At 39.0% G+C, this 57,671-nt stretch carries 51 protein-coding genes and 1 pseudogene (1 of these 52 running past the window's edge); 14 read left to right on the top strand and 38 right to left on the bottom strand.

The genetic code is table 11. From position 1 onward, the window contains the following. The 6 genes from P1K33_RS02345 to P1K33_RS02320 form a co-directional block, all read right to left on the bottom strand. On the bottom strand, positions 1-1,846 hold the 5' portion of the coding sequence (locus P1K33_RS02345; RefSeq protein WP_284651250.1) for an NADP-dependent isocitrate dehydrogenase. 377 nt of this gene lie to the left of the window's left edge; 1,846 of the gene's 2,223 nt are visible here — the first part of the coding sequence; the start codon lies at positions 1,844-1,846; the stop codon falls past the left edge of the window. A gap of 276 nt (positions 1,847-2,122) precedes the next feature. Further along, positions 2,123-2,473, bottom strand: coding sequence for a 50S ribosomal protein L19 (gene rplS / locus P1K33_RS02340; protein WP_171223341.1), 351 nt, complete (start codon positions 2,471-2,473; stop codon positions 2,123-2,125). 125 nt (positions 2,474-2,598) lie between these two features. Beyond that, positions 2,599-3,609 carry a Gfo/Idh/MocA family oxidoreductase gene (locus P1K33_RS02335; RefSeq protein WP_284651249.1) on the bottom strand — a complete coding sequence of 337 codons (1,011 nt, stop codon included), beginning with the start codon at positions 3,607-3,609 and terminating at the stop codon, positions 2,599-2,601. Between the two features lie 2 nt (positions 3,610-3,611). Beyond that, positions 3,612-4,289 carry a tRNA (guanosine(37)-N1)-methyltransferase TrmD gene (trmD, locus tag P1K33_RS02330; protein ID WP_284651248.1) on the bottom strand — a complete coding sequence of 226 codons (678 nt, stop codon included), beginning with the start codon at positions 4,287-4,289 and terminating at the stop codon, positions 3,612-3,614. Positions 4,290-4,305: 16 nt separating this feature from the next. Continuing rightward, positions 4,306-5,106, bottom strand: a complete 801-nt coding sequence (locus tag P1K33_RS02325; protein WP_284651247.1) for a class I SAM-dependent methyltransferase — start codon at positions 5,104-5,106, stop codon at positions 4,306-4,308. Positions 5,107-5,116: 10 nt separating this feature from the next. Next, positions 5,117-5,566, bottom strand: coding sequence for a DUF1569 domain-containing protein (locus tag P1K33_RS02320; RefSeq protein ID WP_284651246.1), 450 nt, complete (start codon positions 5,564-5,566; stop codon positions 5,117-5,119). A 76-nt stretch (positions 5,567-5,642) separates the two neighbouring features. On the opposite strand from P1K33_RS02320, the gene P1K33_RS02315 reads away from it, so the two are divergent. After that, positions 5,643-6,575, top strand: coding sequence for a peptidylprolyl isomerase (locus P1K33_RS02315; protein ID WP_284651245.1), 933 nt, complete (start codon positions 5,643-5,645; stop codon positions 6,573-6,575). Positions 6,576-6,667: 92 nt separating this feature from the next. After that, complete coding sequence (locus tag P1K33_RS02310; protein WP_284651244.1) at positions 6,668-6,955, top strand: c-type cytochrome; 288 nt, start codon at positions 6,668-6,670, stop codon at positions 6,953-6,955. Between the two features lie 36 nt (positions 6,956-6,991). On the opposite strand, the gene P1K33_RS02305 is transcribed toward P1K33_RS02310, so the two are convergent. Both P1K33_RS02305 and glgA read right to left on the bottom strand, forming a co-directional pair. Beyond that, entirely contained in the window at positions 6,992-8,266 is a 1,275-nt protein-coding gene (locus P1K33_RS02305; RefSeq protein WP_284651243.1) for a glucose-1-phosphate adenylyltransferase, read from the bottom strand. Positions 8,267-8,292: 26 nt separating this feature from the next. After that, the gene (gene glgA, locus P1K33_RS02300; protein WP_284651242.1) at positions 8,293-9,519 is read right to left on the bottom strand and encodes a glycogen synthase; all 1,227 of its coding nucleotides are present in this window, start codon (positions 9,517-9,519) and stop codon (positions 8,293-8,295) included. 145 nt (positions 9,520-9,664) lie between these two features. On the opposite strand from glgA, the gene P1K33_RS02295 reads away from it, so the two are divergent. Continuing rightward, positions 9,665-10,018 carry a tRNA-binding protein gene (locus P1K33_RS02295; protein WP_284651241.1) on the top strand — a complete coding sequence of 118 codons (354 nt, stop codon included), beginning with the start codon at positions 9,665-9,667 and terminating at the stop codon, positions 10,016-10,018. 41 nt (positions 10,019-10,059) lie between these two features. On the opposite strand, the gene P1K33_RS02290 is transcribed toward P1K33_RS02295, so the two are convergent. Next, positions 10,060-10,440 carry a PUR family DNA/RNA-binding protein gene (locus tag P1K33_RS02290; protein WP_284651240.1) on the bottom strand — a complete coding sequence of 127 codons (381 nt, stop codon included), beginning with the start codon at positions 10,438-10,440 and terminating at the stop codon, positions 10,060-10,062. 70 nt (positions 10,441-10,510) lie between these two features. Further along, positions 10,511-12,268, bottom strand: coding sequence for an ABC transporter ATP-binding protein (locus tag P1K33_RS02285; RefSeq protein ID WP_284651239.1), 1,758 nt, complete (start codon positions 12,266-12,268; stop codon positions 10,511-10,513). Between the two features lie 194 nt (positions 12,269-12,462). Here P1K33_RS02285 and P1K33_RS02280 point away from each other — a divergent pair, with 194 nt between their 5' ends. The 4 genes from P1K33_RS02280 to yajC all read left to right on the top strand — a co-directional run bounded on the left by P1K33_RS02280 (position 12,463) and on the right by yajC (position 15,365). Continuing rightward, positions 12,463-13,569 (top strand): Glu/Leu/Phe/Val family dehydrogenase, encoded by a 1,107-nt coding sequence (locus P1K33_RS02280; protein WP_284651238.1) that lies wholly within the window; start codon positions 12,463-12,465, stop codon positions 13,567-13,569. A gap of 113 nt (positions 13,570-13,682) precedes the next feature. Then, the gene (nusB, locus tag P1K33_RS02275; RefSeq protein ID WP_284651614.1) at positions 13,683-14,588 is read left to right on the top strand and encodes a transcription antitermination factor NusB; all 906 of its coding nucleotides are present in this window, start codon (positions 13,683-13,685) and stop codon (positions 14,586-14,588) included. Between the two features lie 14 nt (positions 14,589-14,602). Further along, positions 14,603-15,067 carry a DUF1573 domain-containing protein gene (locus P1K33_RS02270; protein ID WP_284651237.1) on the top strand — a complete coding sequence of 155 codons (465 nt, stop codon included), beginning with the start codon at positions 14,603-14,605 and terminating at the stop codon, positions 15,065-15,067. 13 nt (positions 15,068-15,080) lie between these two features. Next, positions 15,081-15,365 carry a preprotein translocase subunit YajC gene (gene yajC, locus P1K33_RS02265; RefSeq protein WP_284651236.1) on the top strand — a complete coding sequence of 95 codons (285 nt, stop codon included), beginning with the start codon at positions 15,081-15,083 and terminating at the stop codon, positions 15,363-15,365. 45 nt (positions 15,366-15,410) lie between these two features. On the opposite strand, the gene P1K33_RS02260 is transcribed toward yajC, so the two are convergent. The 14 genes and pseudogenes from P1K33_RS02260 to P1K33_RS02195 form a co-directional block, all read right to left on the bottom strand. Next, positions 15,411-16,247, bottom strand: a complete 837-nt coding sequence (locus P1K33_RS02260) for an alpha/beta fold hydrolase (RefSeq protein WP_284651235.1) — start codon at positions 16,245-16,247, stop codon at positions 15,411-15,413. A gap of 54 nt (positions 16,248-16,301) precedes the next feature. Then, entirely contained in the window at positions 16,302-16,883 is a 582-nt protein-coding gene (locus P1K33_RS02255; RefSeq protein ID WP_284651234.1) for a YdeI/OmpD-associated family protein, read from the bottom strand. Between the two features lie 44 nt (positions 16,884-16,927). Beyond that, on the bottom strand, positions 16,928-18,220 hold the full coding sequence (pepT, locus tag P1K33_RS02250; protein ID WP_284651233.1) for a peptidase T: 1,293 nt from the start codon (positions 18,218-18,220) through the stop codon (positions 16,928-16,930). A gap of 300 nt (positions 18,221-18,520) precedes the next feature. Next, complete coding sequence (locus P1K33_RS02245) at positions 18,521-18,877, bottom strand: helix-turn-helix domain-containing protein (protein ID WP_284651232.1); 357 nt, start codon at positions 18,875-18,877, stop codon at positions 18,521-18,523. A gap of 406 nt (positions 18,878-19,283) precedes the next feature. Beyond that, positions 19,284-21,590 carry a hypothetical protein gene (locus tag P1K33_RS02240; protein ID WP_284651231.1) on the bottom strand — a complete coding sequence of 769 codons (2,307 nt, stop codon included), beginning with the start codon at positions 21,588-21,590 and terminating at the stop codon, positions 19,284-19,286. Between the two features lie 278 nt (positions 21,591-21,868). Continuing rightward, on the bottom strand, positions 21,869-24,274 hold the full coding sequence (locus P1K33_RS02235; RefSeq protein WP_284651230.1) for an alpha-ketoacid dehydrogenase subunit alpha/beta: 2,406 nt from the start codon (positions 24,272-24,274) through the stop codon (positions 21,869-21,871). Between the two features lie 184 nt (positions 24,275-24,458). Beyond that, complete coding sequence (locus tag P1K33_RS02230) at positions 24,459-27,257, bottom strand: gluzincin family metallopeptidase (RefSeq protein ID WP_350028970.1); 2,799 nt, start codon at positions 27,255-27,257, stop codon at positions 24,459-24,461. Continuing rightward, the gene (locus P1K33_RS02225) at positions 27,254-28,141 is read right to left on the bottom strand and encodes a hypothetical protein (RefSeq protein ID WP_284651229.1); all 888 of its coding nucleotides are present in this window, start codon (positions 28,139-28,141) and stop codon (positions 27,254-27,256) included. The genes P1K33_RS02230 and P1K33_RS02225 overlap by 4 nt, the downstream gene beginning before the upstream one ends. Then, the gene (locus tag P1K33_RS02220; protein WP_284651228.1) at positions 28,141-29,574 is read right to left on the bottom strand and encodes an MBOAT family O-acyltransferase; all 1,434 of its coding nucleotides are present in this window, start codon (positions 29,572-29,574) and stop codon (positions 28,141-28,143) included. Before P1K33_RS02220 ends, P1K33_RS02225 begins: the two co-directional genes overlap by 1 nt. 81 nt (positions 29,575-29,655) lie before the next feature. Continuing rightward, positions 29,656-30,381 (bottom strand): LOG family protein, encoded by a 726-nt coding sequence (locus tag P1K33_RS02215; RefSeq protein WP_284651226.1) that lies wholly within the window; start codon positions 30,379-30,381, stop codon positions 29,656-29,658. A gap of 119 nt (positions 30,382-30,500) precedes the next feature. Further along, entirely contained in the window at positions 30,501-33,332 is a 2,832-nt protein-coding gene (gene uvrA / locus P1K33_RS02210; RefSeq protein WP_284651225.1) for an excinuclease ABC subunit UvrA, read from the bottom strand. Positions 33,333-33,412: 80 nt separating this feature from the next. Then, a complete protein-coding gene (locus P1K33_RS02205) occupies positions 33,413-35,233 on the bottom strand; it encodes a chloride channel protein (RefSeq protein ID WP_284651224.1) in 1,821 nt (606 codons plus the stop codon). A 41-nt stretch (positions 35,234-35,274) separates the two neighbouring features. Then, positions 35,275-36,942 (bottom strand): annotated as a pseudogene (gene ggt, locus P1K33_RS02200) (gamma-glutamyltransferase). Positions 36,943-36,975: 33 nt separating this feature from the next. Beyond that, positions 36,976-37,566 (bottom strand): acyl carrier protein phosphodiesterase, encoded by a 591-nt coding sequence (locus tag P1K33_RS02195; protein WP_284651223.1) that lies wholly within the window; start codon positions 37,564-37,566, stop codon positions 36,976-36,978. Positions 37,567-37,719: 153 nt separating this feature from the next. Here P1K33_RS02195 and glmM point away from each other — a divergent pair, with 153 nt between their 5' ends. From glmM to P1K33_RS02175, 4 genes are all read left to right on the top strand, one after another. Beyond that, complete coding sequence (gene glmM, locus P1K33_RS02190) at positions 37,720-39,108, top strand: phosphoglucosamine mutase (RefSeq protein ID WP_284651222.1); 1,389 nt, start codon at positions 37,720-37,722, stop codon at positions 39,106-39,108. Positions 39,109-39,126: 18 nt separating this feature from the next. Continuing rightward, positions 39,127-39,696 (top strand): hypothetical protein, encoded by a 570-nt coding sequence (locus tag P1K33_RS02185; protein WP_284651221.1) that lies wholly within the window; start codon positions 39,127-39,129, stop codon positions 39,694-39,696. 156 nt (positions 39,697-39,852) lie between these two features. After that, entirely contained in the window at positions 39,853-41,043 is a 1,191-nt protein-coding gene (locus P1K33_RS02180) for a hypothetical protein (protein ID WP_284651220.1), read from the top strand. 2 nt (positions 41,044-41,045) lie between these two features. After that, positions 41,046-42,497, top strand: coding sequence for a hypothetical protein (locus tag P1K33_RS02175; protein ID WP_284651218.1), 1,452 nt, complete (start codon positions 41,046-41,048; stop codon positions 42,495-42,497). A gap of 51 nt (positions 42,498-42,548) precedes the next feature. Here the strand turns inward: P1K33_RS02175 and P1K33_RS02170 are convergent, their stop codons facing one another. The 14 genes from P1K33_RS02170 to P1K33_RS02105 form a co-directional block, all read right to left on the bottom strand. Beyond that, positions 42,549-43,175: a murein L,D-transpeptidase catalytic domain-containing protein gene (locus tag P1K33_RS02170; protein WP_284651217.1), complete on the bottom strand. Its 627-nt coding sequence runs from the start codon at positions 43,173-43,175 to the stop codon at positions 42,549-42,551. A 94-nt stretch (positions 43,176-43,269) separates the two neighbouring features. Then, on the bottom strand, positions 43,270-43,710 hold the full coding sequence (locus tag P1K33_RS02165; RefSeq protein ID WP_284651216.1) for a VOC family protein: 441 nt from the start codon (positions 43,708-43,710) through the stop codon (positions 43,270-43,272). A 23-nt stretch (positions 43,711-43,733) separates the two neighbouring features. Beyond that, positions 43,734-44,159: a VOC family protein gene (locus P1K33_RS02160; protein ID WP_284651215.1), complete on the bottom strand. Its 426-nt coding sequence runs from the start codon at positions 44,157-44,159 to the stop codon at positions 43,734-43,736. 6 nt (positions 44,160-44,165) lie between these two features. Further along, on the bottom strand, positions 44,166-45,014 hold the full coding sequence (locus P1K33_RS02155; RefSeq protein ID WP_284651214.1) for an SRPBCC domain-containing protein: 849 nt from the start codon (positions 45,012-45,014) through the stop codon (positions 44,166-44,168). Then, on the bottom strand, positions 45,011-45,373 hold the full coding sequence (locus P1K33_RS02150; RefSeq protein WP_284651213.1) for an iron chaperone: 363 nt from the start codon (positions 45,371-45,373) through the stop codon (positions 45,011-45,013). The genes P1K33_RS02155 and P1K33_RS02150 overlap by 4 nt, the downstream gene beginning before the upstream one ends. 66 nt (positions 45,374-45,439) lie before the next feature. Beyond that, positions 45,440-45,823, bottom strand: coding sequence for an SMU1112c/YaeR family gloxylase I-like metalloprotein (gene gloA2, locus P1K33_RS02145; protein ID WP_284651212.1), 384 nt, complete (start codon positions 45,821-45,823; stop codon positions 45,440-45,442). A gap of 3 nt (positions 45,824-45,826) precedes the next feature. Further along, positions 45,827-46,279 carry a YciI family protein gene (locus P1K33_RS02140; RefSeq protein ID WP_284651211.1) on the bottom strand — a complete coding sequence of 151 codons (453 nt, stop codon included), beginning with the start codon at positions 46,277-46,279 and terminating at the stop codon, positions 45,827-45,829. A 4-nt stretch (positions 46,280-46,283) separates the two neighbouring features. After that, positions 46,284-46,433, bottom strand: a complete 150-nt coding sequence (locus P1K33_RS02135) for a hypothetical protein (RefSeq protein ID WP_284651210.1) — start codon at positions 46,431-46,433, stop codon at positions 46,284-46,286. Further along, entirely contained in the window at positions 46,426-46,836 is a 411-nt protein-coding gene (locus tag P1K33_RS02130) for a hypothetical protein (protein ID WP_284651209.1), read from the bottom strand. The genes P1K33_RS02135 and P1K33_RS02130 overlap by 8 nt, the downstream gene beginning before the upstream one ends. Before the next feature lie 33 nt (positions 46,837-46,869). After that, a complete protein-coding gene (locus P1K33_RS02125) occupies positions 46,870-47,262 on the bottom strand; it encodes a DM13 domain-containing protein (RefSeq protein ID WP_284651208.1) in 393 nt (130 codons plus the stop codon). 74 nt (positions 47,263-47,336) lie between these two features. Continuing rightward, entirely contained in the window at positions 47,337-48,803 is a 1,467-nt protein-coding gene (locus P1K33_RS02120) for a lipopolysaccharide biosynthesis protein (protein WP_284651207.1), read from the bottom strand. A 13-nt stretch (positions 48,804-48,816) separates the two neighbouring features. Beyond that, positions 48,817-50,121, bottom strand: a complete 1,305-nt coding sequence (locus P1K33_RS02115; protein WP_284651206.1) for a glycosyltransferase family 4 protein — start codon at positions 50,119-50,121, stop codon at positions 48,817-48,819. A 27-nt stretch (positions 50,122-50,148) separates the two neighbouring features. Next, positions 50,149-52,656 carry a YfhO family protein gene (locus P1K33_RS02110; protein WP_284651204.1) on the bottom strand — a complete coding sequence of 836 codons (2,508 nt, stop codon included), beginning with the start codon at positions 52,654-52,656 and terminating at the stop codon, positions 50,149-50,151. A 27-nt stretch (positions 52,657-52,683) separates the two neighbouring features. Further along, positions 52,684-52,935 carry a DUF4834 domain-containing protein gene (locus tag P1K33_RS02105; protein ID WP_284651203.1) on the bottom strand — a complete coding sequence of 84 codons (252 nt, stop codon included), beginning with the start codon at positions 52,933-52,935 and terminating at the stop codon, positions 52,684-52,686. A 122-nt stretch (positions 52,936-53,057) separates the two neighbouring features. Between P1K33_RS02105 and P1K33_RS02100 the strand changes: the two genes are divergently transcribed. The 3 genes from P1K33_RS02100 to P1K33_RS02090 form a co-directional block, all read left to right on the top strand. Beyond that, on the top strand, positions 53,058-54,032 hold the full coding sequence (locus P1K33_RS02100) for a transporter (RefSeq protein WP_284651201.1): 975 nt from the start codon (positions 53,058-53,060) through the stop codon (positions 54,030-54,032). 24 nt (positions 54,033-54,056) lie between these two features. After that, positions 54,057-55,175: a GTP cyclohydrolase gene (locus P1K33_RS02095; RefSeq protein WP_284651200.1), complete on the top strand. Its 1,119-nt coding sequence runs from the start codon at positions 54,057-54,059 to the stop codon at positions 55,173-55,175. A 371-nt stretch (positions 55,176-55,546) separates the two neighbouring features. Continuing rightward, the coding region (locus P1K33_RS02090) for a hypothetical protein (protein WP_284651199.1) at positions 55,547-57,671 on the top strand (2,125 nt) is incomplete at its 3' end.

Raw genomic sequence — 57,671 nt, 5'->3', positions numbered from 1 at the left:
AATGCTCTAAAGAAGCCTGGAGTGCTAAGAATTCACCTAAGGAATCCCAACGCAGATAGCCTTCTTCTACGAATTGCTCTACGTGCTTAGGTGCTGAACCACCGGCACCGGTTTCAAATAAACCACCACCATTCATTAGCGGAACAATCGATAACATTTTGGCCGAAGTTCCTAATTCCAAGATCGGGAATAAATCGGTTAAATAATCACGCAATACATTTCCTGAAACTGAAATAGTATCTTTTCCTTCACGAATTCTGCGTAAGGTTTCGGTCATTGCATCTTTTACATCCATAATACGGATGTCCAAACCGTTTGTATCGTAATCTTTTAAATATTTTTCTACTTTTTTGATGATTTCCCTGTCGTGTGCTCTGTCTTTGTCCAACCAAAAAATAGCAGGAGTATCAGACAAACGCGCTCTGTTTACAGCTAGTTTTACCCAATCTTGAATCGGAGCATCTTTGGTTTGGCACATTCTGAAAATATCGCCAGTTTCCACGTTTTGGGATAATAAAACCGTTCCGTTTTCGTCTTCTACTTGAATCTTTCCGTTGGCTGATGCCTGGAAAGTTTTGTCGTGTGAACCATATTCTTCGGCTTTTTGAGCCATCAAACCAACATTTGGTACAGACCCCATTGTTCTTGGATCTAACGCACCATTTTTCTTCATATCATCAACTACTGCCGCATAAAATCCTGCATAAGAACGATCCGGAATAATAGCTATTGTATCTTCTTCTTTGCCTTCTGCATTCCACATTTTACCGCCATTTCTAGCCAATGCTGCCATAGAAGCATCTACAATGATGTCAGATGAAACGTGGAAATTGGTAATGCCTTTATCAGAATTCACCATCGCAACGCGAGGACCATTTTCTAAAGCATTTTGAATCGCTGCTTTTACTTCAGCTTCCTGTGGGTTTCCTGCTAATTTTTCGAATAAATCCTGTAAGCCGTTGTTTGGGTTGATGTCTAATGATTTGAATAAATCGGCATATTTGGTGAAAACCGCTGCGAAGAAAGTTTCAACGATGGCTCCGAAAATAATCGGATCGGAAATTTTCATCATCGTAGCCTTTAAGTGTGCTGAAAGCAATACGTTTTGCTTTTTGGCTTCGGCTATTGCTTCAATGGTAAAAGCTTTCAAAGCTTTTAAGTTCATCACTGAACTGTCAATGACTTCGCCTGCTTTTAAGTTGGAATAATCTTTTAAAACTGTGGTAGAACCATCATTTCCGGCAAAAACGATTCTGAATTTACTGTCGTTGGCTACTGTGGTTGAATTTTCTGTTCCATAAAAATCACCTGAATTCATATGTGCTACCGAAGTTTTACTGTCAGAAGTCCAAACACCCATTTTATGTGGGTTTTGTTTGGCGTAATTTTTTACCGCTTTCGGCGCACGACGGTCTGAATTTCCTTCACGCAATACCGGGTTTACGGCTGAACCTAATACTTTTGAATATTTAGCTTTGATGTTTTTCTCTTCTTCATTTGACGGTTCTTCCGGGAAATTAGGAATGGCAAAACCATGTGACTGTAATTCGGCAATCGCTTCTTTTAATTGCGTAGTGGAAGCGGAGATATTTGGTAGCTTGATAATATTGGCATCCGGTGTAGTAGCCAATTGACCAAGTTCTGACAAAGCATCGCTTACTTTTTGGTCTTCTTTTAAATATTCAGGGAAATTGGATAATATTCTGCCTGCCAATGAAATGTCTCTAAGTTCGATATCGATATTTGCCGGAGCAGTGAATGCTTGTACGATTGGTAAAAACGAATGAGTAGCCAACATTGGTGCTTCATCGGTAAGCGTGTAATGAATTTTGGATTTTTGTGTCATTGGTATTGTTTTTTATTCGTAACGTTTAGTTAGTTGTTGCTCTATGACGAAAACGTTCATTTTCAAGCCATGCAAATATAAGTAAATCACGATTACGTGCGATTGGTTTTGAGCGAAATCGATTGAATTATCAAATTGACAATCTGTAGAGTTTAAATTGTTAAAATGACAATCAGCCGAAATAAAATTGGTAAAATAGCAATTTTTTAAGCTAAATATTGCGCATAAAAAAGCCCCGAAAGTATCGGGGCGTTTTTATAAGTACAAAGTTTAGAATTATCTTCTTCTTTCTTTGATTTTTGCTTTTTTACCGGTAAGTTCTCTAAAGTAGTAGATACGAGCTCTTCTAACTTTACCTCTTTGGTTAACTTCAACTTTTTGTAATGCCGGCATGTTTACTGGGAAGATACGCTCTACACCAACTGCGCCAGACATTTTGCGGATTGTGAAAGTTTCAGTCAATCCTGCACCTTTTCTTTGAATAACAACTCCTTTGAAAAACTGAGTTCTTGTTTTTTCACCCTCTTTAATTTCGTAGTACACAGTGATTGTATCACCAGCTCCGAATGCAGGGAAATCTTTTTTTGTTGATAATTCGTTATTAACGAAATCTACTAAATTTGCCATTTTTACGACTATTATGGTTTAAAATCTGAGCAACATTCACGGTTTTCGCCAGAGGTTGGTCAAATGTGGGTGCAAATATAATTAAAATCTTCGAAGTTGCAAGCCGTTAATGTTAGTTTTTTATATCAAACCAATAATTTTAATTGCTCAATAATTTCCTGATTGTCAACGGGAAATGGTTTTTGATTCCGAATGCTTTTGTATAAAGCATCAAACAATCCGTTGAAATTCCCTTTGAGTGAAGGAATGCTTTCGGTTATTTTTTCCTGATTTTCGTTGTAGTAGGTCAGTTTGCCTTCTTTGTTGGGTTTCTCTTTCCCAAATTCGGTATCCGTTGGCAACATGCCTGCAATGAGTTGGTCTTCTTGTTCGTCACAGAATTCTTTGATGTAACTGCCTTTGGTGCCGTGAATGACTATTCCGGCCTGGGCATTGACAACCAACATGCTGGTCGTGATAAATACATTGACTTTATTCGGGAAAACAATATGCATAAACGCAAAATCATCCACTTGAGAGTTTTCGCGGTAACTGTTTTTAATTCGGTAATGATTTTCCGGCTTGCCGAAAATTGAAATCGCCTGATCCACCAAATGTGCGCCCAAATCATACCAAATACCACTGCTCGGAATCGGTGTTTCCTTAAATGTTTTACCGCCAATTGTTGGCCGATAACGGTCAAATCGCAAATGCATTTCAACAACATCGCCCAGTTTTCGGGAGTTGATAATTTCTTTGGCTGAGGCAATATCACTGCTCCAACGTCTATTTTGGTACACAAAAATATTACGGTTTACTTTTTCGGCCAAAGCCAAAAGCGTTTCAAATTCTTCCGGAGTTGAAGTTGCCGGTTTTTCAATCAGGGCGTGTTTGCCTGCTTCCAAAACCTGCTTGGCATAGTCGAAGTGTGTATTGTTGGGCGTATTGATGATCACCAATTCAATGGTTTCATCCGAAAGTAATTCATCAATATTGGAAAAGCTAATGATGCTTGGATAATCGGTTGCGGCTTTCTTTTGATTTCGTTCCAAAACGGCATATAATTCGAAGCCTTTATAGGTTGCCAAAAATGGTGCGTGAAAAACTTTCCCCGACATGCCATAGGCTAACAACGCGGTAACAATCGGTTTTTCCATGATTAGTCTTCGAGTAAGTCGGGTCTTCTGTTTTTGGTATGTTCGTAGGCTTTGTCTTCACGCCATTTGTCAATTTTGGCAAAATGGCCGCTGGTCAAAACTTCCGGAACTTTCCAACCTTTATAATCGGCTGGTCTTGTATAAATAGGTCCCGATAATAAATTGTCCTGAAAACTATCGGTTAATGCCGAAGTTTCATCACTCAAAACGCCCGGAATCAAACGGATTATGGCGTCGCAGAACACAATCGCGCCAATTTCGCCACCTGAAAGTACATAATCGCCAATCGAAATTTCTTTGGTGATAAAATGATCGCGAACACGCTGGTCAACCCCTTTGTAATGCCCACAAAGAATAATAATGTTTTCATACATCGACATCGTGTTGGCCATTTTTTGGTTCAAGGTTTCCCCATCAGGCGACATATAAATGATTTCGTCGTATGCTCTTTGGCTTTTCAAATGGGTAATGCAATCATCAATCGGCTGTATCATCATGACCATTCCGGCGCCACCGCCAAATTGATAATCGTCAACACTTTTTTGCTTGTTGGTCGTATAGTCTCTTAAATTGTGAAAATGGACTTCTACCAATCCTTTTTCAATGGCACGTTTCATAATCGAACCTTCAAAAGGACTTCGCAATAAATCGGGTAATATGGTGATGATGTCTATTCGCATGGCGCAAAGATAAGTTTTACTTTTTACTTGCTAAAATGGAATAGACCATCGGGATTTTATTGTCCAGATGCTTGATCCTGAATTTTCCTTTTTCAAATTCAACGGTTTGATTGAAACAGTCATAAGGCGAATAATCATACTCATCAAATGCATTGATTTCAATACCGCTTTTGATTAAGGCGTTCAGAATTTCAGAAATCGGATGATTCCAGGTGATGGTTTGGGCATTTATTTCAGCATCACGGTCGGCGTAAGTACCGGTTTCGCTTTCAATGATGGGTTCAACATTGAAATAATTATAGAAAATGGTTCCAAAATCATTGTCAAACATCCAAACCACCGGATGAAAATCGGCCATGATAAATTTTCCATCGGGTTTTAAAAAATGGGAAACCACATTGGCCCATTTGTCCAAATCGGGGAACCAGCCGATAGTGCCATAACTTGTGAAAACAATATCGAATTTCTCGTCTATCATTTTTGGTGCATCATAAATATCACAACAGACAAAAGTGACATCCAGATTTAGTTTTTTGGCAAATTCATTGGCTCTTTCTATCGCTTTATCCGATAAATCTACACCGGTTGGCATAGCGCCCATTCGGGCAAAGGAAATGGTGTCCTGCCCAAAATGACACTGCAAATGCAATATTTTTTTACCCGATATATCACCGAGCAATTTTAACTCGATGTCATTTAAAGTCGATTTCCCATTTAGAAAGCCTTCCACATCATAGAATTCGGAAGCGATATGCACATCCGTTTTGTTGTTCCAGGTTTCTTTATTTGCCTTGATATAATCTGGTTGATCAGCCATTTTCAAATTTTTACACGCCAAATTGTTTCAAATGATGATCAAGATGCATAGTCTGCAACTGGCTCCATTCGTCATAAGTCAATTCTCCGAAAAAAGGATGGTTAGTAGTTTTAAGTGCCTTTTGTCCCAAATCTGAAAACACTCCTATTCTTTCGATTAGCCCATTTTTGGTTTCTTCAAAATCATAAGTTCCGGTTCGAATAAAAGCCGGCGCTGTCGGACTGTTTTTCTTGAATTCGGTTGAACCAAAAACTTTTCCTTTCAACATTTTCCCAAATAGGCGCATGATAAAATTAGATTTCATTGGAGTTTTTCCAAAGGCAAAGTCCATTGGTGCCTGGCAATGGGACAACATTTGGTCTACCGTCATTTTCCCCCATAGCGCTTTGCTTTCAGGGGTAAGTTTGTTGATTCTGGAAATGATTACTTCATTATCGTTTTTGTCATAAATAGAACTCATGGTTTTGATGTTTTTTGGTTACCAAATTTACAATATATTGTAGTAACTTTGCACCACATTTTTAACAATTCAAACAATGGAAAACGGAATATATGCTAAATTCAACACGACTAAAGGTTCGATTTTAGTAAAATTAACACACGATTTAACACCGGGAACGGTTGGGAACTTTGTAGGCTTAGCCGAAGGGCAATTGGAAAATTCTGCCCGTCCGATGGGAAAACCTTATTATGACGGATTAAAATTCCACAGGGTCATTCCCGATTTTATGATTCAAGGCGGATGTCCGCAAGGCATCGGTACCGGTGGTCCGGGTTACAACTTTGATGATGAATTTCACCCCACCTTAAAGCACGACAAACCGGGTGTTTTGTCTATGGCCAATGCCGGTCCGGGAAGTAACGGTTCTCAATTTTTTATTACACATGTTCCTACCAATTGGTTAGATGGTAAACACACTGTTTTTGGTCACGTAGTAGAAGGTCAGGATGTGGTTGATGCCGTGGCGCAAGGTGATTTGATAGATTCTTTGGAGATTGTAAGAGTAGGCGAGGAAGCTCAAAAATGGAATGCGATTGAAGCATTCAGGACTTTTGAAGGTTCAAGACAAAGAAGAATTGAAGAAGCTAAAAAACAAGCGGAAGAAGCAATGGAAAAAATAGCAGCCGGTTTTGAAAAAACAGAAAGTGGTTTGCGTTACAAATTCATCCAAAAAGGAAATGGTAAACAAGCCGAAGCCGGAAAAACAGTTTCAGTTCATTATACCGGTCAATTGGAAAACGGGAAGACATTTGACTCTTCTTATCCGCGTAAAAAACCAATTGAATTCCCGTTAGGAAAAGGTCATGTGATCGAAGGTTGGGACGAAGGCATTGCCTTGTTGCAAGTGGGCGATAAAGCACGTTTTGTGATTCCGTCTTATTTAGGATACGGATCAAGCGGTGCCGGTGGTGTGATTCCGCCAGATGCTACTTTGATTTTTGATGTTGAATTGATGGACGTGAAGTAATACAAAACTTAAGTTTTGATTAAAAGAAAATCCTGACCAACTAAGGTTGGGATTTTTTTTTATTTTTACTTCAACCAATAAAAAGGAAAACCATGAAATATAAAATACTAGCCATTGCTGTTTTAGCCGTAACTATTTATTCGTGTGCGTCAAAATCAAGTGTTCCGGTAGCGGAAACGCCTAAAAAAGTGGAACTGACTGCTGAATTAGCAGAAGCAAAATCGCTTTACGAAAACAGTTGTGCCAGATGTCATCAGCTGTATAGTCCAAAAGATTTTTCTGCTGAGCAATGGAAACCAATCGTTTTAAGAATGGCACCAAAAGCCAGATTAAATGAAGAGCAAGGTCAAAAAATTTACAATTATCTGACGATGAACTAATAAAAAAAAAACACTCCAAAAGAGTGTTTTTTTGTTTTATACGGTAAAGCCATCCGGGAGGACGGCGTTTTTCCTAATGACTATAATACCATCTCTGACCGTGTATAAATCGGTTATGATGTCTTCCAGATGTTTTCCGCCATTGAGGCGTACATCATTTCCAATCCTACAATCTTTATCGACGATGGTGTTATTGATAAAGCAACGTTCGCCAATGCCGATATTGATCATGCCATTTTGCGAATTGTTCTTGATTTCTTCTATGTTTTGATAATAATCATTTCCCATCAGATAGGAATTGACGATGGTTGTCCCAAAACCAACACGGCTTCTGATGCCTATAACCGAATGTTCAATCGTAGCACCATTTAGAATGCAACCTTCGGCGATCATCGATTTATCAATGGTTGTTCCGCCAGTGATTTTGGATGGCGGCAAAGTTCTGGCGCGCGTATAAATCTTGCTCGAATTGTCAAACAAATTAAACTTCGGAATTTCATCTGTCAGCCCTAAATTGGCTTCAAAGAAAGAATCAATGTTTCCGATATCGGTCCAATAGCCTTCATATTGATAACTCAGGACTTTTTGTTTTCCAATCGCTTGTGGTATGATTTCCTTTCCAAAATCTTTAGTATCTGGATTGTTCATCAATTCGATTAGCAAGTCTTTATTGAAGATATAAATTCCCATCGAGGCCAGATAATGTTTGCCTTCGGCTTTAGATTCCTCGCTGACTTCCGAAGTCCATTCGGGTAATAAAGAAGCGTCCGGTTTTTCAATAAACGAACTGATGAAATTTTCGGAATCGGTTTTCAGGATGCCAAATTCGGGTGCTTCTTTGGCAGTTACAGGCAAAGTGGCAATGGAAATGTCAGCGCCTTTTCTTTGGTGTTCTCGTATCATGGCGTTAAAATCCATTTGGTATAATTGGTCACCCGATAAAATCAAGGCATAATCAAATTGATGTTTTGTAAAATGTTGCATGCATTGGCGAACCGCATCCGCGGTGCCTTGAAACCAGGTGATGTTGTCAGGTGTTTGTTCTGCGGCCAGTATATCTACAAATGCCGTACTGAAATGGCTGAAATGATAGGTGTTTTTGATGTGTTGGTTCAAAGAAGCCGAATTGAATTGGGTCAACACAAACATTCTTTTGATATCAGAATTGATACAATTGGAAAGCGGAATATCCACCAAACGGTATTTTCCGGCAATCGGAACGGCAGGTTTGGAACGTGTTTGCGTTAACGGTGCTAATCTTGAACCTTGTCCGCCGCCTAAAATAATGGCTAGTGTGCTTTTATTTACCATGGTAATTATCGTTTCGTTTTTAGTGTTTAGGCTTTTTCTTTTTCAAATTTGGCTATTACTGCTGTGTAATAGTTATAGGTTGTTTTGGCAATCGATGCCCAACTGAATTTCTCCAAAACCCTTTGTCGTCCGGCTTTGCCCAATTGAGTGGCCAAATTTTCATCGTCCAGTAATTGATTGACTTTAGCGGCAAAGTTTTTCTGAAAAGTTTCCGGATATTTTGGGTTGAAATCCGTTCGGGAAATGCTTTCCAACTCAATTAAATAACCGGTTTGATCTTCGACTATAATCTCAGGAATACCGCCAACCGCACTGCCGACAACCGGAGTTTCGCACGACATGGCTTCGAGGTTGATGATGCCAAATGGTTCGTACAATGACGGACAGGCAAAAACCCTGGCATGACTATAAAGCACCTTAACTTTCTCGCGTGGCAGCATTTCGGAAATCAGAATCACACCATTTCGGCTGGCTTTTAAATCAGCAATTAATTCTTCAGTTTCTTTGGCAATTTCGGGTGTATCCGGTGCTCCGGCACAAAGCACAATCTGGCAATCGGCATTAAAATATTTAGCTGCTGAAATCAATTGTGAAATTCCTTTTTGGCGTGTAATTCTGCCCACAAAAAGCACAAACGGAATATCAGGATTGATGCCGTATTCCTTTAGTAAATCGTTGTCAAATGTCGGGCTATAAAAATCAGGATCGATGCCATTGTGGATGACTGTTACTTTTTCGGGTGCCACACCATAGGCTTCGATGACATCGGTTTTCATTTGTTCGCTCACCGCGATGATGCCGTCGGCGGTATTGTATGCATGGTTTTCAATCCAGCGGGAGAGAAAATAACCATTGCCCAATTGTTCGACTTTCCACGGACGATGCGTTTCCAAACTGTGCGTGGTTAATATTAAAGGCGATTGCAGTAATTCCCTTGAAAAGATTCCGGCCAAATGCGTGTACCAGGTGTGGCAATGAATCACATCGGCTTCTAAAGTATGCTGAGACATTTCCACATTGCGGCTCAAATTGTGAAACATTTTGAGGTGCTGATTGTGGTCGTCTTCAGGTTTGGTCAATGAAGATTGGATGCCCAAAACGTTCATCGACGCAGAAGTAGCTTCCTGGTTACCGAAACAGCGCACTTCGACCTGGCCCAATTGGGACAACTCCTGACTCAAAAAATCAATATGGACTCCAGCGCCACCGTAAATATTCGGCGGAAATTCATTGGTAAACAGCGCAATTTTCATAGGGTAACTTTTAAACGATTTTTATACATTGCATACAATTCTTAAAAGTATGAAATATATTCAACTTTTGGATTACCGGAATACTATAAAAACTATACAAAATTGTCTTTTGGGCTGTATTTTTATGAAATAAATGTTATCAATTATGGAAAACACAACAAATGGGCTACTGCAATGGAGTGAATTTGAAAAAGTAGCAATGCGCGTGGGCACCATCCTCGAGGCGAATGATTTTCCCGAAGCGAGAAAACCAGCGTTTCAGTTGGTGATTGATTTTGGAACGGAAATCGGTCTCAGGAAATCTTCTGCGCAAATTACCAAACGCTATGCAAAGGAAGATTTGGTTGGCAAGCAAGTCATCGCCGTAGTCAATTTTCCCAAGAAACAAATCGGCACTTTTATGAGCGAGTGTTTGGTTTTGGGTTCGGTTGGGCCTGATAATGACATTGTCCTATTGACTTCCGATTTGAAAGTGGAAAACGGTTTACGGATTGGATAAAAAAATCCGGAAACTTTTAATTTCCGGATTTCTGTATTTTATTAAATATCGTCAAAATCGATATCGGTAAAGCTCTTTTCAGAAGTTGTTTTGGTTTCTTCGGCAGTTTCCTGTTGGTATTCTCTTTTGAAATCTTTTTGGTGTCTTTCAGAGATTACTTCTTCTCCTTTGTGGTTCAAAACATAAGAAGTCATTTCTTCCAGAATTTCAGTGAAAGCTGCGAAATCTTCTTTGTATAGATAGATTTTGTGTTTTTTGAAGTGGAAAGAACCGTCTTCTTCAGTAAACTTTTTGCTTTCGGTAATGGTAATATAATAATCATCCGCTTTGGTAGCTCTCACATCGAAGAAATAAGTTCTTCTGCCCGCTCTTAAAACTTTAGAAAAAATCTCATCTTTTTCTAACATATCATTTTCTCTCATATTCTTTCAGTCAATTAATAGTGTTTCTATACAGTTCAAAAATGGTAAAATTTTTGTTACGAAACAACATTTAATTTAATTCTTTTTCCGAAAGTTGTTTCAGGTACAATTCGGCGTAATATCCTTGCTGGTTTACTAATTGATTATGAGAACCTTCTTGGATGATTTGACCTTCTTCGATGATGATGATTTTATCGGCATTCTTAGCCGAAGACACTCTGTGGCTAACGATAATCGTGGTTTTGTCTTTGGAGATTTCGAGTAAATTATTTAGGATTTGCTCTTCGGTTTCGGTATCAACTGCCGATAAACAGTCGTCAAACAATAATATTTCGGGATCTTTGATAATCGCTCTTGCAATGGAAACCCTTTGTTTTTGTCCGCCGGAAAGCGTAATGCCTCGTTCTCCCAAAATGGTTTCATATTGGGCATTGAAATTCATAATATTGTCATGAACCACAGCTTTTTTAGCCGCTTCCATCACTTCTTCATCCGTGGCGTTTTCTTTTCCGAATTTGATGTTGTTTTTGATGGTGTCCGAAAACAAAAAGGCATCCTGTGGCACAATCCCGATGCTGTTGCGCAAATCGTATAAATTGACTTCGTCAATCTTATGACCATCAATGGTAATGGTTCCTTCCTTAATGTCATGCATTCGGGTAATTAAAGATAAGATAGTTGATTTCCCGGCGCCGGTTTGCCCCAATATGGCCAGCGTTTCTCCTTTTTTAACTTTGAACGAAATGTCTTTTAGTGCTACAATTCCGGTGTCTTCATAAGTAAAGCTCACATTTTTGAATTCGATTTCACCTTTAATAGTAGTGTTTTCGGAGGCTTTGTTTTTGATTTCAGGCTCGACTTTCAGGAACTCGTTGATTCTTTTTTGTGACGCTTCCGCTTCCTGTACCAAAGAGGAAACCCAACCGATAGAAGCCACCGGCCAGGTCAGCATGTTGACATACAGGATAAATTCGGCAATGGTACCAATGCTTGTAATGGTTCCATCGATATACATCAATCCGCCAAAATAAATAACCGTTAAATTACTCACGCCAATCAGCGCAATCATCAGCGGACCAAACAGTGATTGAACCCAAGCCAGGCTCATGCTTTTGGTTTTACTTTCTTTGGCCAAATCGACTACTTCTTTCTGGTATTGTTTTTCCAGGGCATAGGCTTTCACCACGCGGATTCCGGAAAAAATCTCCTGGGTAAAACTCGAAATTTTGGATAAATACTGTTGGAATGTCGTGCTGCGTTTGTTGATTTCGGTGCTCAATCGGAAAATGATAAAAGACAAAATCGGTAAGGGCAAAATGGTGTACAAAGTCAGCAATGGCGAAACATTGTACATATATATAATCACCACGGTAAATCGAATAAAGGTATTGATGGTGTACATCACGGCTGGCCCAACATACATTCGGACTTTGCCGACATCTTCACTGATGCGGTTCATCAAATCTCCGGTACGGTTGCGTTTGTAGAAATTCTGGTCCAAAACCTCATAATGCCTGAAGACTTCGTTTTTCAAATCAAACTCAACATGGCGTGACATGACGATTAAGGTTTGGCGCATCAGGAAAGTCAAAACGCCGGCAATCAAGGTTGTTCCAATGATCAAAAGAATATTTTCAATCAATTGTGTTTTTATCAATTCGCTGCTCGTCTGATGGTTATGAAAATCTTCAATGGCCTTAAATGATTTGCTGACGAGCTTTGGAGTGAAAAGAGAGAATATTTGTGCTACAATAGTGATTAAAATTCCTAATAAAAAATGGAATTTGTATTTGACAAAATATTTGTTTAAATATTGCAGTTCTTTCATGTTAATTTTGAAGAAATGGGCTTAATGGCTTATTTTTTGTTAAAACGATGAAAATAATTAAATTATTATATTCTTGGTTTAAATTGATTTTATTAACAAATTACTAATTATTCTTGGTATCGGTGAATTTTATTGAATAATGTTTTATTTTTGTACCGACTTTTTAAAAAGTCTTAAATTAATACTACTACATTATGACTTCAGAAATCACTACACCGGTAGAGCTAAAAAAAATGGATCCTGTTTTTGGTCAACTTTCTTTTGACAACCACGAACAAATCGTTTTTTGTAATGACAAAGATACAGGTTTAAAAGCAATTATTGGTATTCATAACACAGTTATGGGACCGGCACTTGGTGGTACAAGAATGTGGAATTATGCTAACGAATGGGAAGCATTAAATGACGTTTTAAGACTTTCCCGTGGAATGACTTTTAAGTCGGCTATCACAGGATTAAACCTTGGTGGTGGAAAAGCCGTTATTATCGGTGATTCTAAAACAGATAAAACACCTGAAATGATTACGCGTTTCGGAGAGTTTGTAAATTCTTTAAGCGGAAAATATATCACTGCTGAAGACGTGGGAACTACTACCGAAGACATGGACAGAATTCACAAGGTAACCAAATATGTAACCGGGATTTCAGAAGAAATTGGTGGTTCAGGAAATCCTTCTCCGGTAACTGCTTACGGTGTTTACATGGGAATGAAAGCTGCTGCCAAATACCAATTCGGTTCTGAGAAATTAGACGGTAAAAAAGTATTGGTACAAGGAAACGGCCATGTTGGAGAAACTTTGATTAGTTATTTGAGAAAAGAAGGAGCAGAAGTTTTTGTTTCTGACATTCACCAGGATAAAATGGAAAATATGGTGGCTAAATATGGCGCCAAAATTTTCACCGGAGCTGATTTATACAGCGCAGACGTTGACATCTATTCGCCATGTGCATTAGGTGCAACCATCAACGATGAAACCATTCATAAAATAAAAGCAAAAGTTATTGCCGGTGCGGCCAATAATCAATTGGCTGTTGAAGCGGTTCACGGTCAGATTTTAAGAGAAAGAGGCATTGCTTATGCGCCTGATTTCTTAATCAATGCCGGTGGAATCATCAATGTATATGGCGAAATCGTAAAATATGGTAAAGATGAAGCCATGAGAATGACGGAGAATATCTTCAACACGACATTGGAAATCTTCAACTATGCCGATGTGAATAATATGACTACGCAACAAGCAGCGATGCAAATTGCTCAAAACAGAATTGACCAAAGAAAAAAAGAAAACGCTAATAAATAATTATTAGGTTTTAAAATATTCCTATTTTTGCAAAGCGAAAGAAATTCTTTCGCTTTGTTAATTTTAAAAAGTTCTTACAGGTGTTAAACAGAAGACATATTCGAGTAAAAGTGATGCAATCCATCTATGCGATGCATCAAAAAAATTCTGATGAAATGGAGAAAGAAGAAAAGTTCTTAATCCAAAGCATTGATAACATTCAGGATTTGTATTTAATCATGTTGTCTACCTTGACAGAAATCAGAAAAAAGGAAATTGTTTTTTTGGAAGCTTCCAGCAAAAAACATTTGGCCACGCCTGAAGAAAAAAATCCCAACAATAAGTTTATCAATAATGCTGTGCTCCAACATTTGGAAGACAACAGTTCGCTGAGCATCGCTTTAGAAAAGAGAAAAATCAACAACTGGTCATTGAATGATGATTATATTTTGATTTTACTCAATGACATCAAGCAAAGTGCCTTGTATGAGAAGTACATGGGCAACCGTAAAAATGTCTTTGAAGAAGACAAACAGTTTGTGGTGGATATGTTTACCGAATTGATTGCGCCCAATGAAAAGCTTTACGAATATCTGGAAGACAACAAACTGACCTGGACTGATGATATTCCGGTGGTGAATACCCAAATCCAGAAACAGTTAAAACAACTTTCCGAAAAAGATGACTTTAGAGTGGTGAAGTTGTATAAAGATGAGGAAGACAAGGAGTTCGTTGGAAACCTGTTTAGAAAAACGGTTTTAAACGAAGTAGAATTGGCCAAGGAATACATCGACAAAACCCCAAATTGGGATGCCGACCGTATTGCTGAAATCGATACGATTATCCTGAAAATGGCCATCTGTGAATTCTTGAAATTCCCATCTATTCCAATCAAAGTGACCATTAATGAGTATTTGGAAATCGCCAAGGAATATTCTACCCCAAAAAGCAGCATCTTCATCAACGGGATTTTGGATAATTTGGTAAAGGAATTCCAAAACGAAGACAAAATCAAAAAAACAGGAAGAGGTTTAATGTAATTATAAAATAAGCAATGATTAAAAAATTCAGTTTATTGGTTGCAGTAGGTTTGTTGGTAATGACAACAGCCTGTAAAAGAGAAAACGCACCAGGCTCAACAATGCCTCAGCCTGCAGAAAGGCTTACAGCCACACCGGTTCCTGCTGACGGAAAATATCCTGAGATGGCTTTTGAAAATGAAGAGCATGACTTTGGAACCATCAAACAAGGAGACAAAGTGGTTCATGATTTCAAATTTGAAAATACCGGTGAAGCCGATTTGACAATCACCGCTGCCAGAGGTTCATGTGGCTGCACAGTACCCGAATATCCTAAAACACCAATCAAAGCCGGTGCATCAGGAAACATAAAAGTGTCGTTTGATTCTAAAGGGAAACACGGGGAAACGTCAAAAACCGTGACCATTATGTGTAACACCAAAGAAGGAAACAAAATATTAACAATTAAAGCTAACATCGAAGTTCCTGAAAAGGACTAAACAATCAATTATTATGGAACAATTAGGACAATTTGGTCAATTACCGTTTTTTTTATTAATGTTTGTGGTGATCTATTTCTTTATGATCAGACCACAACAAAAGAAAATCAAACAAGAAAAAGAATTTGAAGCAGGCTTAAAAGTAGGCGATAAAATCATCACGAAAAGTGGTTTCCACGGCAAAATAGCTGAGTTATCAGAAGGCACTGCGGTTATCGAAACCATGTCAGGAAAATTAAAGATTGAGCGTTCAGCGATTTCTTTAGAATTGACTGCTGCCATGAACAAGAAAGCATAAGCGTTGCAAAACTAAAATGAAAGTCCCGGTTAATCGGGACTTTTTTTATGGCTCCAATTGAACCAAAACATCCCGGATATTTTTAAAATGTGTCCAGGGAATAAAATGATCGGCATTGGCAATCGGAATGATTTCCAGCGATTTGGCATTGACCAATTCCCGCTTCAGAAAAGCCACATTGTTAAAAGGAACCAGTTGGTCTTTAGTACCGTGAATAATGATCACTTTGGAAGTGATTTTTCCCAATTTTGGTTCTAATTGAACCAAATCATCTTTCAGCCACCACAATTCATCATTCGCCGGACGAAGCGAACCGGGAATCAAATACCGAATGGGTTTAATCTTGATAATGGAACGCCAATTTTCAGGGGTTTCTGCTTTGGGATCAACCGAACCGGCAAGGATGACCAATTGTTGGTACGCATCAGGTTGGTCAACGGCCATTTGCACAATCGTCGGTCCGCCCAAAGAATGACCAATCAGGTAAACCGGTTTGCCGTTGGCTGTTAATGAAATGAATTTTTCGAGCAGGTTGGCTTGCGTGGCTAAGTTTTGGGCTTCGCCAAAATTACTATAGCCAAAACCAATGCGGTCAATGGCTATCATTCGGTATTTGGATAAGAGCAGTCTGTCTTTGAGATAGTCTTTGTACGCGTCCCAACTTCCGGGCGAACCATGGACAAAAAATAGGGTAGAAGCGTTTTTATTGCCCGTTTCTATATAGTGAATGGTGAAGTCGTCAAAGGTTAGGGATGAATCGATATAAGTCGTTTTCGACTCCGAAAAGAACTTCTTGGTTTCCTTTGGTGTCATCCGCATCATCATGCACGATTGACAAAAAAGCAAATATAGGAGTGCCAATGTAAAGACTACAGTTTTCACTTTATTCCTTTTTATTCTTGAAATTGTATTTGAAATAAAGTGTGGCATATAATTTTAAGGTCTGTATTTGTCATTCAAACCTTTGCCGTCCAATATCATCGGAGCGATTTTTTCCAATCGTGTGGCTTTGGTTTTTTCCTGTTTGGCGGTCGCCATATATTCCCAGTATTCTTTTTGTTTGAAAGGTGTAAGTTGCTCCAACGCTGTTTTTAAGGCTTTGTTGTCTTTAAGTGCCGCTTCAAAGAAATCACATTTCATGGCTTCTTTCTTTTCGGGCTTGATGGACAAACCGGCTTTTTCGTTGGCAATCGCTTCGTTTACATAGCGCAAAATCAGTTTCTCATCCAACTCCGTAGCCGAAGTAAAACGCCACTGACGCAAACCTTTGGTCACACCTTCATTGGCATTGACCAAAACTTTGGCTTCGTCTTTCAAGAAAACACCATTCCAGAACCAGATGACAAAATAGTTTTTGAAACCACCGATGCCCAACACATTTTTGTTGTTCACAGTATAGACTTCGCCGCCCCATTTATTGGTTTCCACCAATTCGGTTTTCTGAATGATGGTGCGCAACTGACCCAGTTCTTCGTCCCATTGGTCGTTACTGTTCCAGCTTTTCTTTTCTTCTTTCATTCATTCTGAACTTGTTTCAGAATCTCCTGTATAGATTCTAAAAATTATTTTTTCTCTTTCTTCTTCTCCTTTTTCTCTTTTTTCTCCTTCTTCGTAAAGTCAGTTGTAGCAGTAAGTTCCGCGATTTTCACAATCACTTCTACCGCTTTTTGCATGCTTTCCACCGGAACATATTCGTATTTCCCATGGAAGTTATGTCCTCCGGCAAAGATGTTCGGGCATGGCAATCCCATATAAGACAAACGACAACCATCCGTTCCACCGCGAATCGGTTTGATTAAAGGTTTAATGCCTAAAGATTTCATGGCTTTTTCGGCTAAATCCACGATAAACATTACCGGAACGACTTTTTCCTTCATGTTGTAGTATTGGTCTTTGATTTCGCAAATCACGATGTCTTCGCCAAATTGTTTCTTAAACTCTTTATTGAATTTCTTAGTGATTTTGTGAACCAATTCTTTGCGTTTGATGAATTTCTTCATGTCGTGGTCGCGGATGATGAGTTCCAATTTGGTTTCCTCAATGCTGCCCTGCAATTGCGTTACGTGGAAAAAACCTTCGTAACCTTTGGTTTCCTGTGGTGTTTCGTGCTTTGGTAATTCGTTGATGAAATCGTTGGCAATCAACATCGAGTTGATCATTTTGCCTTTGGCATAACCCGGATGCACCGATTTCCCTTTGAAGGTAATTTTGACACCGGCGGCATTGAAGTTTTCATATTCCAATTCACCAATCTGGCTGCCATCCATGGTGTAAGCCCAGTCGGCACCGAATTTTTTTACGTCAAACAAATCGGCACCGCGACCAATTTCTTCGTCGGGTGTAAAACACACCCTGATTTTTCCGTGTTGGATTTCCGGATGTTGGATTAAGTATTCCATCGCGGTCATGATTTCGGTGATACCGGCTTTGTCATCGGCACCTAATAATGTCAGACCGTTAGTGGTGATTAAGGTTTGTCCTTTGTATTGTAGTAAATCCTTAAAGTAACTTGGTGAAAGAACGATGTTTTGTTCCTTGTTCAAAATGATATCGCCACCGTCATAATTCGGAATCACTTGCGGCTTGACATCTTTCCCGGTAAAGTCGGGCGTGGTATCAAAATGCGACACAAAACCAATCGTTGGGACTTTGTGTTTCACATTCGAAGCCAAAGTCGCCATCACATAACCATGCTTGTCAATCGTGACCTGCGTCATGCCGATGGCTTTGAGTTCGTCAACCAGTTTATTGGCTAAATCGAATTGTTTTTTGGTACTCGGCGTGGTGGTTGAATTCGGGTCAGATTCGGTATCGATAGTGACGTAGCTGATGAAGCGGTCGATGATGTGTTGCATGATTTTAATTTTTTTGTAAAGATAATAATTAGGAGTTATGTGCTTTTGTTTTTTCTTGTTCATTTTAGCTTCGCTCCGTTCGGCTTTCAGCCTCGGGTCTTAGCTTGCCCGGCAGCAAACATTTGAAATTAAAAGGAGGACTGCCAGCGGCAGTCAGGTATTCCAGAGCTTCTTCGTTTATTATTACCGAATGTCCACTGGACATTCTCCTCTTAATATCAAATGCGTCGCTTCGCTCCTGGATTTCGAAGCTTTGCTCAGACTATTCTGCCGAAAAGGTTGCCTTCTAAGAACTAATGCTTAAATGTCTTGTTTATCGGAAGCGTTTAGGATTTGGGTGATTTCTTTGAGTTTTGAGAGTGGCATGGTTTTGAGTTGTTGCTGCCAATTGTTGTTGTCGTCTTTGGGTAGGAGGTTGTTGAGCGGATGGGTTTCTGCTATGGGGTTGATGGTGTCGGGTTTGTAGGCGAGGAGGTCGTTGGGTTCGCAGTAGAGGGCTTTGCAAATAAGGGAGAGGTTGTCTAAACGCATGACGTGGGAGCGGTTGTTTAGGATTTTGTGGGCGGTATGCGGGGCGATGCCGATTTTTACCAGGAAGGAGTAAGGTTTCTCGATTTGGCGGGCGGCGAAAATGGGTTTGAGGTTGTAATAAAGCATAATGATGGTTTTAAATTATACAATAAGTATGATAAAAATATAAAATATTATTGTAAAATGTAAGAAGAGTATGTTAAAAAATGAAATGAAGTTGTTATAATATCAATAACTTATGCTATAAAGTAAATAGCGGGTTCTATAACGACAATTGCGTATTGAACAACGACAATAGGAGTTGCTATAATGTAAAAATAGGGTTGAACAAAACGTAAAGGAGGTTGTACAACGACAAAGTATTGTGTTAAAAAGTGAAAGTGAGTTAAGAGAAAACCCTTGGCGGGGTTTTAAAGATTGTTAGGGGCGGGTTGATTTTTAGAAGCCACACGAAGGGATTGACTTCGTCGAATCTTCGATTTCGTGCGGCAGCGGGGGAGCTATCTGGTTTTAACATCTTTTTGCAAACAATCTAATCAGTTTTGCTATTTTCAATTTTCTTGATGACAACATCTATTTTTTCAAAAAGAGATTTATTAATTGCACCGTTTTCTTTTACATAATTAATTTCATCACTAAGGATGTTGAACGTAGAGTCAAAATATTCTTGCTTTGTAAATATCTCTTTGAATGAATGAAAAACACCTTCACCTGCATATATATAATTACGGAAAAGTTCTTTAAATACAATATCAACAGGAGTTAATTCATAAACTTCATCATTGGTGTTTTCTGGTTGCTCATCAACTTGAATAATTTCTTTTTGTTTTAATTCGGCTAATTTATTAGCATATTTTAAGCCTACTGTATCGTTTGGGTTTATGATGGTTATCATTGCATCAAGAAGAGTTTGAGTTTTTTCTTGAAAACCAAAATCTACATCTAAAATAGATAAGACCTCATTAAACAATGTTCCTTTTCGCACTTGAAAATTCATCATTGAAAAATGATCCATCAAACGAGTAGGTGAATACATAAGCCATTTTGTGCAGTTTGGATTTTCTTCAAAAAAAAGCCGTCTTACTCTAAATAGTGACATATCCCATGTACAAAAAATTGGGTCAATAGGATTTACTTCAAAATCATTATCTCCAAGTCTGCATAACATAATGGCATCATTGTTAATTGCGAAATTTGATTTGTATTTTTGATGGCTACTAAGATCTTTTGTTATTATTTCTCTAGTTTTGATTAATTCATATTTCTCAGGAATTTCGACTTCAATTTCCATGGAGTCTAAAAGCCATTCCATTTGCTCTATATAATCATAGTCAGGTTGTCCCTTTTTTACTTCAAATTTGAATTCTTTTAAAAAATCTTCAAATGACTCATCTTCTTTATGTAACTGTCCAAAATCTTTTAAATGTTTGTAAAACCTGTATAGTATGTTGCTACTGCCTCCCAGCGATTCAAAAAGTTCGAGTTTCGTGAAAGGAATTATATCCAATGCATCTTTAAAAAGATTTGCAGTTTCTAGTGCGTAACTCCTAAGTGCAACTAGATGGAGGTTATTTTTTTTAGCAAAATTTAAAAATTGTTTTGCCACCTTAAAATGATAGTTATCGTATTCTGTTGACGATTCATAAAAAACGCATAAAGCAACTATTATAAAATTAGTATCTAAAAATATTGTTTTATTATTGTTGTGTTGAGTGATGTAATCTTGTAAACGATCTGGGTCGCTTACTTTTGAATATACTTGTCCTGCAGCTATTCTAGAAAGTAATTCACTTTTATCAGCAATACTCAAAAGTTCTTTGGTTAGATTTTCTGATTGCGATGGTTCACTAAGTTTAGTTTTTAAATACTCATTAAATGCTCTAGTTGACGTTTGTAAATCTTGTACAGGAGTATCTCTTCTTGTGAATTCACCTAAATTAATTTCAAAGTTACTTTCATATAATTCTGTGAGTTTTGGTATAATTTCGTCTAATAGATTTAATATATTATAGTTTTCTAATACCTTAGATAATTCTTTTTTTAATAATGCTTCCTCTTTACCATAATCATCTAGTAATTGAGAAATACGATTCTTTTCTCTATCTGTTAATTGTACTTCCCCATCTTTATATGATATTAGTCTTTCAGAGCTCATTCGACGCAGTAAACTTTCAAAATAATTTGAATCGAATTGTGATGTAAAATGTGTATTTGTGATTTTTAATAGACTATCAACCGATACTTTTTCCTGTTCACATAAGTAATAAAGTAAATAGGCTTTAACAATGTTGTATTTTATGTCAGTTGAAGAACCAAAAGACATCAAGTCATAAAAAGATTTAACACGTGGATTATTGAAAAACTCATCACCACCTCGATATTTATCAAAATCCGCAATTTTAAATAATAGGTCTTCAATAGATGGATAATAGGCTGCGATTTCAGCTAAAGAATTTGCTTCAACTATATCTAAAATGATATCATAAGTTTCTTTGGCAAATTTTTTATATTTTAAAACTTGGGTATTTGAAAGAGGTAATGAATAGAAAAATTTTACTTTATTTGGTAGTTTATAATCATCAACATTCCTTTTAGCTTTTTTTAAATCATCTAGAATTTTTTCATCAAATCTTTTTTCAGCAATAGTCGTTATTTGATATTGAGTGTCTATTTGAGAGACATTTACATGTCTCATGTCTAGGCCTTTGTCCCACGGACCATTACAATTGATTACATTTTTAATCCCATCAACTTCTTGTAAGTATAGTTTAGCGACATTGTCAAATTCAGGGTCTTCAAGAGAAGAAATTAAATTTACTAAAAGATTAGATTTAGACATAAATAATTATTTTCTGTAAAGATAGCGATTTTAGAATTGCTAAAATAAGGTCAATATTTCGTAATTTTTGATAAAGCGTTAATACAATAATGCATTCTTTATTGAGGTTATTTCAGTTATAAAATAGAGGTTTATCTAGTCAAAGGTAGCCAGTTGACTATGATTGTCACATTAAGCGTGTTGAAGTGTTCTCGATACATCCCGATTGGAAATCGGGATACTCGAACTGACGTAAATAAAGAAGATAAAAAAAGGAACCAATCGGTTCCTTTTTTCTATTAATATAAACTCGGGTATTGCTCCGGTTTCGCTTCATGCATGATAGCGTAGACTTTCTCAAAGATGTCTTCTGCCGAGGGTTTGGAGAAATAATCTCCGTCGGTGCCATAAGCCGGTCTGTGGGCTTTCGCTGCCAAAGTCTGCGGTTGGCTGTCTAAATGTTGGTAGGCGTTTTGCTCGTCTACAATTTGTTGGAGTAGGTAAGCAGATGCACCACCCGGAACGTCTTCGTCAACGACCAGTAAACGGTTGGTTTTGGCGATGCTCTTCACACAGTCGTGGTTTACGTCAAACGGTAACAACGATTGTGCGTCGATGATTTCTACATCAATTCCAACTTCCAATAATTCTTTTGCGGCTTGCTTAATGATTCTTAAAGTAGAACCATAAGAAACTATCGTGATGTCACTTCCTTCTTTTATGGTTTCTACTACGCCAATCGGGGTTTTGAATTCGCCCAGGTTGGTTGGCATTTTTTCTTTCAAACGGTAACCGTTCAAACATTCTACTACCAATGCCGGTTCGTCTGTTTCCAACAAAGTGTTGTAGAAACCTGCGGCTTTGGTCATGTTTCTCGGTACCAAAACGTGTATCCCGCGAATCGCATTGATGATCATGCCCATAGGCGAACCTGAATGCCAGATACCTTCGAGTCGGTGACCACGCGTTCTGATAATCAAAGGCGCTTTTTGACGGCCTTGGGTTCTGTATTGTAGCGTTGCTAAGTCATCGCTCATGATTTGGATGGCATACAACAAATAATCTAAATATTGGATTTCGGCAATTGGGCGCAAGCCACGCATTGCCATCCCGATTCCCTGACCTAAAATAGTCGCTTCACGGATTCCGGCATCGGCCACACGGTGTTCACCGTATTTTTCCTGCATGCCTTCCAAGCCTTGGTTTACGTCGCCAATGTTGCCACTGTCTTCCCCAAAGATTAAGGTCTCCGGATATTTATTGAAAATCGCATCAAAGTTGTCACGCAATACTAATCTTGCATCAACGTCTTCGGCTGAAGCGTCATAAGTAGCGGCCACTTCTGTGGTGCTTAATACATTTTTGGCTGATTGCGAGAACAGGTGCGAACTGAATTTCGGTTGGATTTTATCGGTATACGCTTTGATCCAGGCAGCCAATTGCGATTGACCGCTTTCTTTCACTACCAAACGCAATACTTTGCGCGCTGTGGTGATAATATCTTTGCGGATTGGTTCTTTGATGGAAGCCAATTCGGAAGCGTATTGTTCGATGAATACTTTATTGGTACTTGAAGCCGCGATTGAGTTCAATAGTGAAACCAATTCGTTTTGTTCTTCTTTCATTGGCGTTACAAAAGCAGTCCAGGCGGCTTTTTTGCCTTCCAAAACCTCTTTCTTAGCGTCGTTGTCGATGGTTTCTAATTCTTCGGCGGTCGCCAAATTGTTATCGACCAACCAGGTTCTCATTTGTGCCAAACAATCAAATTCGGCTTCCCAAGCCAAACGCTCGGCGTTTTTGTAACGCTCGTGTGAACCCGAAGTCGAGTGGCCTTGTGGTTGCGTCAATTCGTTTACGTGAATTAAAACCGGAACGTGTTGCTCACGCGCAATGGCTGAAGCTTTTTGATAGGTTTCCACCAAAGCCGGATAATCCCAGCCTTTTACGGTCATGATTTCGTAACCGTTGTTTTCTTCATCGCGTTGGAATCCTTTTAAGATTTCGGAGATGTTTTCTTTGGTCGTTTGGTAACGGACGTGAACCGAGATTCCGTATTCGTCATCCCAGACACTCATGACCATCGGCACTTGTAAAACTCCGGCCGCGTTGATGGTTTCAAAAAACAGACCTTCAGAAGTCGAAGCGTTACCGATGGTTCCCCAGGCGACTTCGTTTCCGGCGTTGGAGAATTTGGTTAAATCCTCTAAACCGCGAACGTTTCTGTATATTTTTGAGGCCTGCGCCAATCCTAACAAACGCGGCATCTGTCCGGCAGTAGGAGAGATATCGGCACTCGAATTTTTTTGTTGGGTTAAGTTATTCCAGTTTCCATTTTCGTCTAGTGAATGCGTGGCAAAATGTCCGCCCATTTGACGTCCGGCGCTCATAGGATCATGCGCCAAATCGGTGTGACCATACAAGCCTGCGAAAAACTGTTGGATATTTAATTGCCCAATCGCCATCATAAAAGTCTGGTCGCGGTAGTAGCCCGAACGGAAATCTCCGTTTTGGAAGGCTTTTGCCAAGGCCAATTGCGGTACTTCTTTTCCGTCACCGAAAATCCCGAATTTGGCTTTTCCGGTTAACACTTCCTTTCTTCCTAACAAGCTGCATTCGCGGCTGATTCTGGCAATTCGGTAATCGTTGAGTACTTCGGCTTTGAAATCTTCAAATGTAATTTCGGTCTTGGTTTGTGCTTCAGTCATAATGGAATCGTTTCTTAACGAAACAAATTTAAATAAAAAGAAGTAACTTTCACCATACTGTTGAAAAAATATAATTTCAGTATCAATAATTTTAAACCTAAAAAAAGAGAGTTGACTGAGAAATTTTCAACGATATTTAAGAATATCGAACAAAAGTGTAATATTTAAACGATTTTAACGGTGGTTAAAACCACTTTCGGGTAAAAAGTCCGATGAGCGTATCGGGATTGAAAGTCACGATAAACCGTATTCTTTCTCCGTAGTTTTTTTCGCCCATTTCCCAACCGATATTGGAATAGACCGGGAAATACAATTCGAAATAATCGGTCACCAAGTTCAGGCGAACGCCACTGTCATAGACAAATTGCTCGGCAGTGTTTTTATTTTTAATCATCCCGACATCGCCATAGACTTCAATCCAGTTCCAGATATTGGTACTCGCATTGATGGTGGTCATCCATTGGTTGGCACTGCGGGTTTCCAACATCGATTTGAAAAAACCATCCGCGACAATCGACTGCTGGCTAAACAAACCGGTAGTTTCCGAACGGCCCAAATAATCGTGTTCGAACAAATAATCGGTTGGTCTGTCTAAAGCAAAATCGAAATAGGTGGACACATTCTTATTGTAGAGAAATGTTCCGGCAAACAAACGCACATTGACTTGCCTATTGTTGTCAAACAGTTTTCGGTATTGCAATTCTCCGGCTAGTTTTCCGAAAGAACTCGACAACTGGAAATCTCCTAAGAAATTGTAATGCTTGGTGACTTCGGTTTTGCCGTTGTAATATTTGGCATTGAAAACCTTATAGTTTTCGGTGTTTTCATCCACTGTAAAAGCGGAAGGTTCGCGGTCAATCATGATGTATTTGAAAACCAGCATTTCCTTTTTGTTGTCCCTCAAATCATCGGGACGGAAGCGCAGATACACCATCGGATTGATTTTGGTATAATAGGCATCGGGCGCATAATGCAGGTAATGCCCGTTCAGTTGATAGCGGATGCTGTACAAATTGCTGTCGCGGTTGTATTGGTTGACCATAAAATTGGCTTTCCCGGAAAAGCTTTTGGTTTTGGTGGAAATCGTCGGATTGACATCAAAATTAAACGGTTTGTCCAAAATGGTCTTGTTGTGGAAACGCATTCCCGGCAATAAACCGTCGTATAAGTTGTATTCCAAGGTTGGAATGTATACGATTTGGTTGTAATTTGGGTCTTCCAAATCTTTAAAGAAGATGAATTTTATCGGTCGGTGATTCAATCGGATATTGTGTAGCGACTGCCAGTTGTTTCTCAAATTGAATTCTGGCACTTCGTTCTTATAGTTGATGACAATCTTTTCCGCATCGTTTCTCGCCACGGTAAAAACGCTGTCTTTCGGGAACACATCAATCCATTTTTTAAAGACTACATTCTTGTCTTTAACGCCATACACCGGAATTGGGACATTGGTTTCGGTTCTGTTTTTGAGTGTAAAACTAATGCTGTCTTTGGTCTTGGTGACTTTGTCAAATTTGAAATCGATGATGTCACGCGAGTTGATGATTTTGTCAAAAAACCAAGTGATTTCTTTGGGAGAATTTTTGGTCAGCAACATTTCAAAATCATTATGATTGGTTTGCTGTACTTTGTTTAAAGCGATGAATTGTCGGATGCTGTTGGGTACCACATCGTTTTCAAGATAACTGTCTAGGTATTTCAAACTCAAACCGGCTCTGTATTTGGAAGCAATTTTTTCATTGAATTTGATCAAAGTGTTTTTGGGCGCGCCCAAAGGTTGGTCCAAGTTTTTTCGCGCCATCAGCATATAGAAATAACTGTATTGTCCATTGAAATCAAGGCTTACCAGATTGTAAGCACGCAAGATTTTCAATTTGGCCACGCCGCCCATCATTTTGCTGTTAGGATGGTATTCGTCAATGAATTTCATCATCGTATACACCTGAATGCCGTCAAAAATCCAACTGTCTTTACGTGGATCGAGCTGCAAAGTGTTGTGCAGGTAATTGTTCATGTAGGTTTTGAGGAATTTGATTTCAAACATGAATTCATCCGGAAACGGATTGATGAAATTGGGCAATTGGTTCAAGCCATAAAACGGATTCCGGTCGTAATCAGATTGGGTTACGGTGATTTTTTCGTGCGGATACTGACCGATATTTGTGGCTACGTAGTTAACAATTCGGTCAATGACAATGGCTCTTTGTATTTCATTCAATCGGTCATCTGTCAGATTGGAAATCACTTCCACCTGATTGTTTTTGAAAACCGAATAGGCTTTTGGATGGTCCATCAGCAAACTCAGATTCAATCGGTTCTTGCCCGAAAGCCGGTATTGATTCGGGTTGATTTCCGTGATATTCAAATCGGAATTCAAGACTGATTTCCCTTCGGTTTTAATCTCCAGATCATAATCGGAAAGTGCATTGGCCGCATCATCCAGATTGAGATTGCTGTATTTGACAAAGGCTTTGTTTTCATAACGCGCCGGAATCAGAAAGCAATTTTTCAGGTTCATTTTTCCGTTATCGCCATAGCCGTATTTGGTGAATTTATCACTCGGGATTTTGACCGAATACGTCAGATGGAATGTTGCTTTTTGGTTGGGCAATAATTTTTCACGTAGGCGAACCTGAACCACATCGGGATAATTTTCATCTCTTTCCCAGGTCAGCATCAATTGGTTTTGGTCGATGACAGTAATGTTGTCGGTTTTGCCCCGTTCTTTGTCTTCTGCCAAATGGAAACTGCGCTCAAACTCATCCGAAAAACGCTTGGCCAAAGGCGTATTTTTATTGCTGTAGGCATTGTTCCAATCATTCAAGACGATATGGCTCAGCGTGTCATTGGTTTGGTTATAGAAAGTAAGTTCCTGAATTACATTCAGCGTTTTGGCATTGCCATTGACTTCCACCACCATTTTAGAATGGTGTTGGGCCAAAACAGCCTGACTCAGCAATATAAAAAACAGGAGCTTTTTCAATGTTTGAATTTATTTTGGATGAAATCGTTTAGGATTATCGTGGTAAACAAGGTTGCGCCTTTTTTATTCATGTGACCGCAAGACGAAAAATATTGGTCTTCGGTGATTTTATTTTCATAATTGAATACTTCAGGATAAACCGAATTGATGCGGTTAAAATAGGCATCGCTATCAGAACCTTCACACATCGGCGTGGCAATGGCAATCAGGTTGATGTTGTTTTTTTGGCACAACATTTTTATCTCTTCGTAAGCCAAATTTCTTTTCGGACTATAATCTGCAAGGTCGTAACTCATATTTTTTCCATCGTGGTTCAAGGCAAAAAAACCATCATTGTTTAACGCGTTCGTTTTCTTATTAACAAGTGAGAAGAACATTTCCCTAAATCCAATTTTAGCATCATTCTTGATATAGCGGTAAAACGGAATATAAAGGAACTTATTGTAATCGGGAATGTTTTGATAATGCTGCTGAATGGTTTTTGAGGAATGAATGTAAGGCATAAACATCGCTCTGACACCATCAGAATAGGCATTGCTGTTGAGGTTCAAATCAACATCCAAAATGATGTTCTTGATTTTATAATCGTGTTCGAGCATCAATTTCAAAGTCAGCGCTGTCTCATCCAATTTGGAACCGCTCATGCCAAAGTTGAACGCTTTGATGCCTTTGTCATTGAAGACTTTGGCGACCATGTGATTTTGTGTGCGTGAGGAACCCATAAAAATTACGTCAAAGTTTTTGTCCTTTGAAGTAAGGATGTGCTGAATCTTATTTCGTTGCGTCGATTTAAGATAAACTGCCGTATACGCAATGTCCAGCAGCACCGCCGAAAGCAGTGTGATGAGTAAAAGTTTACCAATAAAAACAACAAATTTCCTCATTAGAACTGAAAGTAAATAAAGTTTTTATAATCGGTGAATATGCCCAAAGCGATGATGGCAAGAATGCTCAAACTTATCTTTAACCAACTGTATTTTCCGGACAGCGGTTCGATTTTATAACGATTGTTCCATTCGACGATGGTAAACAAAAGTATCATAATCAGGATCTCGTAATTATAGCGTTCGATGCTGAAATATTGTGGCGTAAAATGCCAATCGGTAACCATTCGTTTGATGTACGATATGGCATCCTGTATGGTTTTGGCACGGAAAAATATCCACGCTAAACAAGTGATGGCAAAGGTTAGGAGTATGTTGATGATGATTCTCAGCGAAGCAAAATTGAACGAAATGGTAAATGCGTCAATATTGCTTCTGTTCTTGTTAAAAACCAACAGCGGAATAAAATACAGCGCATTGATTAAACCCCAGGCAACATACGTCCAGCTCGCGCCATGCCAAAAACCGCTGACCAAAAAGATAATCATCACGTTTCGGATTTGGAACCATTTAGAACCTTTGCTTCCGCCAAGCGGAATGTATAAATAATCCCGAAACCAGGACGACAGCGAAATGTGCCAACGGCGCCAAAATTCGGCTATATCTCTCGAGAAATAAGGATAATTGAAATTCTTCAGCAAGTCAATGCCAAAGAGTTTGGAAGTTCCCAAAGCGATATCGGAATAACCCGCGAAGTCACCATAAATCTGGAAGGCAAAATACACCGCGCCTAACATCAGCGAGAGCGAATTCATCGAATTGTAATTGTCAAAAATCGCATTAGCATACATTGCACAGGTATCGGCGATGACGACTTTTTTGACCAAACCCCAGATGATTTGATAAACGCCTTCTTTGGCTTTTTCAAAATCAAATTCGCGCTTGACTTTCAATTGTGGTAGAAGATGTGTGGCGCGTTCAATCGGACCGGCAACCAGCAACGGGAAGTAACTCACGAACAAGGAATAATCAATAAAGTTCTTTTCCGATTTGATTCGGCCGTAATAAATATCGATGATATAAGACAAGCCATGAAACGTATAGAACGAAATCCCAATCGGAAGAATCACATCCAGTAAAATCGGGCTGACGTTAAAGCCAATCGCCTGAAACAATTCGGCAAACGAAACCGAAAAGAAATTATAGTATTTGAATATGCCCAGAAAACCTAAGTTCATCAGTATGCAAATCCACAACCAGAATTTCCGGGAACTTTGGGTGTTGCTGTTTTCAATCTTAATGCCCAAGGCATAACACAGCAAAGTGGAAAAAATCAACAGGAATAAAAAACGCCAATCCCAGCAAGCATAGAAAAAATAGCTGGCCAGGATTAGGATATAGTTTTGTGACGCTTTAGATTTATTGGGAACAAACCAATACAACAGGAATACTATTGGAAGAAAAATGGCGAATTGTATCGAGTTGAAAAACATTCTTTGTATAGCTATTGTTTAGCTGTCAGCTATCAGCAATTAGCTGGTATTGCTAACAGCTGAAAGCTAAATGCTGAACGCTTAAAAATTTGGGCTCAAATTGTATTTTTTGTAGAAATTATCCAAAGCTTCTACCACTTCGTCTTCGGTATCAACCACTTTAATCAGGTTCATATCGTCCGGATTGGCGTTGTGTTCTTTTTCGATGATTACCGATTTTATCCAATCGATTAAGCCAGACCAAAATTCAGTTCCCACTAAAATGATTGGGAATTTACCAATCTTCTTGGTTTGGATTAACGTAATCGCTTCAAACAATTCGTCCAAAGTCCCAAATCCGCCGGGCATCACCACAAAACCTTGAGAGTATTTGACAAACATCACTTTGCGCACAAAGAAATAGTCAAAATTCAGGTTCTTGTCCTTGTCGATATACGGATTGTAATGTTGCTCAAAAGGCAATTCAATGTTCAGTCCAACCGAAGTGCCGCCGCCATTGTGTGCGCCTTTGTTTCCGGCTTCCATAATTCCGGGTCCACCGCCAGTGATGACGCCATATCCGGCCTTACTGATTTTATAAGCGATTTTTTCAGCTAATAGATAGTATTTGTTGTCCGGTTTGGTACGCGCCGAACCAAAAATAGAAACACACGGACCGATTCTGGCCATTGATTCGTAACCATTTACAAACTCCGACATGACTTTAAAAATCGCCCAAGAGTCGTTGGTTCTGATTTCGTTCCAGGTTTTTTGTTTTAATTTATCGTGAATTCTCTCATCGTCATTTTCGTATTGATCAAATGCCATATTTTTATTTTTAAATTATTTATTAGGAGCTATTTCCGGCTTTCCGCTGCAATCTTTTTTAAATTGTTGTCACAATTAAAAAAAGGATTTTCATTGCAATCCGGGCTAAAAACAGCCTGCTAATTTAGTTCTTTTTTTAAGAATTGAGCCGTATAGCTTTTCTTGTTCTTTACAATCTCTTCGGGTGTTCCGGTGCACAAAATTTCGCCACCGCCTTTTCCGCCTTCCAATCCAACATCTATAATATGATCGGCCAGTTTGATCACGTCCATATTGTGCTCGATAATCAAAATCGTGTTGCCTTTATCGACTAGTTTGTTAATCACATCCATCAACACGCGGATGTCTTCAAAATGCAAACCGGTTGTCGGTTCGTCCATGATGTAAAACGTATTTCCGGTGTCTTTTTTGGACAATTCGGTAGCCAATTTGATGCGCTGTGCTTCACCGCCCGAAAGCGTGGTGCTTTGTTGTCCCAAAGTGATATAACCCAATCCAACATCCTGTATCGTTTTGACTTTTCTATAAATTTTCGGGATGTTTTCAAAAAATGGAACGGCTTCGTCAACCGTCATGTTCAATACATCCGAAATGGATTTGCCTTTGTATCGGATTTCCAAAGTTTCGCGGTTAAAACGTTTCCCTTGGCAGGTTTCACATTCGACATAAACATCGGGAAGGAAACTCATTTCGATAGTTCGAACTCCTGAACCTTCGCAGGTTTCACATCTTCCGCCCGAAACATTAAAGCTAAAACGTCCGGCTTTGTAACCGCGAATCATGGCTTCAGGCGTTTGCGTATACAAACTTCTGATTTCCGAGAACACATCGGTATAAGTCGCCGGATTTGAACGTGGCGTTCTTCCAATCGGACTTTGATCAATATCAATGACTTTGTCGATATGTTCCAAGCCTTCAATCTTTTTATACGGTTGCGGCTTTTTGACACCGTTGAAATAATACGCGTTCAAAATAGGATAAAGCGTTTCATTTATCAACGTCGATTTGCCACTACCCGAAACTCCGGTCACGCAAATCAGTTTGCCTAACGGCAATTCGATGGAAACATTTTTCAGGTTGTTTCCGGTTGCACCAGTCAGTTTCATGAATTTGCCATTGCCCTGACGGCGTTTTTTGGGTACTTCAATTTTCATTTCACCATTCAAATACATGGCGGTAATGGTATGTTCGTTGAGCAGTTCCTTTGGTGTTCCTTTGCTGATGATTTCGCCGCCAAATTTTCCGGCTTTCGGACCAATGTCGATGACATAATCGGCGCGTTCAATCATATCTTTGTCGTGTTCTACGACCAAAACCGAATTGCCGATGTCGCGTAATTGTTCCAAAGAATGAATCAGTTTTTCGTTGTCTCTTTGGTGCAAGCCAATGCTCGGTTCGTCCAGAATATACAATACGCCAACGAGTTGCGAACCGATTTGCGTGGCCAAACGGATACGCTGTGCTTCACCGCCGGAAAGCGATTTTGAACTGCGGTTTATGGATAAATAATTCAAACCAACATTCACCAAAAAGCGCAAACGGTCTTTGATTTCCTTGACAATTTCTGAGGCAATGATTTTTTGTTTTTCATTTAATTCGGCATCCAAGTTGTCAAACCAAGCCGACAAATCCGAAATGTCCATCGTCGATAAATCGAAGATATTTTTCTCGTGAATTCTGAAATACATCGCTTCTTTTTTCAAACGTGAACCATGGCATTCCGGACATTCAATTTCGTCCATGAATTCTTTGGCCCAGCGCTTGATGGAAGTTGAGCCGCTTTCATCGTATTGGTTTTTGATGAAATGCGAAATGCCTTCAAACTCTATTTTGTATTCTTTGGTAATGCCCAAAGTTTTTGATTCTACGGTAAATTTTTCCTTTCCGCCGTGTAGAATAATTTGCATTGCTTCTTCCGGAATACTTTCAATCGAATCGGTTAAAGCAAAACCAAATTTCTCTCCGATAATTTCCAATTGCTTGAAAATCCAGGAGGATTTGTATTCGCCCAAAGGTGCGAAACCACCATTTTTGATCGTCAATTTCGGATTAGGGATGATTTTTTTGAGGTTGATTTCGTGTACGGTGCCTAAACCTTTACATTCTTCGCAAGCGCCTTTTGGCGAGTTGAACGAGAATAAATTCGGCTCCGGATTTTGATACGAGATTCCCGAAGTCGGACACATTAAGTTTCGACTGAAATAACGAACTTCATTGGTATCCTGATCCAAAATCATCAGTACGTTTTCACCGTGATACATCGCGGTTTTGATGCTTTCTGCTAATCGTTTTTCGTTGTCTTCATTGTTCTCAATCACCATTCGGTCGATGACAATTTCGATATCGTGGGTTTTGTATCGATCGAGTTTCATTCCCGGCAATAAATCCTGTACTTCACCATTGACACGGACTTTCAGAAAACCTTGTTTGGTAATTTGCTGGAACAATTCGGCGTAATGTCCTTTTCTGGCGCGAATGATTGGTGCCAAAATATTAATGCGTTTTCCGGTAAAGTTCTGAATAATCAAATCTTTGATTTGCTCATCTGAATAGGAAACCATTTTTTCGCCGGTCACATAGCTATACGCTTCGCCGGCTCTGGCATACAACAAACGCAGGAAATCGTAAATTTCGGTAATGGTTCCAACCGTCGAACGCGGACTTTTACTGGTCGTTTTTTGCTCGATGGCAATTACGGGAGACAAACCGTCAATCTTATCCACATCCGGACGCTCCAATCCGCCAAGGAATTGGCGAGCATAAGCAGAGAAAGTTTCGATATATCGGCGTTGACCTTCGGCATAAATGGTGTCGAAAGCCAAAGAGGATTTCCCCGAACCCGAAAGACCGGTAATTACCACCAGTTTTTCACGAGGAATGTTGATGTCAATATTCTTCAGATTGTGCACTCTGGCACCAAGGACTTCGATCGAATTTTCTGTTTCAGGCATAGCAATTTAGCAAAACGCAAAGGTAGTGTTTTGGAAGCAATTTTTAAACAGTAGGTTAGGAAGTTATTGTTAAAAATTGATTACTCAATAATCATCTCTTTCAACCGCTTGCGATAACTTTCGAGCACGTCAATTTTGGATAGGAAACCAAAATATTTTCCTTTATGGATTACCGGTAAAATGGCTGCTTTAGAGGTTTCAAACATCGCCATTATTTTTTCGGGTTTGTCTTCAAACAAGATGAGTTCTTTGGGTTGGCTCATGATTTCAGACATCGTCATGAATTTAACATGGTTCGGATTGAAGATAAACGCCTTGACTTCTTCAAAATCAATGATGCCGATCAATGATTTGGTGTCGTCAATAACCGGGATGATTTTTTGATCGCTTGTCGAGAATATTTCCACCACTTTTCCGGTTGAATCCTGAAGGGTAACGGTTTTATAGTTTTGCTGTACCAAATTGTAAAAATTGATGCTTTGCAGGATGTTTTTATCCTTATCACTCGTAAATACATCGCCTTTGTCGGCCAAAGATTTGACATCCATAGAATGCTTTTCAAACTGTTTTGAAACTGCAAAACTCACCGAAGACACAATCATCAGCGGTACCATCAAATCATAACCGCCGGTAATTTCCACGATAAGGAAAATGGCGGTCAACGGTGCGTGAAACAAGCCACTCAGGATTCCGGCCATGCCCACAATGGTAAAATTGGCTATCGGCAAATGATGCGTAAAGTTTAAAAGATTTATCGATTTGGCCACAAAATACCCCAGATAGGAACCTACAAAAAGTGATGGCGCAAAGTTGCCACCATTTCCGCCGCTGCCTAAGGTCAGTCCGGTCGCGAAAGCTTTCAACAACATGGTTGCACCAATAAAAGCCAACAACACCCATTCGCTGCTTTTGAATGGTTCGAGCATGGTATTGTCTAATAAAATGCCCGGGTTTTTGGAAGCCAATGTTTTGATACTTTCATAACCTTCTCCAAAAAGCGTCGGGAAAAAGAAAATCAAGATGGCCAAAAGCAAAGCGCCGAATATAGCCCTGCGATAACCTTTGTTTTTAAAAGAACCGAAGAACTTCTCTACTTTTCTGAAATTCCGTGCATGATAAATCGAAGTTAGTCCGGCTAAAACCCCAAGTAAAATGTAATATGGCGTATTGTGGTAATCGAATTTGAGTGTTTGCTGGAAATTTAAAATGACATCATCGCTTAATGTAACCGTCGAAACCAGCGCTCCGGTTGCGGCTGAAATGATAATAGGGATAAAAGCAGAAATGGAAATATCCGTTAGAACTACTTCGATGGCAAATAAAACCCCGGCAATCGGAGCGTTGAAGGCCGCACCAATTCCGGCTGCGACACCACAGGCCAAAAGCAAAATCCGGTCTTTTTGGGACAAATGGTATTTCTGCGCAAAGTTGGAACCAAAAGCCGCACCGGTAATCACAATCGGGCTTTCCAAACCGGCAGAACCACCGAGGCCAACAGTTAGTGAACTCGTTATGATTTGGGCATACATTTGCTTTTTGGGCATGATGCCGCCTTTTCTGGCGACGGCATAGAGGACTTTGGAACTGCCTTTTTCTATTTCGTTGTTGAGGAAATTCCTAACGACAAAAACAGTCAGCAAAATTCCGGCAATCGGCAATAAACTGTTAATATAGGGTAGCTTTAAGAAACCGTTGATTTCATTGGCCCAAAGGAAGATATTGTGGGCAAAACTCTTCAGGATAATTACGGCAAACGAACAAGTGATGGCCACGACTACGCAGGCAAAATAGATAAAGTTTCTTTCGCTCAATTTGTCTTTCAGAAGGAAAACCAGGTTTTCGGCTCTTCTGAAAATACTTCTGAAAACAATTTTAAAAAAGGAAGCTTTGTTCGCCGGCATTGATCACAAACTTTAGAATGGCTAATATAGTGCTCTAAATTTTAATATCCAACCGCTTTATCATCTCCTCTGAAATCGGCTCCACCTTCTAGTTTGCCATCGGGTAAAACCAAAATCGCATCTACTTTACCGATAACCGGGGCGACTTTTTCATTGATTTTATAGCCTTTCCTGGCTAAATTTTCTAAGATCAATGGGTCAAATTTTCCGGGTTCAAACTGAATTTCATCCGGCAGTCATTGGTGGTGGAATCGTGGTGCATTAACGGCTTCCTGTATATTCATATCAAATTCGGTGACATTGAGTATCGTTTGCAAGACGGAAGTAATAATCATCGAACCGCCCGGTGAACCAAGCAGCATAAACAGTTTGCCGTTTTTCTCTACTATCGTTGGTGTCATCGAACTCAGCATTCTTTTTTGTGGCGCAATGCTGTTGGCTTCGGCACCAACCAATCCGTAATAGTTCGGAACGCCGGGTTTGGAGGAGAAGTCGTCCATTTGGTTGTTCAAAAAGAATCCCAATTCGTCACAATACAACTTGGAACCATAGGCGCCATTGAGTGTTGTGGTTGTCGAAACAGCGTTACCTTCCGCATCAACAATGGAAAAGTGTGTGGTTTCATCGCTTTCGTAAACGGTAATTTCACCATGGCTGACATCCGCCGATTTGGTGGCTGATTCAAAAGAAAAATTGTTCATTCGGTCTTTGAGATAAGTTCCGCTTAATAATTTCTTTTTCGGGATTTTGACAAAATCGGGATCGCCAAGAAAATAGTTTCTGTCGGCATAAGCCCGGCGTTCTGCTTCGACCAATAACTGGATGTACAACTCGGAATTGTGACCGTAAAAAGGGAGCGAATAAGGATCAATCATTTTCATGATTTGAGCCAATGTAATTCCGCCGCTGCTTGGCGGTGCCATAGTAATGATGCTTAGTTCCTTGTGCTGAAAAGCAATTGGATCGCGCCAAACGACTTTGTAATCGGCTAAATCTTTCATCGAAACAATACCGCCTTTTTGTTGGATAAAAGACACCATTTTTTTGGCTATTTTGCCTTTGTAAAATTCGTCGCGTCCGTTTTTCAGGATTTGTTCTAAAGTTTGGGCTAAAGCGAAATATTTAATCGTGTCACCCACATTAAAAGTCTTGTTGTATAAGGTTTTGTCACCGCTTATTTTTACGATTACCGAACGGTATTCATCGAGTTTTACTTTTTCTTTTGCGGTAACCACTATGCCTTTCTTAGCCAAAGCGATAGAAGGTTCGAATAAAGCCGCCAAAGGCAATTTGCCAAACTTTTGATGTATTTCATAAATTCCTGCTATGGTTCCGGGAATGCCTACAGACAGAGCGCCATCGGTACTGAGATTCGGAATCACATTACCGTTTTTGTCCTGGTACATGTTTTTGGTGGCTTTTGCCGGTGCTTTTTCGCGATAGTCCAAGGAACCAATTTCACCACTGTTTTTGCGATACACCATAAATCCATCACCGGAAATGTTTCCGGCATATGGATACGCCACGGCTAATGCCAGTTGGGTTGCAATCATAGCGTCAAAGGCATTGCCGCCTTTTTTTAAAATATCGACGCCAATTCTTGAAGCTTCTTCGCGTGCGGAAACGACCATCGCTTTTTCGGCGATTAGGCCTTGTTGGGCAAAAATGAAATTGGAAATCAGTAAAAGTAATAAGGAGATCTTTTTCATAAAATTATAAAAATCATTCGTGCATTCGTGGCTTTAACCATTTAACTCTTTTAATTTTTCTTGACAATGTTGGCGCAATTCCTCAAAAAACAAAGTGAATTCGTTTTCAAATTCGGTGTAGTATTGTTTTAATTCGACTATGGATTCATCCATGGCAACGCGGTGTTTGGTGCGGTAATCCATTTGGAACATAATCATTTCCAAACCTTCAATCGTGGCATAACTTACCAACCAATTGCGTCCAATCATATAAGGCATCATGCCTTTGGCTCTTTCGGTTAAGACGTCGTATTGGTCTTTGAGCAAAAGATAAAAATCTTCGGCATAAGTCTCTAATGGAATATCAGAATAGGTTTTCCAGTTTTTGGCCAAAAAATGGTCGTAGAAAATATCCATAATCACACCCGAATAATGTCCATACTTCTCGTGCAGTCGGTGTTTGCTCTGCCTGTAAATGGGATGCATATCGGTAAAACTGTCGATGGAACGATGGAGTAGGATTCCTTTTCTGATTTCGGTTGGATAATCTTCATAATGATGCCCACGAATGCTGTCCGCCATAAAATTCCCGATTTTCAGCAAATCGTTGTCGCCGGAAAGATAGATGTGGGCTAAGAAGTTCATGTGCCTAATTTAGGAATTTTAAATTAGAAATTTTGAATTTTAAATTAGAATTGAAAAATGCCATTCTTTATATTTGTAAACATTTAAAAATTTATAATTGTCTAACGACCATTTCGTGCTTTGCACTCGGGTCAAAACTCAAAATACAAAGTAATGACTTTAATCAAATCAATATCAGGAATTCGCGGTACTATTGGCGGTAAAGTAGGTGACAATCTAACACCGGTTGATGCCGTGAAATTTGCTTCGGCTTATGGTACTTTCCTGAAGAACAACATACAAAAAGACAAGTTGAAAGTGGTTATCGGTCGTGATGCCAGAATATCTGGACCGATGATTCACAATTTGGTTGTAAACACCTTAATCGGATTAGGGATTGATGTGATTGATTTGGGTTTGTCAACGACACCGACGGTAGAAATCGCCGTGCCATTGGAACAAGCCGATGGCGGAATCATTTTAACCGCTTCACACAATCCGAAACAATGGAATGCCTTGAAGTTGCTGAATGCTAAAGGGGAGTTTTTAAACGGTGCTGATGGCGCTAAGATTTTAGAAATAGCCGAAGCCGAAGCCTTTGATTTTTCGGACGTGGACAGTTTGGGCGAAATCACGGTGAATGATGCTTATATGGATATTCATATCGATGAGGTTTTGGAATTGCCTTTGGTGGATGCCGAAGCCGTTGCCAAAAGAAAATTCAAAGTGGTGGTTGATGGAGTCAATTCTTCGGGTGGCATTATTATCCCGAAGCTATTGGAACAAATGGGCGTGGAGTGTGTGAAATTATACTGCGAACCAAACGGTCATTTTCCGCATAATCCGGAACCATTGAAAGAACATTTGGGCGACATCTGTAAATTGGTGGTTGAAGAAAAAGCCGATTTCGGAATTGTGGTTGATCCTGATGTGGACCGATTGGCTTTTATTTCCAATGATGGCGAAATGTTTGGCGAAGAATATACTTTGGTGGCTTGTGCCGATTATGTCTTGAGTAAAACACCGGGCAATACGGTTTCCAATATGTCGTCTTCGCGTGCGTTGCGTGATATTACCGAAAAGCACAACGGAAGTTACCAAGCGAGCGCTGTGGGTGAAGTGAATGTAGTCGAATTGATGAAATCCTCCAATGCGATTATCGGTGGCGAAGGCAACGGCGGTATCATTTATCCGGAGTCGCATTATGGTCGTGACAGTTTGGTGGGCGTGGCTTTGTTCCTGACGCATTTGGCGAGTTTAGACATGACGGTAGCCGAATTGAGAGCTTCCTATCCGCAGTATTATATGAGTAAAAACAAAATCGAACTGACACCACAAATTGACGTTGATGCGATTTTGGTAGCCATGACCGAGAAATACAAAAATGAAAATATCTCTACGATTGACGGTGTGAAAATAGATTTCCCAACGGAATGGGTTCATTTGCGCAAATCGAATACCGAACCAATTATCCGTATTTATACCGAAGCACCAACTCAGGCTGAAGCCGATACATTGGCTTTGAGGATTATTGACGAGATTAAGGCTGTGGCTGGGATTTAAAATTTAGCGATAATTTTCATGACACATAATGCAAAAAAATACACCATTCGAATTTTATTAACGATAGTTTTGCTGTCTATTTTTGCATGTAACAAATCCGAAACAAAAGAAACTCTGAAAATTGATAGTTTAGAATCTCTTTCTGATTTTGTTTATCATTCGAAAAACATCAGAGATTCTATCAAAAAGTTTAAAGATCAAAAACTCCTCATTTGTACAAAGAGAAACATGGACAAGAATACAATAATCTCATTAACGCCTTCTTGTATTCCATTTTACATCGAAAATGAATACCTCTACAAATCTATTGATGGGGTGAATATTATCTTTTATGAATATGACAAGCCATTAACACATAAAAAACATCAAAGTGGTTTAAAAGATTTACTAAAAAAGAATATTGTGAAAATTGAAACCAGTAATAGAACGTGTTGTATTCCTTCTTATAACTTTGCTTTTTGTAATGACAATCCAACGGAAATTAATTGTTTTGATGGCAAAATGATAGAGGAAGAAATTATTAGAAATTATAAAGCTAAAAAGAATGTTGATCCTGAAAAAGTTTTCTTTCCTAAATGCGAGGAATAAAAACTACCGCTAACAGCAATTTACAATAAACACGAAAAACCCTGAACCTCTATTCAGGGTTTTTTATTTCTATGATTCAAGGCCATCACCGGAATTTAACTTATTAAATATCAATCGGTAGAATAAAATATTTAAGTTTGCCGAAAATTATAGTATATGAAATTTTCTAAAATTTATTTCCTGTTAAGTGTAGCCATGATGTCACTTAGCTGTTATGCCCAAAGCATTTCTTCTGAAATGGTGGAGTTCCAAATGTTGAAAGCGCCAAAAACGGCGATTGATGAAGCCAACAGACAATTTAGAGTAACCGTTACTTCACCTTACAATCTTACGGCCGACGATGTAGTAAAGCAATCAAAGCTTGACTTTCAGGCGGAACAAAAAAACTACGCCAAAGTATTAGCGGATAGTGAAAAAGAGTTTCAGCAAAGACTAAAGGATTATGATGTTGAAGTGGCCAAAGCCAAAGAGAAATTCGAATTGGAATCGGCTGAATTCAAAAAACTAAACGTATTGGAGCGTTTGACCATGACCGAACAGGGGAAAAACCCGAAATTGGTTACGCCAACAAAACCAGGCTATGTAAAACCATCAGAGCCGGTTTACCGAGAGCCAAACTTAAACAACTACATTATTGTGGACAACAATGTATTGGCTTCCCAAATCAATATTGAAGGATTTTCACGCGAAGGCAATTATGTTGATGTTACGGTTGATATCCAAAAAGTTAATTTTCAGGATAACGCCGGACAAACATTTGCCAACCAACCAACAAAAATTGTGGTGAAGGTTAATGGTGTAGAAAAAATCAACAGTGTGTTCTTTAAAGACTTTAAGTTTTTGAGTTCGGCACCATCAAACAATATCAACAAACCATTGGAAGAAAAGAATCATTTGACCAAAGTGATGGCTTTTATCAACCAGTTTTTGAATGACAATTTCGGGTACCAATCGATTAAAGCTGTAGTTAAATTAAGCAGTGTTAAGAACAAAGGCAAATATGATGACTTAGAAAAAGCCTCTGTTTATGTAGCGACGAATCTTAGAAAATTAAATCCTTCAAATCCACAAATGACAGCAGCCGGAATGACCGGAATGCAAAAAGGAATCGATATTTGGAAAGATACTTTGACCAAAGTGGTTTACAAAGACAAGAAAGCCGACTTCAATGAGAAAATCGCTGAGTTTGTTTACTTCAATTTAATCCGACTTCATTTGGCGTTAGGTAAAAAAGCTGATGCTGAAAAATATTTAAATGAAATGCAGGAGAATATCATCAACCTGAACTTGTCTTATGACGAACAGAATGAGTTAAAACAATTGGAAAATCAAATTTATAAAGGCTAATCATGATGAATTTAAGAATACTAACACTGGTTCTTGCTTTTGCTTCGGTAACATTATCGGCACAAGTAAAAAAAGAATGGGGCGCCAAATTTGATTACAATCAAAAAGATGAGCTGGATCCAAAATTGGTCATGGCCGACAACTATAATCACTATATGTTGACCGTTATCAATAGAGACGGAATGCAGGCTCAAAACCAAATCATCATCAGAAAGTTTGACCAAAAAAACAATTTGGTGAATACTTTGGTTCAGGAGTTTCCCAATAAAGATATCTATACGCTTCATGCCTATTTAGGTAGTTTTGAAATTGGTAATGATAAAGTGGTTGTGTTTACGGATTCATGGTCAAACAAAACCAAAAAGAAAGAAATCCACAAAGTGGTTTTTGATAAAAAAGCGGAAGCTTTTACTTCGACTTTAGTTGTGGGTTATACTTTTGAAAGCATGATGAAATCGGGGACAGCCGGTGTTGTTGGTTCGCAGAATGGCGCTTTCATTGCGGTTACGTATCAAAAATTCTCCAACAGAAAGATTGCCGAAGAAACCGATTGTACGGTGCTTGACGGAAAAACGTTGGAACCAGTTTGGAAGAAAGCCGTAACCATGCCTTTGGAGTTGTATACCGATAACGTAACGGTATCCAATTCAGGGAAACTGGTATTTGTAAAAAGAGTGGTAGATAAGAGTGCAAAACATTCGCTTAGCGTTGTGGATGCCAATGGAACAGAAGACAAAGAATTCAGTTCGAATATCAAAATCAATAAACCCTTAGTTTTCTCAATAGGAGATCAGGATTATTTTATCGCTTTTAGTTGTACGGCTAAGCAAAGAGATAATTTCTACGACAGTGTTTTATTGTATGATTTGAAATCGGGTGTAATCTTAAAGGAAAATCCGATCAAGGTATTCAGCGGTGTCAAAGATTTACAGGAAATCAAATATGATCTTCTGAGTCTGCAGAACAATGAAATCCATTTGTTCGTTGAATGTAAATACCAAACCGGAACCAGACCTGATCCGGCATTCCCAAATACTCCGGCATTTACGATTCCGGTGTATTCAAGCGGTGTGGCAACCTTCTTGGCCATGGATATGGATGGTACTTTGAAAAAGACAGTTGATTTTAAAGTTGCTCCCGTTAATGATAACTTAGTTGGTTGTGTGGGTATTATTAATTTTCAAGGCAGTTATTTTGTAAATGCAGGAAACATTCATGATCCATACGGGAAATTCAGAAGCGGATTTTTTAAGTTAGAGCCACCAACATTTGAATTAAATTCTACCAATTACCAATACACAATTCCATACAACGAGGAAAGTACCGATTTTAGATTTGGTAGAAGTATCAATCAGTTTTGCAAATACTTCCCGGACAACAAACGCATGTTGATGGCGGCATCTTATGGTGACGGAAAAGTGGCTTTTGTGAGCCTTTATGGTTCCGGACTTTAGTCTCAAACGAAACAATATAAAAGAAAACCCTTTCCATTCAGAAAGGGTTTGTTATTTATAAATCCACAACAAAACCGGTTTGTCTGCTGCTTTCAGAATCGGGTCAATAATCTTCATGTTTTTGTTTGAAATCGTAGGGCAGCCCCAACCTTCGGGTGTTCCCTCGGGATAGACTTCGGTGTCGGATACTTTTTCCCAGGAATGAAAAACAATATAACGCGATTGCGCATTGCTGTTGCTTTCGTCTAAACCATGAAGCACATATTTCACATGGATGCCCCAATCGCTCCAGGCTCTTTGTCCAATTTTATATTTGCCCAAAGCCGAACAGTGACTGCCGTCTTTGTTGCTAAATGTCGGGCTGTCTTTTGACCAGGTTTGGCTCCAGGGATAATTACAGCAACCGTGTCCAACCAACATTTGCTGGCTGATGGCATTCTTTTTAAAGTCATATAAAAACAACCGGTTCAAACCCGAGTGAATGCTCATGTCGATTAAAATACAGAAATCTTCATTGTAGTTGTTGGCCTTACAGAAAGTTAATGCTTCCTTCGCCTTGGTATCGGTTCGGGAAACATTAACTGTGGGTTTGTTTTCACTCTTAACTTTGTCGCTAAAGGATTTGTATCCATAAGCCACACCAATGGCCAATAATAGAAAAACAATCTTTTTTTTCACGGTTTGAGTTTCTATTTATAACGCATTTTTCACGGTTTGAGTTTCTATTTATAACGCAAGAGATTGAATTATAGTATGTAAGGTGAAAAATAATTTACTTCTGTGGATTCTCATCAAAATTCACCATCCAACTGATGCCGAACTTGTCAACAAACATTCCGAAATAGGCACCCCAGAACGTATTGGTCATTGGCATAAAAGCATTACCTCCGGAAGATAATCCGTTGAAGATCCTGTCGGCTTCGGCACGGCTGTCGGTATTGATGGAAACGGAAAAATTACCACCAAAAACGACATCACCGCTTTGAGAAGTACTGTCACTTCCCATTAGGACAGTGTTGCCGATAGGTAAACTTACGTGCATAATTCTGTCGGCTTCTTCCGCTGATGGTGGAGGACAATTTGGGTCATCACTTGGCGGCATGTCTTTGAACTTTCCGATATAAGGGAATTCACCTCTAAAAACGGATTGGTAAAATAGGAATGCTTCTTCGCAGTTTCCATTGAAAATTAAATAGGGATTTACTGTTGCCATTTTTTGTTTGTTTTAATATTTGGTTATTGATTATTTTTAGGCATTTTGCTGTGGTCCATAAACAAAGTATTCCAACGATGCCCGTCTAAGTCGGTAAAACCACTGCCATACATCCAGCCTTGGATTTCGCTTGGTTCTCCAAAAATGATCCCGCCGGCAGCTTTCGCTTTGGCGGTCAGTTCATCCACTTCTTCCCGGCTTTCGGCATCTATGGAAATCAAAAACTGAGAAGTAGTAGCCGTATCATTGAGTTCGATACGGGAAAATTGCTTTAAGGTTTCCTCAGGAAAAAGCATGACGACAAAATTCTTTTGGCCAACAAACATACATTGCATGGCACTGTTGTTTGGGTCATCATTTGGGTTAAAGGTAAACCCGATTTGCTCATAAAATGCTCTCGATTTCAAAACATCCTTTACCGGAAGATTGAGCCATATTTCTTTTGTCATAATGATTTATTTTTCGGTATACTTTTTAAAATTATCCAATATCGTCTGCCATCCGCCGCGTTGTAGTTCTAAAGTGTTTTGACTTTCGGGGGTGAAATTCTCGGTAAGGATTACATTATTGTCCATGATATCAAATCTAACAGTTACTTTTCTGCCATCGGCGATGGTGTAAACCAATCTTTTCATCGGAACAACTTCCTGATAGGTGCCAACAAAATCAAAGCTCATTTTCCCGTCTTTGGATGCCATGGTTGAGGTAAATGTTTTACCCACTTCCAGATTGTTCTCCGCTTTGGGACAATGCCAATCATCGGAAGCAAAATTCCAATTGACAATATGTTCCGGTTGGGTGAATTTGGCCCAAACGTCTTCCAGTGAAGCATCAAGCGTTGTTCTTACCGAAATAGGTCTGGCGTCATTGCTTTCGGCTATGGTTTTTAATTTTTCTAAGGCTTTTGGAAAGACATCATTAAAATATTCGAAATATTTTTCCACGACATCTACTGTAGCGCTCACGGTTGTTATGCCATTTTTTTCAGTCAGGTCATAGCGTTCTTCTGCACCCGACCATGCTTTGGTTTCTTCGGTTAGCGGTAATTCCTCGTAATTTTTAAGTTCACCATAATGACTAAAGAGCATGGTTTCGAACGGTTTTTTTATGGTGATTTTTGAATTCATTCCGTTGCCGTTTGGATCCAAAAAGTAGATTTTGCTTCCTTCATTCCAATCGGATATGGTAAAAGAACCTTCGCAGAAAGCACTGGTCCATTCTTCATAGTTTTCATCGTCCCAAAGCGAGTACCAGACTTTTTCCTTTGGTGCATTGATGTCAATACTGAATGTTAGTTTTTTCATTTTTTTATCTTGTTTAAATTTTCGTTGATTTTGAATAAAACCATTTTGCGGATCAAATCATGCGGAATGGGCTGGTCTAACGGAAACTGTACCGCGCCTTTGGAGTTTTTATAAGCTGCGATTTCTTTGGGAAACGCTTTGATTCCGGTACTCGTTGGGTAAAATCCGATATGGTTTTTGTAAGCGGCAAAATAAACCAAAGCGCCTTTGTGTTTGTAAGCCGGCATTTGATAGCTGATGCATTCTTCGGCTTGAGGTGCCGTTTCTTTGATGGTTTTGCGTATGGATTCCAGTAAGGGTTTAACGGCTGAAGGCTGAAGGGCAATGTAATCGTCAACAGTTTCAAAACCGGTTTTCATAGCTTATTTTTTTAAAAAGGAAAGTAAAGTTACAAAAAGTCTTTTTTGCGTGGTGTTATTAAGATGTTATCTTTCGTAAAATTCAATCGGCAAATCATCCGGATCGCTGATAAAGGTAAATTTTTTCCCGGTGTATTCATCAACGCGAATGGGCTCGGAAATAATTTGGTATTGATTTAGGTAGGCAATCATCGCTTCAACATTATCAACTTCAAAAGCCAAATGGCGTAAACCACTGGCTTCGGGTCTTGAAACCCTTTTAGGCGGATTGGGAAACGAAAATAATTCGATTGCATATTTGCCGTTTAAGGCCAAATCCAATTTAAAGGATTGCCTTTCTTCCCGATAAACTTCCTGCATGATTTGCAACCCGAGTATCTCGACATAGAATTTTTTAGACACTTGATAATCCGAACAGATGATGGCAATGTGATGGATTTTATTGAGCATGGATTACAATTTTTTCTTCACAATTTTTTTGTGGATTTTATTGGTTTCCTGCAAGGCTGCGCTGCTGTACCAAGGTGTCAGTTCGACTTCAAAGATTTTAGCTTTGACCGCAGGGTCCGATTCTACCAAGGCTTGGGCTTCCTCAACCGTACTTACATTAAAGATAAAAATTCCACGGTAGTTTCGGTCATTCTTCATAAATGGTCCGGCGACAACGAGTTTGCCTTCATCTGCCAATTTTTTGATATTGGTCATGTGGCCTTCAAATAGTTTGGCTTTTTCCACTTCAGTTGCGGTGGTATTGCTTCCGGTTTTGAGAATGCAAAACACATAAGCTTTCATGCCGTTGTCCGTTCCATTGAGAGATTTGGCCAAAGCTTCATCATATTCGGGATTGGCTTGTTGGGCAAAGCCAAAGGTTGAAAAAAGTAATAAGAGTAAAGAGATATTTTTCATGAGTTTAAGGATTGATGGTTCTGTTTTTCTTTGTCAGCGAAGTGTTTGTAGATTTTTTGTTTGGCATCAATAGCATTTTTTCGGGCATAATAATAACCAATGGCGAGCGCAATACAATACCAGTAATAATCCATGTGCTTTGTTTGTTACTCAAAGATAAATCTTTTTCTCCTGAAAATAAGGTAACCATATAATCCTAAAAAAGGCAAAGTCAATAGGGTGATTTTTGGATTCCAGGTCAGTAAACCGATAAAAAGCAACATGATAAATAACAACGCTATACCCGTTGCAGCAGTTACAATCACCCAGAATTTTGGCTTTGGAACAAATAAGGAAACCAGTAACAGTAACTGGCCAATCAGAGGTAAAAGAATAAAAGGATGAAAAAAAGCTTCAGGTGATTGTTTTATTTTGAGCAGTAAATCATATTCTATGGCTCCGATAAATTCGCTTTCTTTTCCCCATTCTAAATAACCGATGAAGGATGAAAGGAATAAGCTTAAGATGATTTTTTTAAACAGCGGCATGATGTTGATTTGAATATTAAAAGTAATCATTTTGTTATCCAAATCCAATAAAATTGATGTCTTTTAATGGGTTTGTAAAGCCGCAATCGCATACAAGTGGTTGTATTGCTGGCAATGAATTAAAACATAAGGATAATCGGCAAGGTTCACCTGTGGCGGTACTTGATAAGTAACATTCGGATTGAGATCTCCCAAGTTAATAAAGTCGGATGGTGTATCCATTTTTGACAGATAGACTTTTAAATCGGGACCATGAGATATGGAGAAACCTTCCAATTGTAATGAATGTGTGTTGTTTTGACGATAAATTTTCACATCGCCTTCAACATTAATGCCTGTAGTAGGCACAAAAGTTCCGTCGTATTTTAAAACGGGTTCGTTGTTGTTTCTATCGCGATCTGATTCGCAGGAAGCAAAAAGCAAAACTGTTGTAAAAAGTAAAAGGATTGTTTTCATAGCATCTTAATTTTTATCAAAGTTCTGTATAACTTACGATACCAATTGTCAGCCAGTTTACATTTTCGGGAAGATTATTTAATTTTTGCTTTTTTAAGCGTTTTTTCAATCACGCTATTGATGTCTTCGGAAAGATTGGCTTTATAAATCAGTATCAAATAAAGCAGGGAAACCAAAATCGATTTGAGTCCGATATTGATAATTGCATGAAACGGAAAATCCCAGAAATAAAACAACAGGAAGCAAACCGCTAAAATCGCCAAAGAATAAAGTGTTTTTATCGTAAACGGATACAAATCCATTTTTTTGACTACGAATAAGAGTTTGATGGTATTGTAAATGGCAACAGTGAGCAAAGTCGCAAATGCTGAACCTTCAATGTCGTAGAGCGGAATAAAAATGGCATTCAGAGTAATCATCAGCGCCACAGTAAAAACACCGAACAGCAATACCGTTCGATAGTATTTGGTATTGACGATAATCGAATTGTTGTTGCCCAGCAAGACATCATAGAATTTGGATAGTCCAATCATATATACGACCCAGATACCGCCACTGTAGTCTTTTGGAATGAGTAGATACATTTCTTTGATGTTCACAAAAATCAGTATCATGATAAAACCACCGATAACCTGCAGGTTGATGGCGCTTTTTTTATACAAATCGTTGAGTTCGTCGTGTTTGTTTTCGACCATCAGTTTGGCCGTAATCGGGGCAATGATTTGCGTCATCGCCCGGCTTGGCACCGCAATTACCGTGGCGATAAAAATAGCCACGCTGTACAAGGCGTTTTGGGTAATGTCTTTATATTGCGGAATCATGACTTTGTCAAAATCAACCAGCATTACGGCAACGCCGCCCGACACAATGATGAAAGCAGAATACCGGACAATTTCTTTGACATTTTGCGGAATCACAAAACGCAACACCGGCATTTTGATTGAAATGGCGTAAAGTTTCATCGCAGTCATTTGGGCAAAATAGGCGAGTGCCACACAATACACAAAAGTATCTTTGGCCAGCCAATTGAAATGAACACCAATTAATAAAACCATTACTATGGAACGTACTAAAACTTCACTGATGAAATTTCCGGTGACGGATTTCATATGAACTTTGGCCCAGGCATAAAATACTTCGAAATAAGCCATGAACAATCCGATTAGCGGAATCAGCCAAAAGAAAGGCTCGAGCGTTGGGTTTTCCTCAATCCAGCTGTGTGAAATTTGGTCATAGAAAGTATAGAAAATCAAACCAATCGGAATGATTAAAGCCAATGGCAGAAAGAGAATGAAGGTAAGGAATTCATCGCGTTCCTTTTGGTCTTTATAGGAAGAAAAAAAACGGATTAAGGTATTTTGAGCCCCAAACGCCATCAACGGCATCATGATATTGGCACCCGAAAGAATCGTTGTTACGATTCCATAATGCTCCTTTTCCAGGAAATTGGTATAAAAAAACAAGGCGTTTACCGCACCAATTCCGAATCCAAGGAAAGTGATAATGGTGTTTTTAATGGATTGGTTTTGTACGATGCCCATAAATAGTTATGAGTTATGAATTTTGAGTTATAAGTTTGGAAAGTTTTTCCGTTAAACTTTTTCTGGAATACTGTTGCAAACCTACGGCGTGAACTTTCAGGTTTTGGTTTTGGTATTCCTGATAATATTTCAAAAGTAGTGCTTTTAGTTTTTCTTTTTCGTCATAAGTAAAGAAAACACCGGTATTGGTTGAGGTAATGATTTCGGCAAAATCTGAACCTTCCGGTCCGATGGCAACTATTGGTCTTTCGGAAACCATGTATTCAAATAATTTTCCGGGAATGATGCTTTTGGTGTCTTCCGAATTGATTTCAATCAATAACAAAACCTGCGATTTTCTTTGGTGTTCCACCGCTTCCTGGTGTGAAACATAACCCAGATTCAACACATAATCATTGAGTTTGAATTCGGTAATCGTATCCAATACTTCCTGACTTACGGCGCCGATTAATTTGAGCTGGAAATCCTTTTTGAAATCTGCATTTTCTTTGGTCAATTCCTTCAGAGCTTTCCAAAGGATTCTCGGATTGCGTTCCGATAAAAAAGAACCGATATGTGCCAAAGTGAATTTTTCGTCTAAAGGTTGTTTGCTTATTTTTTCTACGTCATAGCCATTCGTAATTACTTCAATCGGACGAGAAGTAATCGCTTCAAATTCGGTTTTGGTGGTTTTACTGGTAACGATAACGGTATCGGCTGTATTTAAAACTTCGCGCTCTAAAGCTTTGTGTTTTTTTTCGGCTGAGGAAGATAACTTCAAGGCTTTGTGATAGCCAATGGTCGTCCACGGATCGCGAAAATCGGCAAACCATTTGACGCCCAAATCTTTTTTCAATTGTAAGCCAATCAAATGCAGACTATGCGGCGGACCAGAAGTGACAATCGTATCGATGTTGTTTTCCTGTATGTATTTCGATAAATATTTCACCGAAGGTTTAACCCAAAGAAAACGCGCATCGGGAATAAAGATATTGCCGCGAACCCAAAGCAAGGTTTTCTCCAAAAAGGATTGCTTTTTTTGGTTGGGAATAATACCTGAACTGATTTTCTTGGTTTTGCTTTTGCCAAAAAAGGAAGCCAAACCATAAGGTTCAAAGATTTTGTTTTTGAGGATAATCGCTTTCTCCGAAACTTCGCTTGCCAGACCATTATCAATAATTGGATAGGTTGGGTTTTCCGGAATGTAGACTATCGGCAGCACATTGAACTCAGGCAGGTACTTGACAAACTTTAACCAACGCTGTACACCAGGTCCACCGGCTGGCGGCCAATAATAAGTGATGATTAAAAGTTTTTTAGGTTCTGTTTGGTTAGCCACGAATTCACGAATAATTTTTTCTTTTTTCTATGCTCTATTCTCTTTACTCTTTTTTCTATCCCAATAAACACCGCCGGCAATCACCAGTAACATGACAATCGAACTAAACAAAGCAATGCTGCTTCCGGTTTTTACGACTTGTGGTTCAAACTTGAATTCGATGGTGTGCTTGCCTTTTGGAATAAACAGTCCTCTTAAAGTATAATCTACTTTGTAAATTGGTGCTTCTTCGCCGTCAATCGTGGCTTTCCAACCGTCTTTATAATAGATTTCAGAGAAAACGGCAAAACCGTCATTACTGTTGTTTGAAGTATATTTTAGGTAATTTGCTTTATAATCGTTTAAAGCGATAGAAGCAGTGCTATCGGTTTCAAATTTACTTACGGCCATAATCTTTATAAAAGGTTCAGGCTGAAAAACAGCAACATCTCTAGTTTGGATTTTACCCAAAGTATTTAATTCTTCATCGGCAGAATTTACTTTTCGCAATTCCTTTACAAACCAGGCATTGCCATTGTGGAACGGATTGGTAATTGGAATATCGCCCTGTTCGGTGCCAATAATTAAATATTTGATGTTAAAGGCATCCAAAATCGGGATGCTTTTGGTTAATGACAATGTTTTCGAATCGACATTTTCGCCCAGGCTGTTCATGCTTTTTTCAATCAGATGATCATACACTTCTTCAAAACGTCTTGGTTTTACCGCACTGTAACCTCCAATTGATTTGTGGAAATATGAGGCTCTTGAATCAGACAAACCACCAGCCAATTCATAAACCCTGAAGTTGGTCTTGTCTGCTAATATCAAGGAATCAGCAGCGGTTGGTTCGAAAGGAATGTCCACTTCCCGGGCACTTCTGAATTGTTTTCCATCATTGCTCACATAGTTTTTATCCACAAAGAATAAATCACCCACCATGAAAATACCGATGATAATGATAGCGGTGTTTTGTGCCAATTTGTTTTTGGTATACAGATACAGGGCACCAAAAGTCACCAGCATTAAAAACCCGGAACGCAATAAGTCGGCAGAGTATAAATCTTTTCGGTCTTCTCTCAGTGCTTCCAAAAAGGCAGTTCCAAATGATTTGTCAGGATGGCCTTGTAAGGCGGAAGCCAATTGGTTGTCAATATCACCTACGAAACTGAACATGCCTTTGGCCAAGAACAGCACAACAATGATTCCCAAAGTTGTTGCGGCGGTTTTCCATAAGCTCGTCCATTGTTTTTCTTTGTCGGTGGTGAAGAAGGATTGCAATCCCATAATCGCCAAAACCGGAATGCACAATTCCAATAAAACCTGAATCGAGGAAACCGCTCTGAACTTGTCATAAACCGGTACATAATCGATAAAGAAATCGGTAAGGAGTGAGAAGTTTTTTCCCCAGGAAAGCAAAAGCGAAAATATCGCTCCGGCTAAGAAAGCATATTTTATTTTGCGTTTGTCGTGGTACATCGCCAACACAAAAAGGAAGAACACAATCGCGCCAATATAAGCCGGTGATGCCACTTGTGGCTGATCGCCCCAATAGGTAACCGCATAATCTTCGGTGATTTGTTTGGCTTCTTCCGGTTGGGCACCATACTCGAGCATAAAATTGTAAACATGTGAATCCTCGCCAAGTTTTTGGTTGCTGCCACCGCCAAAAAGACGCGGGACAAACAAGTTTAAACTCTCGGCAACGCCATAACTGTATTGGGTGATATACTCACGATCCATCGAAATGTCGCTTTCTTTTTTGGAACCATCAGAGTTGGTGGTCAGTTCGCTTTTGCCGCGCGTACTGAAATCGGCATATTCTTTGGTCGCCATTAAACTGGTGGCATTGGCACCAATGGCTAAGATTACGGCAATCAGAAATGTTCCTGCTATTTTAGGCAAAGCCTTAAGGTCTTTTTCTTGGTACAATCGGTACAAAAAGTAAAAACTCATGACGATCAAAAGCAGTAAAAGGTAGTAAGTCATTTGGAAGTGATTGGCCGTAATTTCCAGCGCTACAGCGAGCATCGTCAATATTCCTCCGTGTAAATAACGCTTCCTGAAAACCAATATGAATCCGGCAATGACCAGCGGCATATAAGCCACAGCGTGTGCTTTGGCATTGTGTCCAACGCCTATAATCACAATGAGATAAGTAGATAATCCAAAAGCGAGTGCTCCGAAGAATGCTTTTAACGGATCAATTCGCAGGACTAATAATAAGCCATAAAAACCTAAAAAGTAAAGAAACAGATAATCGGCCGGTCTTGGCAGAAAACGCAAAAGTTCATCCAGTTTCCCGATATAATCATGCGGGTATTTTGCGCCCGACTGATAAGTTGGCATTCCCCCGAAAGCACTATTTGTCCAATAAGGTTCGGCATCATATTCGGCTCTAAAATCGTTTTGTTCTTTGGCCATACCGGTATATTTCACGATATCGTGTTGGTATATTTTTTTGCCTTGCAGCACCGGATAAAAGTAGATTAGTGAAATTAAAATGAAACCAAATATGGCTAAAAAATGGGGATAAAACTTTTGAAGTTGTTTCATGTTTTTGGATTAGGTTTTCAAGTGAAATTACTTAATTTCTTCGAAATCAATATACTCGCCAACGATTTTTTTCTCTTTTGGCTTTTCAGTTGAAGTTGATTGCGCTTTTTGTTGTTGTTGGTATTGCTGCTGTTGTTCCTGGAATTGTTGGGTTGCTTTTTCGACCACTTTTTTGGCAACAACAGGCAAAAACAATCTTGCTAAAAACTTAAAGATATAGTAAAAAGCAATGATGTAGAATATTGTTTTTAATAATCCGTTGAAAGATGCAGTTTCCATGCTGTAAAATAATTTTTGTCAAAAATACTAAATTCCCTAATGTAAAATTCGCTTTGACATCTTAAATAAATGATAAAATGTATTACTTTTGGAAGAGTATATTTTCTACAAACCGATACATTATGCTAAAAATAAAATCACTGTTAGTAATTGGGTTTTTACTCATTTCAACTTCACAATATGCACAATATACCGATATCATCAACTCCAACCGACCTGGAGAATCCATGTCGGCGTTTTCGGTTGGAAAATCTGTTATTCAAGCGGAAGGCGGTATGTATGGCATTCGGGAAAAACACGATTTAGCGCGTTACGAAGCCAATGGTTTCGGAATGGAGTTGGATGCGAGATACGGTGCTTTTTTTGATCAATTCGAATTTATTTTAAACACGCAGTATCAGTATGATTGGTACTCTGCACCATTGATAGAAGATACACGCGGCGGTTTTAAACAGGTTACTTTAGGAGCCAAATATTTGGTGTATGATCCGTTCATCCAATTGAAAGATGCCAAGCCAAATGTATACAGTTGGAAAGCCAATCACCGATTTAGCTGGAAACAATTTATTCCGGCAGTTGCGGTTTACGCCGGTTTTAATTTGAATATAGGAACCAATCCTTTCACCTTTGATACCGATCCGGCTATCAGCCCAAAAATAATGGTGATTACACAAAATCATTTTGGAAGCAAATGGGTTTGGGTTAACAATTTTATCGCTGATAAATACATGACCGATTATCCTTCTTTGGGATGGATTTCTACAATGACGCGCGGGTTTAACATGCGTTGGTCAGGATTTTTGGAAGTACAGGGTTACAAAAGTGATTTTTATGCAGATACTGTTTTCCGTTTGGGTGCGGCTTATTTGGTAAGGGAAAATATCCAATTGGATGCCTCTTTTGCCAAAAACATTAAAGACACACCGGCGATACTTTATGGAAGTTTTGGTGTTTCGTGGCGTTTCGACAGTAATTATGAAACCAATTACAAGCGAATCAAAAGCGATAAGCCGGATAAAAAGAAAAAAGACAAAAAATCCAAAAAGGACAAAGGCAAAAAACGCAAAGACGAAGTCGAATTAGAAAATACGAAGTAAAATTAGAAAATACACAACCATATAATGATTACCATAGTTGAAGCCAACACTAAAAAACTAATTAGAGAATACGTTAATTTTCCTTTTGCCTTATATAAAAATCATCCTTATTGGGTTCCGCCTTTGATTAAGGATGAATTGGAATCCTTTGACAAAAACATCAATCCTGTCTTTGCTTCCGCAGATGCCCATTTCTATTTGGCTTACCGTGATAATAAAATTGTAGGCCGAATTGCGGCTATCATCAATTGGGAAGAAGTCAACAACCAGCAGAAGAAAAAAGTTCGTTTTGGTTGGTGGGATGTCATTGATGATATAGAAGTCACCAAAGCTTTATTGGAGAAAGTCCATGAATTTGGCAAAGCCAATAATTTGGAATATGTTGAAGGACCGATGGGTTTTTCCAATCTGGATAAAGTTGGTGTTTTGACCGAAGGTTTTGACGAAATAGGCTCGATGATTACTTGGTATAATTTCCCTTATTATTCAACTCATCTGGAAAAATTAGGGTATGTCAAAGAAAAAGAATATCAGGAAAATCAGTTTAATTTTGAAAATGTAAAAACAGATTTCTTTATAAAGGCAAATGATTTGGTCATCAAGCGATACGGGTTGAAAGCGATGAATTTTACCAATAACAAAGACATTATGCCTTATGTGGACACGATGTTTGATTTGTTCAATTCAACGTACTCGAAATTATCTTCATTTGTTGCCATAACGGATATTCAAAAAGAGTATTTTAAGAAAAAGTACATCAGTTTCATCAATCCTGAGTATATCAAGTTTATCATGGATAAGGATGACAACATGATTGCATTCAGCATTGTCATGCCAAGTTTTTCACGTGCGTTGCAAAAAGCCAAAGGGAAGCTTTTTCCTTTTGGGTTCTATCACTTGCTTAAAGCGAAGAAAGAAAGCAAGGAAGTATTGTTTTATCTAATTGGGATTGCTCCGGAATACCAAAATAAAGGAGCAACTGCGATTGTTTTTAACGAGTATTATAAGGTTTTCATAAAGAAAGGAATAAAGAATTGCATTCGTACCCCTGAATTAGAGGAAAACCATGCCAGCCATAATATGTGGAAGCATTTTGACCCCGTAACTTTTAGAAGACGAAGAACTTACAGTAAGCCATTGTAATCCTAATCTTTTTTCAAATCCTACCTTTTCGGCGCTAATTTTAGCAAACCTAACCTCTTATTGATGCTAATTTTACATTGAAAATGGCGTTGGTGTTGATTTTTTCTAAAATTAAGCTTAATTCAATGTTAAAAAAATAAGCATTTGTGTAGTTAGTCGATAAAAATCAAATGTTCGTAGAAAACTTACGGCTTTTTTAACATTGTATTTGGATTTCTGTCTAATTTTATCATCCCGTTTGAAATCTACTCTATTATTATTTCGATTCTATTTATTATGAATTGGAATTTTTTACCCGCTTCAGCTTGTCCCCAAAAATACTAAACCCTACCTATTCGTGATGTGGTATTCTTAAAAAAATACTTAACATTATGAAAAACACTACTTTATTAAAGTTTTTAGAATTCCCCTGTAGTAGCGACTGTGTCGTTAGTCGTGGGGAAGACGGGTTTAAGTTAGATTTTTCCAAAACAACAACATTGGATGGTAATTACTCTAAAACACAGGGTAATGCTAAAAGTAAAGGTGTGATTAGTATCTTAATGCTACTCATACTTTTTTTATTTTCTAACATTTCGACTGCTCAGATTACAGTTGATGGTAACCCGATTGACTGGAATAGTGCTAACTTCAATACCTTTCCGGTAAAAAGTTATGTGCTAGATGCTTACGGTACCGGTCAGGTCGATAACCAGTTTACGAGTTCCAAGGATTTTTTCCTGGCAGACGGAACCGGAACCGGATATTTGGGCTGGGTCATCGGACAAACCAAAGCAAAGAATGATATTGCCAACGCAGCTGCCGTTTTAGACAATGGTATTTTGTATTTTGCGGGGGATAGAACTTCCAACAATGGGGATGCCCAAATTGGTTTCTGGTTCTTCCTAAACGGAACGGCGCCAAGAACGCTTTTCACGTCACCAAATGCAGGAGGAGATTTTTTCCCTGCACATGCACCGGGTGATATACTTGTTTTGGCTGATTTCACCGGTGGTGGTAATACAGCCACTGTTCAAGTGTTTCGCTGGAAAGGTTCAGGACCACTTTCACCGGGTTCATCGGTTGTACCCAATACCAATGGAAATTTAGAAACAACCAATATTGTGGGGATTGTTGCAGAGAACAATGCTTCTCAATATCCTATCCCAACCGGATGGTCATTTCTTAATCCAATTTATGATACCAATGAGTTCTATGAAGGACGCGTTGATTTATCAGGTTTAAATATTGCCAACACTTGTTTTTCAAGTTTCTTATTAGAAGCCAGATCTTCTCAATCAGTAACAGCATCACTTGATGACTTTGCCGGAGGTAACTTTAATGTTCGTCCGACAGTTACGATTAACAATGTTACAGTTTGTGCCGGTCAACCGGCTACATTTACAGCAACACCTAATGGTGGAATTGCACCTTTAACCTATTCATTTAATGGACTTCCATTCCAAGCGTCTAATACTTTTACCATAGATCCTGCGACTACCAGTGGTAGTGTGACGGTAGTGGTAAAAGGAGCTGGTCCGAATTTCTGTGAATCAGATGTCGCAACGGGAACCTTAACGGTTAATCCTGTTCCAACAGTCACGGTTAATTCACCGGTTAAGTGTTCTAATGATCCTGCGGTAACTATTACAGCTACTCCAAACCCGGCCGGAACTTATACTTATGTATGGCAGGTTCCTGTTGGAGCTGTTAATCCAGGTAACGTAGCAAGCTTTAGTGCTACTGTTGGTGGAACTTATACAGTGACAATAACCACGACTGGCGGTACTAATTGTTCAGGTTCTGGTTCAGGAACTTTAACAGTTAATCCAAGTCCAACATTGGTAACTCATAATCCTGCACCTGTTTGTGCTCCTTTAACGGTTGATTTAACTGCTCCTGCTGTAACAGCCGGAAGTAATCTTCAAGGAGGAACATTGTCTTATTGGACAAATGCGGGAGCTACTATTCCTTTAAATAATCCTAATGCTGTATCGGCTTCAGGAACCTATTATATCAAAGTAACAACTTCAGCCAACTGTACAGATATTAAGCCTGTAACAGTTACTGTTATTCCTGTTATTCCAATTGTTATTAACTGTCCTCAAAACAGTACAACCAGTGCTTGTGCCTACGCTGATCAAGCGGCACTTGTTACTGCGTTCAATAATTGGGTTGCCGGATTTACAGCAACAGGCGGAAATGGTACTTTAGTTACTTCAGGGTTACAAAATCTTTCTCCTCCTAATTTATGTGCAGGAGGAAGTGTAACAGTTAATTTCAGTGCTTCAGATGATTGTGGAAAACAGGCTTCATGTTCTGCTACTTTCACAATTACAGCAGCACCGGCTGTACAGGTAACCCAACCAGCTAACAGTACTACAAGTGCTTGTGCTTATGCAGACCAGGCAGCAGTTAATGCAGCGTTTGCAACATGGTTAGGCGGATTTACTGTATCAGGCGGATGTAACCCACAAGGCAGCTATGGAGAGGTAAGTGCTCCTAATGCATGTGGCG

Origin of the sequence: Flavobacterium terrisoli (genome assembly GCF_030167905.1) — a bacterium.
Taxonomy (GTDB): domain Bacteria; phylum Bacteroidota; class Bacteroidia; order Flavobacteriales; family Flavobacteriaceae; genus Flavobacterium; species Flavobacterium terrisoli.
The sequence above is the reverse complement of the archived record's forward strand: the minus strand, read 5'-3'. Positions and strand labels throughout refer to the sequence as shown.

Excerpts from the sequence above, each read along its gene's own strand:
- rplS (WP_171223341.1), bottom strand. The coding sequence starts at position 2,473 with ATGGCAAATTTAGTAGATTTCGTTAATAACGAATTATCAACAAAAAAA.
- P1K33_RS02335 (WP_284651249.1), bottom strand. The coding sequence starts at position 3,609 with ATGGAAAAACCGATTGTTACCGCGTTGTTAGCCTATGGCATGTCGGGG.
- trmD (WP_284651248.1), bottom strand. The coding sequence starts at position 4,289 with ATGCGAATAGACATCATCACCATATTACCCGATTTATTGCGAAGTCCT.
- P1K33_RS02325 (WP_284651247.1), bottom strand. The coding sequence starts at position 5,106 with ATGGCTGATCAACCAGATTATATCAAGGCAAATAAAGAAACCTGGAAC.
- P1K33_RS02320 (WP_284651246.1), bottom strand. The coding sequence starts at position 5,566 with ATGAGTTCTATTTATGACAAAAACGATAATGAAGTAATCATTTCCAGA.
- P1K33_RS02315 (WP_284651245.1), top strand. The coding sequence starts at position 5,643 with ATGGAAAACGGAATATATGCTAAATTCAACACGACTAAAGGTTCGATT.
- P1K33_RS02310 (WP_284651244.1), top strand. The coding sequence starts at position 6,668 with ATGAAATATAAAATACTAGCCATTGCTGTTTTAGCCGTAACTATTTAT.
- P1K33_RS02305 (WP_284651243.1), bottom strand. The coding sequence starts at position 8,266 with ATGGTAAATAAAAGCACACTAGCCATTATTTTAGGCGGCGGACAAGGT.
- glgA (WP_284651242.1), bottom strand. The coding sequence starts at position 9,519 with ATGAAAATTGCGCTGTTTACCAATGAATTTCCGCCGAATATTTACGGT.
- P1K33_RS02295 (WP_284651241.1), top strand. The coding sequence starts at position 9,665 with ATGGAAAACACAACAAATGGGCTACTGCAATGGAGTGAATTTGAAAAA.
- P1K33_RS02290 (WP_284651240.1), bottom strand. The coding sequence starts at position 10,440 with ATGAGAGAAAATGATATGTTAGAAAAAGATGAGATTTTTTCTAAAGTT.
- P1K33_RS02285 (WP_284651239.1), bottom strand. The coding sequence starts at position 12,268 with ATGAAAGAACTGCAATATTTAAACAAATATTTTGTCAAATACAAATTC.
- P1K33_RS02280 (WP_284651238.1), top strand. The coding sequence starts at position 12,463 with ATGACTTCAGAAATCACTACACCGGTAGAGCTAAAAAAAATGGATCCT.
- nusB (WP_284651614.1), top strand. The coding sequence starts at position 13,683 with ATGCAATCCATCTATGCGATGCATCAAAAAAATTCTGATGAAATGGAG.
- P1K33_RS02270 (WP_284651237.1), top strand. The coding sequence starts at position 14,603 with ATGATTAAAAAATTCAGTTTATTGGTTGCAGTAGGTTTGTTGGTAATG.
- yajC (WP_284651236.1), top strand. The coding sequence starts at position 15,081 with ATGGAACAATTAGGACAATTTGGTCAATTACCGTTTTTTTTATTAATG.
- P1K33_RS02255 (WP_284651234.1), bottom strand. The coding sequence starts at position 16,883 with ATGAAAGAAGAAAAGAAAAGCTGGAACAGTAACGACCAATGGGACGAA.
- pepT (WP_284651233.1), bottom strand. The coding sequence starts at position 18,220 with ATGCAACACATCATCGACCGCTTCATCAGCTACGTCACTATCGATACC.
- P1K33_RS02245 (WP_284651232.1), bottom strand. The coding sequence starts at position 18,877 with ATGCTTTATTACAACCTCAAACCCATTTTCGCCGCCCGCCAAATCGAG.
- P1K33_RS02240 (WP_284651231.1), bottom strand. The coding sequence starts at position 21,590 with ATGTCTAAATCTAATCTTTTAGTAAATTTAATTTCTTCTCTTGAAGAC.
- P1K33_RS02235 (WP_284651230.1), bottom strand. The coding sequence starts at position 24,274 with ATGACTGAAGCACAAACCAAGACCGAAATTACATTTGAAGATTTCAAA.
- P1K33_RS02225 (WP_284651229.1), bottom strand. The coding sequence starts at position 28,141 with ATGAGGAAATTTGTTGTTTTTATTGGTAAACTTTTACTCATCACACTG.
- P1K33_RS02220 (WP_284651228.1), bottom strand. The coding sequence starts at position 29,574 with ATGTTTTTCAACTCGATACAATTCGCCATTTTTCTTCCAATAGTATTC.
- P1K33_RS02215 (WP_284651226.1), bottom strand. The coding sequence starts at position 30,381 with ATGGCATTTGATCAATACGAAAATGACGATGAGAGAATTCACGATAAA.
- uvrA (WP_284651225.1), bottom strand. The coding sequence starts at position 33,332 with ATGCCTGAAACAGAAAATTCGATCGAAGTCCTTGGTGCCAGAGTGCAC.
- P1K33_RS02205 (WP_284651224.1), bottom strand. The coding sequence starts at position 35,233 with ATGCCGGCGAACAAAGCTTCCTTTTTTAAAATTGTTTTCAGAAGTATT.
- P1K33_RS02195 (WP_284651223.1), bottom strand. The coding sequence starts at position 37,566 with ATGAACTTCTTAGCCCACATCTATCTTTCCGGCGACAACGATTTGCTG.
- glmM (WP_284651222.1), top strand. The coding sequence starts at position 37,720 with ATGACTTTAATCAAATCAATATCAGGAATTCGCGGTACTATTGGCGGT.
- P1K33_RS02185 (WP_284651221.1), top strand. The coding sequence starts at position 39,127 with ATGACACATAATGCAAAAAAATACACCATTCGAATTTTATTAACGATA.
- P1K33_RS02180 (WP_284651220.1), top strand. The coding sequence starts at position 39,853 with ATGAAATTTTCTAAAATTTATTTCCTGTTAAGTGTAGCCATGATGTCA.
- P1K33_RS02175 (WP_284651218.1), top strand. The coding sequence starts at position 41,046 with ATGATGAATTTAAGAATACTAACACTGGTTCTTGCTTTTGCTTCGGTA.
- P1K33_RS02165 (WP_284651216.1), bottom strand. The coding sequence starts at position 43,710 with ATGGCAACAGTAAATCCCTATTTAATTTTCAATGGAAACTGCGAAGAA.
- P1K33_RS02160 (WP_284651215.1), bottom strand. The coding sequence starts at position 44,159 with ATGACAAAAGAAATATGGCTCAATCTTCCGGTAAAGGATGTTTTGAAA.
- P1K33_RS02155 (WP_284651214.1), bottom strand. The coding sequence starts at position 45,014 with ATGAAAAAACTAACATTCAGTATTGACATCAATGCACCAAAGGAAAAA.
- P1K33_RS02150 (WP_284651213.1), bottom strand. The coding sequence starts at position 45,373 with ATGAAAACCGGTTTTGAAACTGTTGACGATTACATTGCCCTTCAGCCT.
- gloA2 (WP_284651212.1), bottom strand. The coding sequence starts at position 45,823 with ATGCTCAATAAAATCCATCACATTGCCATCATCTGTTCGGATTATCAA.
- P1K33_RS02140 (WP_284651211.1), bottom strand. The coding sequence starts at position 46,279 with ATGAAAAATATCTCTTTACTCTTATTACTTTTTTCAACCTTTGGCTTT.
- P1K33_RS02130 (WP_284651209.1), bottom strand. The coding sequence starts at position 46,836 with ATGATTACTTTTAATATTCAAATCAACATCATGCCGCTGTTTAAAAAA.
- P1K33_RS02125 (WP_284651208.1), bottom strand. The coding sequence starts at position 47,262 with ATGAAAACAATCCTTTTACTTTTTACAACAGTTTTGCTTTTTGCTTCC.
- P1K33_RS02120 (WP_284651207.1), bottom strand. The coding sequence starts at position 48,803 with ATGGGCATCGTACAAAACCAATCCATTAAAAACACCATTATCACTTTC.
- P1K33_RS02110 (WP_284651204.1), bottom strand. The coding sequence starts at position 52,656 with ATGAAACAACTTCAAAAGTTTTATCCCCATTTTTTAGCCATATTTGGT.
- P1K33_RS02105 (WP_284651203.1), bottom strand. The coding sequence starts at position 52,935 with ATGGAAACTGCATCTTTCAACGGATTATTAAAAACAATATTCTACATC.
- P1K33_RS02100 (WP_284651201.1), top strand. The coding sequence starts at position 53,058 with ATGCTAAAAATAAAATCACTGTTAGTAATTGGGTTTTTACTCATTTCA.
- P1K33_RS02095 (WP_284651200.1), top strand. The coding sequence starts at position 54,057 with ATGATTACCATAGTTGAAGCCAACACTAAAAAACTAATTAGAGAATAC.